Below are 55633 nucleotides of genomic sequence, written 5' to 3'. Positions count from 1 at the left end.
GCTTCTTGTCATGCATGACGGCTTGTCTCCTTTCGGGCCGGACCGATCAGTTTCGCCGGTGACAGCCGGAGGAAGGACTCGGCCTGCAGCGTGGCCGAGGCGATCCGGGGCAGCTCCCGGACGCGCTGGTAGCAGACGAATCGCGGAACCCAGGCCGGGCGGTACTTCGCGTTGGCCCGGTACAACGACTCGATCTGCCAGAACCGGCTCAGCCCGAGCAGGATGCGGTACCACAACCGCAGCCCGGGCCCGGCGCCGGCGAGGCCGCCGCGCTCGAAGACCTCGCGGAAGACGGCGAAGTTGAGCGAGATCCGGGCGATACCGAGGTCCGGAGCCGCCTGGACCAGTTCGCTGATCATCAGTTCGATCACTCCGTTGCCCGCTCGGGGGGAGCGGACCATCAGATCGAGGGACAGACCGTCGTCGTTCCACGGCACCAGGCTCAACACGGCGACCAGCCGGGCGGTCTCGTCGCGGCAGCTGACCACCGTCGCATCGCCGTCGCGGAGGTCGCCGAACCGGCCGAGCGCCATCGAGAACCCGCGCTCCGCCTGACCCGCGCGCCAGCCTGCGAGGTGCCGGGACAGGTCGGCCAGCTCGGCGTCGCCGATGTCCCGCTGGCGGCGTACCTGGACCAGGTGGCCTCGCCGTTCCGCCCGGGCCACCGCTTGCCGGACCGCGCGCATCGGCCGGCCGGACAGGCTGAAGGCGGCGACATCGAGGACTGCCTCGTCGCCCAGTTGCATGGCGCTCAGTCCGTGCTCGCGGTAGCTCGACACTCCTCGTTCGCTGGCACCGACGACGCCGGGCGTCCAGGCGTAGCCGCGGGCCTCGGCCAGCCACGCGTCGATGGCGCCCGGCCAGGCGTCCGGATCACCGATCGGATCTCCGCCGGCCAGGGAGACACCGGCGACGACCCGGTACGCGATGGCGGCCTTGCCGGTGGGGCCGAAGATCAGTGACTTGTCGTCGCGCAGCGCGAAGTAGCTCAGCGAGTCGTTGCGGTAGGCGGCCAGCAGGTCACGCAACCGCGCGCCTTCGGAACCAACCTGGTGTCTGGGTGCCCGAGCGGTTCGCAGCGCCATGACGACGGTCGCCACCGCCACGATCACGCCGAGCAGCAGCAGCGTCGCTTCGAGCCTCTGCCGGGTCTGGTCCGACTCGAATCGGGCCGGCCCGCTGATGCCGATGAAGCCCAGCCAGACCTCGCGGAGCAGCTGTGGCGCGGACAGGTGGTCCACCGCGTCCGGGTCGCCGATCAGGGAGGCGGCCCCGACCGAGGTGGCCAGTACGAACGAGGTCAGGAAGGTGACCATCACCTTGCGCCTGCTGCCCGGGTCCGGGCGACCGGTGAAGGCCTGATGGGTGAAGACCAGCAGAACGACGACCACGACGGCCGCGACGGCTTCACCGGTCGAGTGGGCCAGGCCGTTGAGCACCACCAGACCGGACGCCGCGGTGAGCGCGCCGATCCATGCCCGTCGCTTGCGTCGGGCAAGACCTCTGGACAGCATGACCAGGACGACGCCGAGCGGAACCGCGGCACTTGCGGCCTGGGGTACGAGTACCGGTAGTACGGCGGTCAGCGGCTTCAGGCGAGGCCGGAGGGGCGGGCTGACCGCGTCCAGCACACTGATGATCCCGAGGATGCAGACCAGACCGGCGATCCAGGGAGCCCAGCGCGCCGGATCGCGGGGGTGTCCGCGCGGACGCCCGGCCATCTCAGCGCCTGGCCGGCCGGCGGTGACGGCGGCGGTAGACGAGGATGGCGGTGATGATGCCGCCGGCGAAGATCGCGAGCAGGAATCCGCTCGCCAGGCCCAGCCGTTGTTCGAGGACCCGGTACGAGGCTCCGGCCAGGTAGCCGCCGCCCGCCACCAGGAACGCCCAGATGACACCGCCGATCACATTCGCGACGGTGAAGGTCGATCGGCGCATCTGACTCATCCCTGCGATGCCCGGGACGAGGGCGCGGAAGGCAGCGGTCCAGCGTCCGAGTACGACCGCCAGGGCGCCGCGCTGGGCGATCAGCCGGAGGGTGCTGTCGATGCGCTCGGGCTTGCGGAGCCTGCGCGGCAGGCGGCCGAGCAGGCCGGGACCGTACCGTCGGCCGACCATGAACCCCACCTGGTCGCCCACGATCGCGCCGAACCCTGCTCCGACCATCACCGCCCACAACGGGAGGCCGCCGGCGTGGGCGACGACGCCGCCGACGATGACAGCGGTCTCACCCGGCACCACGAGACCGAGGAAGGTGGATGCCTCGAGCGCGGGCAGCAGGACGACGACGGTGATGACCAGCCAGGCAGGCAGCCCGGCCAGCCAGTCGAACACGGCGTTCATCGGTCACCGGCGGCCGGTCGATGCGCAACGTTCGGTATCACGGCTCACCCCTCTCTGAATCCAGCTTTGCCCGGGTTCGCGGAGGCGGGCAGGGACGGATGACCCAGGCGGTCCGGCGATGGTCCCGGATGTCCGGAACCGGCAGCGCGCGTCACCCGATGGTCCAAGAAAGCACTAAGAAATCAACGGCATGCTCGGGTTCCGATACCGGCTTGACCGGGTCCACTGTCTCGAGGAGCTGTAGATGACGACCGTCAACGGGTTGCCCGCGCATGTGTTGCTGGTTCATGCGATTGTCGTACTGCTGCCACTGTCCGCCCTGCTGCTGATCCTGACCGCCCTCTGGGCGCCGGCGCGTAGCCGGCTTGCCGGACCGAACGCCTTGCTGTCGCTGGTGGTTCTCGCCCTGGTACCGATCACCACCAGCGCGGGCGAGTGGCTCGAGCACCGGCTGGCCTCCACCGAGCTGATCCGTGCTCACACAGAGTTGGGGGACACCGCTGTCTTCGTTGCCATCGGGGTCGCGGTGATGGCGTTGGCCGTGTGGTGGCGTGGCCGGGAGAGCCGGGCAACGTCGGCACCGGCCGGATCGGCGTCCACGCGGCGTACGTTCCTCGCCCCGGCGTCTGCCGCGGTGACCGCGGTGATCGCCGTCTTGTCGATCGTCGCCGGCGGGGTCGCGGTGTACGACGTGTACCGGATCGGCGATTCGGGCGCGAAGGCGAGCTGGGACGGCAAGGTCGGTACCGCCCAGCCGGCCCGCTGACGGGTGGTCGACGGCCGGGAGATGACAGTCCTGTCATACGTGTTCAGCGTTGTTCCCCGCGCCCGCGATGTCGGCGTACGTTGCCAGCATCCTGAACGAAAGTCCCTGTTCCCGGAAGCAAGTCGCGATGTCTCTGCACCGAGTCTCGGCCCGGGTCCATGGCCCGTTGTCTCGACTGACCTGGTTCCTCTGGTACCTCGCCGTACTGCTCATCCCGCTGCTGCTCACCTGGCACGTGCTCGCCCCGCCGGACACGGCTCCGGGCGGGGCCGTGGCGCTCAGTGCCGGCCTGGTCGCGTACTCCGCTCTGGTCGTGACGGCCGCGCTGCCGGCCCGGCTGCCGTGGCTGATCGCGAGCTTCGGGATCGAGACCGTGCTCGCCGTCCATCGGCTGATCGCGCTGATCGCGGTTGTCCTGGTGCTGGTGCATCTCGTCGCGGTGCTGATCTTCGATCCACGCGGCATCACGATCCTCGATCTCGCGCACACCACCTGGGCGGCCCGGGCCGCGGTCACGTCGACGGTCGCCTTGGTGCTGGTCGTCGTCCTCGCCTTGCGCCGTCCGGGGCGCCAACCGCGGTACGAGGGCTGGCGGCTGGTGCACAACGGGCTGGTCGCGATCGTCCTGATCGCCGCCTGGCTGCACGTCTGGTGGCTTCGGCACCTGGTGTCGGATGTTCTGCTGGCGGCCTGGTTCATCGGCTCCGGCCTGCTCCTGGCCGGGCTGGCCGCGCGCCGCTGGATCTGGCTGCCCGCCCGGGCCGGCCGGTTCGCCTACATCGTCAAGTCGGTGGCCGCGGTACCCGGTGACGGCGTGACGCTGGTGATCCAGGCCGACGGCCATCCGGGGCTGCCGTTCGAGGCCGGTCAGTTCGTCTGGCTGAAGATCGGGTCGACGCCGTTCGTGTTCGAGGAGCATCCGTTCAGCATCGCGTCGTCGGCCGACCACCCGGACCGGATGGAGTTCACGATCAAGGCGCTCGGCGACTTCACCGAGCTGCTCGCGGCGCTGCGGCCCGGACGCCGGGTCTTCCTGGACGGGCCGTACGGCGGGTTCACCATCGACGGACTCGAGGACGCGGCCGGATTCGTGTTCATCGGAGCCGGTGTCGGCATCACGCCGTTGCTGAGCATGCTGCGCACGCTGGCCGATCGTGGCGACCGGCGCCGGGGCTGGCTGATCATCTCCGCCCGCACCCGGCACGACCTGATGCTGGTACCGGAGGTGGAACAGGTCAGGGCGCGGATGAACCTCAAGGTGATCGAGGTGGTCAGCACGCCCGAACCGGGCTGGACCGGCGAGGTCGGCCGGATCGGCCAGAACCTGCTGGCCAGGAACCTCCCACGCCGTCCCCACCGGCTCCACTACTTCCTCTGCGGCCCGGCGCCGATGGTCACCTCGGTCAGTCGCGACCTCGTGGCGCTGGGCATCCCGCACCGCCGCATCCACACCGAACGCTTCGGCGCCGTCTGAGCTGCCCATGACTGGAGGCCGTGGCATCAGCCGCTGGGGCGGAGCGAGCCGGTTCGTCGATCTCGACGGGCCGGTGCACTACGTCGACTTCGGTGGCAAGCCGACAGGCCCGGTCATGGTGCTGGTGCACGGCCTGGGTGGGTCCCATCTGAACTGGGCTCTGTTGGCACCACTCCTGGCTGCCGATGCCCGCGTACTGGCTGTCGACCTGCTCGGGTTCGGGCTCAGCCATCCGCAGGGCAGGTCTACGACGGTCCAGGCGAACGCGAGGATGCTGGACCGCTTCGTCCAGGAGGTGATCGGTGGCCCGATGATCCTGGTGGGCAACTCGATGGGCGGGATGGTGTCGATCCTGCAGGCAGTACGTCACCCCGGCACCGTCGTAGGCCTGGTGCTGATCGATCCGGCGTTGCCGCCCGCCGTCGGCGCACGGCCGGAGCTTGCGATCACCGCCGCCTTCGCCGGATTCGCCGTCCCTGTGCTGGGTCGCTGGGCGCTCGCGCGCGAACGGCGGCAACGCTCGCCCAGACAGCAGGTCCATCGGTTGCTGCAGCTTTGCTGCGTGGATCCTTCGGCCGTTCCCGAAGAGCTGGTCGCAGCCTCGGCCGAACTGCTCGAGCAGCGGTCCAGAGTCCGGGGGCTGGATGCGGCCTTCCTCACGGCCGCGCGATCGTTGCTGGCCCTCGGCGCCCGGCGGAGCGCGACCTGGGCGACGATCGACGCGATCCGGGTGCCGGTCCTGCACCTGCACGGCGCGCAGGATCGTTTGGTCCCGGCCGCGATCGCCGCGTACGCCGCCCAGCGCCACCCCGAATGGACCGTGGAGGTGATCCCCGGGGTCGGCCACGTGCCCCAGCTGGAGGTCCCCGGGCCGACCGCCGGGCGGATTCTGACCTGGTTGGCCGGAACGGCATACCCTGAAGGGGATACTCATCGGTAGCCAGGAGGCCAGGATGCGCACCTCGTCCGCTCGAGCAGTGAAGTCCACCGGGCCGGCCCTGCACTGGTACCTGACCGAGCCCAGCCGCAGCGTCGTCGACCTCGGCCAGCTGGCGACCGCGAGGTCGGTACTGCGAACAGCCCCGCGTGGCGACGGCCACCCCGTCCTCGTCCTCCCCGGTCTGCTCGCCTCCGACGCGTCCACCACGTCGATGCGCTGGTTCCTGAACCGCCTGGGCTACCGGACCCACGGCTGGAATCTCGGCCGGAACGTCGGCCCGACCAGGGATGCCGTCGACGGCATCCGCTACCGCCTGCGGGAACTGTCCGATCGGCACGGCGAGCCGATCAGCCTGATCGGCTGGAGTCTGGGCGGGATCTACGCGCGTGAGCTGGCCCGGGAGTACCCGCACCAGGTCCGCGACGTGATCACGCTCGGCAGCCCGTACCGGCTCAACCTGCCGTCCGAGACCCGCGCCCATCGGGTGCTGAGGATGCTGTCCCACCTGCATGTGCCGGACTCCGAGTTGCCACCGCCTGAGCACACCAGGCCACCACTCAGGATGCCGGCCACCTCGGTCTACTCCGAGCAGGATGGGATCGTGCCGTGGCGGGCCTGTGTCGAGCCCGCCGGACCACTGCGGCAGAACGTCGCGGTGAACGGCAGCCATCTCGGCTACGGCCACAACCCGGCCGTGCTTTGGCTGGCTGCCGACCGGCTTGCCCAACCGGCTGGGCAGTGGCGTCCGTTCGAGCCGCCTGCCGCGCTCGCGCGTCACTACCCAGGTGACACCGCCGATCGGCTCAACTGACCGGTTCGGACGGCCTGGCCGCCGCCAGTTCGGCCAGGCTGTCCTCGATGCCGCGCACCAGGACAGCGAGGTCGGCCTCCTCGAAGTCGCCGGTCACCCCGAAGGCGACGGAGTCGCAGTAGCTGAGGATCGAGACGCCGGTACGGACCGTGGAACCGATCGGCACGTACGGGATGATCTCGACCAGCCGGCGTCCGAGCGCGTACAGCGGCTCCCGCGGACCGGGCACGTTCGTGACCACCGTGACGACCGACCGCTGCGGGAACCGCGCCGCGAGCCGGTAGCCGGGGGCGATCAGCGCGAACGGCTCCCGCCGGGCGAGCTCGGTCAGCAGGGCGACGGAGTCGATCTCGTGGTCGGTCTTCAGCTCGTCGAGCCGGGTCCGGACCGCGGCCAGCCGCTCGACCGGATCCTCGAGGTGGACCGGCAGCTTGGCGAGCATCAGCGAGACCCGGTTGTCCCGGATGCTCTCCTGGCCGGGGGCGCGGATGTTGACCGGGACCAGGGTGCGTACCGAGTTCTCCCTCGGCGTCTCGCCGCGAGACAGCAGCAGCGACCTGAAGCCGCCGGCGACCGCCGCGAGCACGACGTCGTTGAACGTCCCACCCAGCCGGTGCCGGATCTCCTTCACCTGCGCGACTTCCGCTCGCCCGAAGGCGTACCGCCGGCTCGACGACAACGAGCCGGTCAGCGACGACCGGGTAGCGGGCCTGAGTGCTTCGGACAGCGCCCACAGTCCGCGGCCGATGCTCCAGGACCGGTACGCGAGGTTGCGTGGCTGCCGGAGGCCGGTGACCGCCAGCCGGAGCTGCCGGATCGGGGTCAGCACCAGTTGCCCGACGGCGGCCGCTGTGAGCCCGAAGGTCGACGGCTCGGCCTGTGGCGACCACTTGTCCGGTACGGCCGCTCGTGGCCGCGGCGAAGGATCGAGAACCACGGAGTAGAGATCGGTCCCGGAGACGCCGTCGACCATGCAGTGGTGGACCTTGGAGATCAGCGCCCAGCGGCCGTCCTGCAGTCCCTCGACCAGCCAGTACTCCCACAGCGGGCGGTCGCGGGCCAGCCGCGCGAACATCAGCCTGGCCATCAGCGCGGCCAGTTCGGCGTCACCGCCGGGAGCGGGCAGGGCGGTGTGCCGCAGGTGGTAGTCGAGTTCGAAGTGCTCGTCGTCGTACCAGACCGGCGGCCCCAGATCGAACGGGAGCTGCCGCGCCTTCTGCCGGTAGCGCGGGATGAGTGGCAACCGTCCGGCCAGGAGCTCGGCGAACTCGGCGTACGTCGGGGCAGGTCCCTCGAACACCGCGATCGACGAGATCGCCATCGAGACGCCCGGCTCCTCGTCCTCGGCCTCGAGGAACAGCGCGTCGAGCGGAGTCATCCGGTCCATGGCTAGAGCTCCCGTTTCAGGATCTTGCCCGCGGCGGTGACCGGCAGCTCGGGCCGGAACTCCACCAGCCGTGGGTACTTGTACGGCGCGATCCGGTCCTTGACGTGCCGGATCAGTTCCTCCGCGGTCAGTTCCAGACCGGCCCGCAGCGCGACGAAGGCCTTGATCTCCTGGCCCAGCAGGTCGTCCGGTACCCCGACCACCGCGGCCTGCGCGACGGCAGGATGGGTGTAGATGGCGTCCTCGACCTCCCGCGGGTAGACGTTGTAGCCGCCGCGGATGATCAGTTCCTTCTTCCGGTCCACGACGAAGAAGTAGCCGTCCTCGTCGACGTAGCCCAGGTCGCCGGTGTGGAACCAGCCGTCGCTGAACGCCTCCGCCGAGGCCTCGGGATTTCCGCGATAGCCGCGCATCACGTTCACCCCGCGGACCATCAGCTCGCCGATGTGGTCCGCACCCGGCGGCAGCACCTGGCCGTGCTCGTCCCAGACCTGCACCTGGACGCCCCAGATCGGCCGGCCGACGCTGTACACCCGCCGGTCCTCGGCGCTGACGTTGAAGGTGGTCGTCGAGGCGGTCTCGGACAGGCCGTAGCCCTCCAGGATGACGATCCCGAAGCGGGCCTCGAAGTCGTCGATCACCTGGGCCGGGATCGGCGCTCCGCCGGAGATGCCGATCCGCAGCGAGGACACGTCGTACCGGTCGAGGCCCGGGTGGTTGAGCAGTGCGACGTACATCGTCGGCACGCCCTCGAAGACGGTCACCCGGTCGCGCTGGATGGTGGCCAGCACGGTGTCGGGGTCGAACCGGGGGACCAGTGTCATCGTGGCGGCGAACCGGACACAGACGTCGAGGATGCTCGACAGCGCGAAGATGTGGAACAGCGGCAGGACCACCATGATCACGTCGTCGTCGCGGACGCCGAACAGCCGGCCGGGGGTGTCTGCGTTCATGAAGAGCTGGAAGTGGGTCAGCTCGGCGCCCTTCGGCCGGCCGGTGGTGCCGGAGGTGTAGACGATCACCGCGGTGTCGCCGGGGTCGGGCTGGTGGATGACCGCCGGGCCGTCCGGCGCGACGGCCAGCAGGCGCTCGAACGGCGTACCGAGGGTTGTGTCCGGCATCCCCGGGATGGTGACGACGACGAGGTTCGAGACGCCTGCCTGGCTGGCGCCCTTGGCCGCTTCCTCGGCCACCCCGGCCCAGGTGATCAGCATCCGGGTGCCGGCGTCCTTCAGGATGTAGGCGATCTCGTCGGCCTTGTAGAGCACGTTCATCGGGACGGCGATCGCGCCCGCCTTCAGGATGCCGAAGTACGCGATCACGAACTGCGGCAGGTTCGGCAGTTGCAGCCCGACCGGATCGCCGGGCCGGATGCCCTGGTCGCGCAGGCCGGTCGCGAACCGGTCGGACGCGGCGTCGATCTCGGCGTAGGTCAGCCGGTGGGCGCCGCTGATCACCGCGACCTTGTCGGGGTGGCCGAGAGCCGACTCGGTCAGAATGGTGGCCAGGTTGAAACTCATCGCGCCGCCTCCTGCCCCTCCGTTTCGGCGCGGTGCCACGAGCTGACGTCGCCCGACGAGATGGCCGCGGCGACGTCCTTCGCCCAGGCCGCGATCAGCTCCCAGTCGCGGAAGTCCCCGGCGAGCTCGGTGCGGGCCATCCGGGTGGCCAGGAACCCTTCCGCCGTCTCGGTGGTGAGCTTGCCGGCGAACGTCATCGCCGGGGTCGCGCCGATCCGCCGGGCCAGCCGCTGAACCTTCCTCGGCATCAGCTGGGTCTGGTCGCTGGCCGGTCCGACCGGTCCGCTGTGGAACAGCCACACCTGCCGGTTGCCCAGTTCCTTGGTGTGATGGCGCAGGAAGGTGACGGCTTCGGGGCGCCAGCGGTGAGCGTAGACAGCACTTCCGAGGACGACCGCGTCGTACCAGCCGATCGTGCTGACCTGCCCTACCTCGCGGACGTCGACCTGGTGGCCGTGGTTGCGGAGCTCGGCGCCGATCGCCTCGGCGATCCCGGCGGTCGCACCCATCTTGGTGGCATAGGCCACGAGTACCTTTCTGGACATTGCGGTCTCCTGTCTACTGTCGATGCCAGCTGGTGTGTTCTGCCGACGAGAGCGCCGCCGCGACGTCGTCGGCCCAGGCCGCGATCCGCCGCCATTCGCGCGAGTCGCTGGCCAGCCGCCCGCTGGCGAGCCAGTGGGCGACGAGTCCTTTGGCTGTGTCGGGCAGCAGGGCGCCGGCGAACGTCGTCGCGCGCTTGGCGCCGATCCGCCGTGCGATGCGTTGGACGTTCGCGGGCATCTCCTGCTCCTGATGGCGGTCGGCGCCGATCGGGCCGCTGTGGAAGAGCCAGACCTGCCGGTCCCGGAGTTCGCGCGTGTGCCTGCGCAGGAATCTGACCGCCTCGCGGCGCCATCGGCGCAGATAGAGCGCGCTGCCGACGATGACCGCGTCGTACTCCGCGATCGAGCCGACCGTCGTCACGTTCCGGACGTCGACCTCGTGGCCGTGCCGGCGCAGCTCGATGCCGATCGCCTCGGCGATCCCGGCGGTCGCTCCCATCTTGGTGGCGTAGGCCACCAGGACCTTCCTGGACATCAGACTCCTCCTCGGGGGCGGACTGCGGTGATCGCGAACTTCTCGACCGCCTGGTAGTGGCCGCCGGTCGAGGCGACGATCACGAGTACGTCGTCGGTGGCGCCACGGAAGAACACCGAAGCGGACCAGGGTGTGTGCTCGCCGCCGGCCGGCACGCAGCAGTACGCGCCGAGGACCGTGTTCGACGAGTGCTGCCGGACCTCGATGCGGATCGCCTCGTCGACGCCGGTGATCCGTCCGCCGACCCGCAGCGGCGAGCCGGCGAAGCTGCCGTAGCCGGGCCGGTCGAGAGTGAGGCTGGTGTCGCGGCTGCCGACGACCTCCCAGGGAGCGTCTTCGCCCTGGCCGATCCTGCGCAGGTGCAGGACGGCGGCGACCGACGGCGTCGTGGTGCCGGTGCGGTAGCCGACGGCGACCGTCGCGTCGTCACCGCGGACCGTCCGGGACACGACGGTGTTCACCTCGTCGAAGCTGAGGAAGCCCATGGTGAAGGACAGGGCGGTCTGTGCAGCGTCGAGATGCCAGGGTTGACTGCCGGACTTGCGGTACGCCTGCTGCCAGACGGCCGCGTCCTGCTCCGAACCGAACGGCCACACCGCTTGGTACCGGAAGACCCGGCGGCTCGGTGTGGGCGTCGGCACGGGCGACGGGGTGATGGTCGGCGGCGGCGGCACCGTGGTGACCGGCGGCCTCGTCGCGGTAACTGTTGCTGTTGGCAACGGAGTGCCGGCCGGGCGGCTGTCCTTGAGGGTGGTCGCGACGAGGACGGCGACGGCGAGGGCCAGCGCGGTCGCCGCCGCGATGACGGCGATGACGGACAACCGTCGGGAGGTGCGCGGATCCTCAGGGCGTGGCGTGGTCATGACGTCGCTCCCCGAACCGGCGCCGACGTGCGGCGGACGGCGAGATGGATCAGCAGACCGCCACCGGCCAGGAAGACCAGCCCGATCGCGATCAGTGTGTACGCGACGTCGTCGAGCCACGGGATCGTCGCGCCGATGGTCACGTCGGCCTGTACCGATCGGCTGGCGTCCGCGTTCAGTACGACGACGGTCCAGTCGCCGGTACCCGGCCGCCAGTTGAGCACCTGCTGTCCCGGACCGTAGCTCTTGGCGACCCAGAAGCCTTCTGCCGCAGGGGGTTGCGGAGGCGCCGAGCCCCAGCCCTGCCGGTGGTACGCCATGCCGGTCTCGTGACCGTACATCCGGTCGACGACGGAGTGTTCGATGGTGGCCAGGTAGGCCGAGGCGTCCCGCTCGGACGCGATGCCGATGAACACCGGAGTGCTGGTCCGGCTGTCGGCGGTGATCCGGACGTCACCGAGGAACCGCTCCATCATCCACGACGGGCCGTCCATGCGGATCGCCCCGGTTTCGCTGGCGATCGCGTAGCCGGAGGTGGAGAAGTGCTGCGTGCCCGTACTGACGTAGCCCGCCGCGTCCCGGCCGCCGTGGTCGAACCAGAGCGCCGTACCACCGGCCGGCAACGCGCCGAGGCCGAACAGGATGAGCAGCGAGCCGGCTACGGCGCTGATCACCCGCCCCGCCGTCCACTGGTGGGTGGACGGCGGGTGCTGGGGCGCGCCGGCCGAAGCCGCGAAGGGGACGGAGTCGGCAGGGCGCCGACCGGAATCGGGGGAGCCCCCGGTGCGGCTGGAGTCCGTGCCGAAGTCGAGGCGGAAGGGTGGGTACTCGTCCGTCATCAAGAAGAAGTAGCCGGCGACCCGGTAGACCCAGCGGTTCAGGCCGATGATGAAGTCGAACAGCTCCCGCGGGTACCGGCCGGTGAACAGCAGCGCGACGCCGGCGATCAGGGTCAGCAGGCCGATCAGACCGCCACCCTCCACCGAGAGGACGGAGTCGGCGAACCGATAGCTCAGGTACGGTCCACCACCGAGCAGGATCGCCACGATCAGCAGGTGAGGTACCGCGAGCAGCCACTTCACGAGGACGAGTCCCCGCGACAGCTGTGGCGGCTCGTCGACGTACAGCCGGGCCGGGTAGTCGGGGACGTCGTTCAGGGTGAACGGCGGATAGCGGTCGGTGCCGAGCGCGCTGTAGGCGTAGAAGGACACCCGCCAGCTCCACCGAAGTACGCCGGTGGTGAAGGTGAAGATCGATCGCGGATACCGGCCGGTGAACAGGATGGCGAAGAAGGCGACCACGGACAGGACGCCGAACACCAGCCACAACACAGCCAGCACGATGTAGTGCGGAATGGCGAGCAGCCACTTGATCAGCCAGAGTCCCCGGCTGACGGACGGGTCGAGGTCACCCTCGAGCCGGACCGGATAGCGATCGGTCTTCATCGGTTCACTCCTGTCTCAGTTCGGCTGCCAGAGGGGTACGGCGGCGCTGAGCATTGCGTAGTGCCCGTCGTAGCGGGCGTAGACGATCCGGCCGCGGCCGGTCGCCTTGTCGGCGAAGAACTCGTAGGGCCGCCCGGTGAGGTCGAGCCGGGCCAGCGCCTCCCCGACGGTGAGCCACAGCGTCGGTGTCCGGTCCTTGACCAAAGGCCTGCTGCCGTTCCAAGCGAGGTCGCGCGGCTCGAGTTGCAGGAGCCGGAACGAGCCCGGACCGGTGCGGCAGACGAGACTGTCCTGAGCCGTCGAGATCTCACGGAACAGATGGAACCGGTAGTCCATCCGCTCGAGCGTGGCGATCGCGGCGTCCACCGTCGTGGGCCGCAGATCGCAGATCTTGTTCCGGCTGAGCCGCCGGTCCGCCGGCGGAAGGAGCTCAGGGAACCAGGTCGCGAGCGAGGTGGGAACCACCCGCGCACCGGGGACCTGACGAAGCTGGGCGGTGGTCCGGGCGGCCAGCGTCAGCACGGCCGATCGCAAGGTCTTCGCGGCCACCTGGGCGCGAAGGCGGCCGTGCGGATGGCCCACGTCGAGCTGCGCCACCAGGGGCCTGGCGGCGTCGACGTGGGTCAGCCGGGTGATCCGTATCCTGCTGTGGCCGGCCCACTTGCCGATCACCGGCATCAACAGCGCACGGACCTGGTCCACCGTGTCGGTGGGCAGGATCCCGTGGGTCTCGACGGCGATACCGGCCGGCCGCAGCGAGGTGATCGTCATCGCGGATCCCCGACGATGACGTACGGCTGCACGATCTCGGTGCGCCACAGGGTCCGCTCGTTGCCGGGCGGGTCGTGGTAGAACTCCCACGGCGCACCGTCGGCGCGGCCGCTCTGGGACTCGATCCAGGTGGTCAGCTGGGCGTAGGTGGCGCCGATCTTCTGGTACGGGCCGATGTGCCACACGACCGCGTGCAGGCCGCCGGGCAGCGAAGACGGCACGGTGACGGTGTCGCCGGCGATCGGGGCGGTGACGACGTAGCCGGCCTCGACGTCGAAGCGGCCGTCCGGGCGGTGCTGGTAGCGCGCGAAGGGATAGCCCCTCGGGGTGATCCCGTGCAGGGTCAGGTAGCTGCCGACCTCGCCGTAGGTCTTGGCGAACCACGCCCGGAGCTCGGGCAGTGCGAGGGTCGCGCGACGCACGGCGGTCGGCTGCTCGACTGCCTCGCGCAGGTACGGATCGGCCGGTGTGGTGCCGGCGGGCGGCCGTTCGGTGTCCATGATTCCTCCCTGCTTGCGCTGGTGCCTCCAGCACACGCCCGACGACGCACCGCGAGCAGGGCCGAAGGTCCTCAACGCGGCGGACCGATGGATCGGTCCCGGGAAATCAGGACCTTGGGCTCTGACTCGCCGTGGTCGCGTACCGGCACTGTCGTTCGGCAGGAGATCCAGATCCGTCGCCGACCGAGGAGGCCGAGAGATGAGCACCACCCAGCACCACCCGACCGAGCTGCGGGCCGTGATGTTCCTGCGGCGCTTCGGCCTCGGCCACAATCGCCTGCGACGGGCCAGCGACCGGGCGGAGTCCTTCCTGCTCCTCGCCGTGATGTTCGCCGGCCTGCTGCTGGTTCCGGTCGCGGCGGCCGTGGGCACCTCGATCGCCCACAGCTTCGAACAGACGGCCGCCCAGCGTCGCGCCGAGCTGACCTCCGTCCAGGCCCACACGCTGGAGGACACCGCAGTCGCCGTCCCGGCGGCACCTGGCCAACTCGCCACCCGGGTACGAGTCGGCTGGGACGACGAGTACGGCTTCCCGCACGAGGCCTGGGCGAACGTCGTGATCGGCTCCAAGGCCGGTAGCACGGTGACCGTCTGGCTGGACCGGACCGGCGCCGTCGTGCCGGCTCCGCGGCAGCCGGCCGACAGCCAGGCGCTCGGGGCGGGTGCGGGCCTGGTGATGGTGATGGTCGGCTGGCCACTGCTCTGGGTGGCGTTCCGCCTGCTGCGGTTGCCGCTCGACCGGCGGCGGGCCCGCGCCTGGGAGCGCGAGTGGGCCGAGATCGCGCCGCGCTGGAAGAAGTCGCAGTCCTGAAGCCCGCCCACCCGAGGACCTTCGGCCCTGACCAGCCGGTCGGGGCCGTTCTCGAATGAGAACGAACGACAGCCAACCGAGGAGACAACAGAGATGACGGTCAAGGTAGGGATCAACGGGTTCGGCCGGATCGGGCGCGACTTCCTGCGCGGTGCGCTGGAGCGTGGCACCGACGCGATCGAGGTGGTGGCGATCAACGACATCACCGGTACCGCGACACTGGCGAACCTGCTGCAGTACGACTCGACGTACGGCCCGCTGCGCGAGCGCGTGGGTCACACCGACGACACGATCACGATCGGCGACCAGACCATCAAGGTCACCGCCGAGCGCGACCCGGCCGCGCTGGACTGGCGCGCCGCCGGCGTCGACATCGTGATCGAGTCGACCGGCCGGTTCCGCACCCGGGAGGCCGCGGCCGTCCACCTGGCCGGTGGCGCCCGCAAGGTGCTGCTGTCCTCGCCGGGCAAGGGCGTCGACGCGACGATCGTGCTGGGTGTGAACGACCAGACCTACGACCCCGCCGCCCACGACATCATCTCGAACGCCTCCTGCACGACGAACTGCGTCGCGCCGATGGTCTCGGTGCTGCACCAGGCGTTCGGGATCAAGCACGGCCTGATGACCACGATCCACAGCTACACCAACGACCAGGTGATCCTGGACTCGCCGCACAAGGACCTGCGGCGCGGCCGGTCGGGGGCCGTCAACATGATCCCGACCAGCACCGGCGCGGCCAAGGCGGTCGGCCAGGTGATCCCCGAACTGGCCGGCAAGATCGACGGCGTGGCCGTCCGGGTGCCGGTCGAGGACGGATCGCTCACCGACCTGGTGGTGGAGCTTTCCGCGCCGGTGACGGTCGAGCAGGTCAACCAGGCCTTCGCCGACGCGGCCGCGGGCCCGCTGAAGGATCTGCTGCGCTACAACGAGGACCCGATCGTGTCGCACGACATCATCGGCGACCCCTCCTCCTGCATCTTCGACGCGCCGCTGACCCAGGCCAACGGCGCCATCGTCAAGGTCTTCGGCTGGTACGACAACGAATGGGGTTACACCAGCCGCCTGCTCGACCTGACCGAGCTGGTCGCCCGGTCGCTGTGACCGCGGCCGACCGAGGAAGGAATGTTGTGATGAGCGACAAAGCGAGAATCGCCTGGCTGACCGACCCGACCGGGACCGACCTGGCCGCCGTCGGCGGCAAGAACGCGTCCCTGAGCGTGATGCTGCGCGAACTAGGTGCCGAGGGCATCAGGGTTCCGGACGGCTTCGCGCTGACCTCTGCCTCGTACTGGGAGTTCGTCGAGGCGGCCCGGCTGCGCCCGTTCATCGCGGCGCAGATCCGGCGGCTGCGGCACGGAGCCGACCTGGTCTCCGTGGGCGCCGCGATCCGGACCGCGTTCTTCGACGCCGAGCTGCCCCCGCACCTGGTCGACGAGATCGCGATCGCCTACGAGAAGCTCGGCGGCACCGTCGCCGTCCGCAGCAGCGCCACTGCCGAGGACCTGCCGGAGGCGAGCTTCGCCGGCCAGCAGGAGACGTTCCTGAACGTCAACGGGATCGAGTCGCTGCTGTCGGCCTGCAAGCGCTGCTACGCGTCGCTGTTCACCGACCGGGCGATCAGCTACCGCGAGGAGCGCGGCTACGACCACCTGTCGGTGGCGTTGTCGGTCGGCGTCCAGCGGATGGTCCGCTCCGACATCGGCTCGGCCGGCGTCATGTTCACGCTCGACACCGAGACCGGGTTCCCGGCGGTGACTCTGATCAGCGCCGCATGGGGGCTGGGGGAGTCGGTGGTGAGCGGGCAGGTCGACCCCGACGAGTACGTGGTCTTCAAGCCGTTCCTGGACCGTGCCGAGCTTCGTCCGATCATCTCCAAGACGCGCGGCGCCAAGGAGATGAAGACGGTCTACTCCGACAACGTCAACACCCACAGCGGCGTACGGACCGTCGCCACGACTCAGGACGAGCAGACCGCGTTCGTGCTGGCCGACGACGACATCCTGCAGCTCGCGCGGTGGGCGGCGATCGTCGAACGCCACTACGGCCGGCCGATGGACCTGGAGTGGGCCAAGGACGGCGAGACCGGCGACCTGTACCTGGTGCAGGCGCGGCCGGAGACGGTCCAGGCCCGCCGGGAGGCGGCGACCCTGCGGTCGTACCGGCTGCTCGAGCCCGGTACCGAACTGGTGCACGGCCTCTCCGTCGGTGACGCGATCGCCGACGGCGTGGTGTGCCGGCTGGAGTCCGCGGCCGAGATCGGCAAGTTCGTGGACGGCGCGGTGCTGGTCACCAAGATCACCGACCCGGACTGGGAGCCGATCATGAAGCGCGCGGCGGCGATCGTCACCGACCACGGTGGCCGGACCTCGCACGCGGCGATCGTCAGCCGTGAGCTCGGCCTGCCGGCGATCGTCGGCACCGGCAACGCGACGTCGGTGCTGACCGACAGGCGCCAGGTGACGGTGTCGTGTGCCGAGGGCGAGCACGGCCGGGTGTACGACGGCAAGCTCGACTACGAGGTGAAGGAGCTCGACCTGGCCGACGTGCCGCAGACCCGGACGAAGGTGCTGCTCAACCTCGCCGACCCGGCCGCGGCCTTCCGCTGGTGGCGGCTGCCCGCCGACGGCGTCGGGCTGACCCGGATCGAGTTCGTGGTCAGCAACCACGTCAAGGTCCACCCGATGGCGCTGGTGCGGTTCGACGAGCTGGACGCCGACGAGCAGGCCGAGGTCTCGCAGTACACGCAGGGCTACGCCAACCGCGAGGACTTCTTCATCGACACCCTCGCGCACGGCGTCGCCCGGATCGCGGCCTCGCGCTGGCCGGCCCCGGTGATCGTCCGGATGAGCGACTTCAAGACCAACGAGTACGCGCGCCTGGTCGGCGGCCGCCGGTTCGAACCGGTCGAGGAGAACCCGATGATCGGCTGGCGGGGCGCGAGCCGGTACTACAGCGAGGGCTACCGCGACGGCTTCGCGCTGGAGTGCCGGGCGCTGCGCAAGGTGCGCGACACGATGGGCCTGACCAACGTCGTGGTGATGATCCCGTTCTGCCGGACCACGGCCGAGGCCCACCGGGTGCTCACCGTGATGCGGGAGGAAGGCCTGGAGCGCGGGCTGAACGGGCTCGAGGTCTACGTGATGGCCGAGATCCCCTCGAACATCATCCTGGCCGACGAGTTCGCCGAGCAGTTCGACGGGTTCTCGATCGGCAGCAACGATCTGACCCAGCTGACCCTGGGGGTCGACCGGGACTCCGAGACGCTCGCGCCGCTGTTCGACGAGCGCAACCCGGCGGTCTCGCGCAGCATCCAGCATCTGGTCGACACCGCGCACCGGGCCGGCCGCAAGGTCGGGCTGTGCGGTCAGCGGCCCAGCGACGACCCCGGCTTCGCCGGCTTCCTGGTGCAGACCGGGATCGACTCGATCTCGGTCACGCCGGACAGCTTCTTCGCGGTGAAGGGCAACGTCGCCGACGCCGAGGCCGACCAGGACGGCGGGCTGCCCCGCGACACCCTCACAGCGGCGGCCATCTGACGGGTCAGTGGCCGGCCAGGGTCGCGGCGTGGTCCGGGACCTGGGTCTGCATCTCCCGCGGCGTCCGTTCGTAGCCTTTGGACGGAGGCCGCGGGGGTAGCTCCAGTGGGGGGCGTTGCACCTCGTAGTACGGGATGGTCGAGAGCAGGTGGGCGATCATGTTGATCCGCGCCGACCGCTTGTCCTCGCTCTCGACCACGTACCACGGGGCTTCGGGGATGTCGGTGTGGACGAACATCTCGTCCTTGGCGCGGGAGTAGTCCTCCCAGCGGGAGATCGACTCCAGGTCCATCGGGGACAGCTTCCATCGGCGCATCGGGTCCTCGAGCCGGCTGCGGAAGCGGTTCTCCTGCTCGTTGTCACTGACCGAGAACCAGTACTTGCGCAGCAGGATGCCGTCCTCGACCAGGAGCCGCTCGAAGATCGGGCACTGGTGCAGGAAGCGGGTGTACTCCTTGCTGGTGCAAAAGCCCATCACCCGTTCGACGCCGGCCCGGTTGTACCAGCTGCGGTCGAACAGGACGAGCTCGCCGGCGGCGGGCAGGTGCTCGATGTAGCGCTGGAAGTACCACTCCGTACGCTGCCGCTCGGTCGGAGCCGGTAGCGCGGTGATCCGGGCGACGCGGGGATTGAGGTACTCCGTGACCCGCTTGATCGTGCTGCCCTTGCCGGCCGCGTCGCGTCCTTCGAAGATCACCACCACCCGGGCGCCCTCGACGCGGACCCACTCCTGCAGCTTGACCAGTTCGGCCTGCAGCCGCAGCAGTTCCTGCTCGTAGACCTGCTTGGGCATCCGCTGCGGCTTCTTGCCCTTCCCGTGCGCCATCGGCAGGCCTCCCGTTCGGTGATCGCTGTCAGAGCCGACGGTACGAGACGCCGGCACACCCGGCCAACCACCGGAGGCCTTCCGCCCGGCCGAGTCGGGCCGAACGGCCCTGACCCCGGCCGGCCAACGGTCATAGCTTCGAAGTGAGGAGAAAGGACCTGTCGATGAAGCGTCTGCTCGTCCTGGGAGCCGGCACCGCCGGCACGATGACCGCGAACAAGCTGCGCCGGGAGCTGCCGCTGCGCGAGTGGCAGATCACCGTGGTGGATCGCGACGACGACCACATCTATCAACCAGGTCTGCTGTTCCTGCCGTTCGGCAAGTACCGGACCGGGCAACTGACCAGGTCACGCCGGCGGTACCTGCGGCGCGGGATCTGTTTTCTGACCGGTGAGATCGATCGCGTCGACGCCGACGCGAAGACGGTCCGGCTGGCCGACGGCCGGGTGCTCGCCTACGACTACCTGATCGTTGCCACCGGCACCAGTCCGCGGCCGGACGAGACCCCCGGCATGCTCGGATCCCAGTGGCGCGAGAGCATCTTCGACTTCTACACCCCGGAGGGCTCGGCCGCGCTGGCCGAGGCGCTGCCGCGGTTCACCGGCGGCCGGTTCGTCGTACACATCGTCGACCAGCCGATCAAGTGCCCGGTCGCCCCGCTGGAGTTCGCGTTCCTGGCCGAGGCCTGGTTCCGGGCGCACGGGATGCGGGACCGGGTGGAGCTGGTCTACGTGACGCCGTTGCCCGGCGCGTTCACCAAGCCGATCGCCTCGGCCCGGCTGGGCGGCATGCTCGACGAGCGCAAGATCGCCGTCGAGGCGGACTTCCTGGTCGAGCGGATCGACCCGGACAACAAGGTGCTGATCTCCTACGACGAGCGCGAGATCCCCTTCGACCTGCTGGTGACGGTACCGCTGAACAAGGGCGCGGACTACGTCGCCCGGTCCGGTCTCGGCGACGAGCTGAACTACATCCCGGTGGACCGGCACACCTTCCAGTCCACCGCCCACCCGGACATCTTCGTGCTCGGCGACGCGAACGACCTGCCCATCTCGAAGGCGGGGTCGGTAGCGCACTTCTCGGCCGAGGTGTTCGCGGCCAACTTCTGCGAGTACGCCGAGGGCCGGCCGATGACCGGCAGCTTCGACGGGCACGCCAACTGCTTCTTCGACTCCGGCGACGGCTTGGGCCTGCTGATCGACTTCAACTACGACACCGAACCGTTGCCCGGCACGTATCCGCTGCAGGTCTTCGGTCCGCTCAGCCTGCTGCGGGAGACCTCCCGCAACCACTGGGGCAAGCTCGCCTTCCGCTGGATCTACTGGCACCTGCTGCTGCCCGGCCGCCGGCTGCCGGTCCCCACCCGGATGTCGATGCGTGGCAAACACCAACCGGACAAGGAGAACTGATCATGCCTGTCGTCACCGTCGGGCCGGCCGAGGTCCATGTCGACGCCGAGGGATTCCTGACCGAGTACGGCGAATGGAACGAAGAACTGGCCGAGCGCCTCGCGGCCGGGATCGGGATCGAGCTGACCGACGAGCACTGGAAGGCGATCAGCTTCCTGCGGGCCGACTACCCGGCCCACGGCGAGACCGCGACGCTGCGCCGGGTCTCGGTCCTGGCCGGGATCCCGATCAAGCGGCTGTTCGCCCTGTTCCCCGGCAAACCGGCCAAGAAGATGGCCTACGTCGCCGGCCTGCCGAAGCCTCGCGGCTGCGTGTGAGAGGACCTGTCATGACCACCACCGAACCCGCCGTCGTCCCCGACTTCGGCGACGCCACGACCACCGGCCGCAAGCTGGCGATCATCTGCTCCAAAGGCAATCTCGACATGGCCTACCCCGGCCTGATCCTGGCCAACGCGGCCCTGGGCGAGGGCGTGGAGACGCACCTGTTCTTCACCTTCTGGGGTTTCGACATCATCACCAAGTCGCGGATGCACGACCTGAAGTTCACCATGCTCGGCAACACCGCGACCCATCTGCCGCAAGGCCTGGGTGGGCTGCCGGGGATGACGGCGATGGCCACCCACCAGATGAAGAAGCAGATCGAAGAGGTCGGGGTGCCCGGTGTACCGGAGTTCCTCGAGCAGATCGTCGCCTCCGGCGGTCATCTGTGGGCCTGCCGGATGTCCGCCGACATGATGCGGCTCGACGAGTCGGACCTGTCTGACGACGTCGAGGCGATCATCAGCGCCGCCGACTTCATCGAGAAGACCGCAGGCGCCCAGCTGCTCTTCATCTGACCCGTTACTCCTGGAGGTGTTCATCATGCAGACCCGGCCACCGTTGCGTGAGCTAGGACTGAACAGCGGTAAGAAGGCCCGCCTGCACCGGATCCTGTTCGACCACGGACTGGGCAACGGCACGGCGTTCTTCCTGCCGTACGACCAGGGCCTGGAACACGGCCCGCGCGACTTCTTCGCCAACCCGCAGGCCTCGGACCCGGCCTACATCGTCAAGCTGGCGGTGGCCGGCGGCTTCAACGGGATCGCGATCCAGATCGGCCTGGCGGAGAAGTTCTACTGGGACTACGCCGGCCAGATCCCGCTGATCCTCAAGCTGAACGGCAAGACCGACATCCCGTCGGACGCCGAGGCCCTGTCGCCCGTGCACGCGAGCGTGGAGGACGCGGTCCGGCTGGGCGCCGACGCCGTCGGCTACACCCTGTACGTCGGGTCGCCGGCGCAGGAAGCCGACTTCGCGCAGTACCGGAAGGTCCGCGAGGACGCGCACCGGTTCGGGATGCCGTTGATCGTCTGGGCGTACCCGCGCGGCGCGGCGATCGCGGCGAAGGGTGGCAACGACTCCTTCTACGCCGTCGACTACGCGGCCCGGGTGGCCAGTGAGCTCGGCGCGGACGTGGTGAAGGTGAACTTCCCGCACCCCGAGAAGACCACCGCCGTGAAGCCGGCCTACCAGGCGGAGTTCAGCTCCCAGCAGGCCATCGACGCGGTGGTCCGGTCGGCGAACCGCACGCTGGTGCTGGTCTCCGGCGGCGAGAAGGCCGGCGACGAGGCGATGTTGCTCAAGGCCCGGCAGGCGATGGAGGCCGGTGGCCTCGGGCTGATCTTCGGCCGCAACGTCTGGCAGCGCCCGTACGACGAGTCGTTGCGCTTCGTGGACTCCCTGAAGGAGATCCTCGCGGCCCACCCGAGCGAGTAGTGGAACGGAGGTAGTGGTGATGAGGCATCCGCTGACGGTCGACGACGTGATGACCCGGGACGTGATCACGGTACCGGCCGACGCGCCGTTCAAGGCCGTGGCCGAGCTGTTCGTCGAGCACAAGGTGAGCGCCTTCCCGGTCACCCAGGAAGGGGTCGGACTGGTCGGGATCGTCTCCGAGACCGACCTGCTGCACAAGCAGGAACACCCGGAGAGCCGGCACCGCGGTCTGGCGCCGGGCCAGCGGCTGGCCCGGCGTAAGGCCCGCGCGGTCACCGCCCGCGACCTGATGACCAGTCCGATGGTGACGATCGAGGTCGGGTCGACGCTGTCCGAGGCGGCCCGCCTGATGGCGGCCCGCGAGATCACCCGGCTCGTCGTCCTGGACGGCGAGTGGATGGCGGGCATCGTGACCCGGTCCGACCTGCTGCGGGCGTTCCTGGACAGCGACCGGGTGCTGCTGGCGCGGGTCCGGCGCGAGGCGATCGAGCACTCGTTGTGGGACGACCCGTTCGGTGTGGAGATCAAGGTCGTGGACGGCGTCGTCACGCTGACCGGCCAGCTCCCGCACCGCAGCATGATCCCGGTCGCCGAGCAGGCGATCCGCGAGGTCGACGGCGTGGTCGGGGTGGTCAACCGGCTCAGCTACGCCTTCGACGACACAGCCCGAGTACCCGGCCCGTTCTACTGATCAGGGCCGGCCGATCGAAGGAGTGAACGAGATGACAACCCGAGCACCCATCTGCGTCGGTGTGGACGCGTCGTGGCAGCAGAGCGGGGCGATGGACTGGGCCCTGCGGGAGGCGCACCTGCGCGGCCTGCCGGTCCAGGCGGTCCATGTGGTGGAGGAGAAGCAGCCGAACGGCCCGTTCTTCGCCACTCCCGGCGCCGACACGGCGACCAAGCGACTGGTCGCGGACGTCGATGACTACCTGGCCGGCCATGACGAGACCGCCGGGCACAGCGCCGGGTCCATCACAGGACGGCCCGCGGCCGCCCTGGTGAAGGCCGCCCGTAGCGCGGAGATGCTGGTCGTCGGCCGGCGCGGCGCGGGCACCATCAGCCGGTTGCTGATCGGCTCCACGGCCGAGGCGATCAGCCACTTGGCCGAGGGGCCGGTGGTGATCGTTCCGGACCGCTGGCAGCCGCAGTACGCCGGTGCGCCGGTCGTGGTCGGCGTCGACGAGGAGGAAGCGATCGACACGGCTCTGGAGTTCGCCGCCAAGGCAGCTGCGGAGCGCAAGGCGCCGCTGCGCCTGGTCCGGATCTGGGACCTTCCCGTGATGTACACCTGGGACGCGGCCTCGATCACCGATCAGTACGACGGCTGGATCGAGGAGAAGGACCAGCGGCTCCAGGCCATCGCCGACGAGTGGCGGATCAAGCACCCGGAGCTGACGATCGAGACCGAGACCCGCCGGGGCCACCCGGTGGCCGGCCTGATCGCCGCCGTCGAGGAAACGAAGGCAGAGCTGCTGGTGCTCGGTGGCCGCAAGCACAACCGGCTGGCGGCCGCGCTGCTCGGCTCGACCGCCCGTGGCGTGCTGCACCACGCCCCGTGCCCCGTCGCCGTCGTGCACGAACCAGGCGATCAGCACTGACCGCCGATCAGTCGCCGCCACGCTTGGGCGTGGCGGCGACTCTTTCGCGCCAGCCCGGAGTACGCAGCGACAAGTAGCACAAGCCCGCCACCGGTACCGGCATCCAGAACTGGAACAGCCGCCACGAGACCACACCCAGTACTGCGATGCTGCCCGGTACGCCGAACCCGATCAGTGTCGGGATCAGGACCCCCTCGATCACACCCAACCCGCCAGGAGTGATCGGCAGAACGGCCAGCAGACTGGCGATGCAGTAGGCCAGCAGGAGAGCGACCGGGCTCATGACGAACCCGAAGGCGGTGAGGAAGACCCACAGGGCGGCCGCGTCCAGCAGCCAGTTCATGACTGCCCAGATGGCGAAGGAACGCCGTACTTCGCGTGCCCGCAGCAACTCGTGCAGCTGGGTGGCCACGGCCTGGATGGGCGGCCGCCAGCGGCGCGGGAAGCGGCGCAGTACGAACTGCAGTGTCCGTGCGGCTGACGCTGCCAGACGTGACCGCTCGTGGATCGCCACCAGGCCGCAGATCGCGAGCAGCGCGCCGATCAGCCAGCCGGTCAGGTACGCCGCCGTCGGACCGTACAGGAACACCGCCGGAACGAGTGTGACCCAGAAGATCGCCGCGAGCGCGACCGTGCAGCCGATTCCCTGGGCGGCGATCGCGGCCGTGACGTCGGCCGGCCTGGCGCCGCCGGAGACCAGCAGCCGGTAGCGCAGGGCGGTCGCGGTCGCGCCTCCACCCGGAATCACCCGGCCGAGTCCGTAGCCGGTCAGATCGCTGCGGAGCAGCCAGTTGAAGCGGGGCGGATCGTCTCTGATCACGCTGCGGGTGATCATCGAGTAGCTGATCAGGCTGAGCGCCTCCAGCGCGATACCGATGGCCACCCACCACGGCCTGACGTCCCGCAGCAGTCGCAACGACTGCTCGGTGCCGGCCATCCTGGGCAGCACTAGGTAGTCCACCACAGCGATCAGCACCAGCAGCCCGACCGCACTGCGCAGCCACCCCAACACCGCCGACCGCCGGCGTCCCGGGCTTCGGGGCGCCGGCGGAGAGGTGTCAGTTGCTGGCGGCAACGGGCTGGCCATTGGCGGCGGCCTCGCGGCCGTCCGTCGCCGGCACCGGCGGAACCGGTGGGTGTTCGGCGGCGGCAGCGGACTCGCGGGTCAGGAAGGTGCCGAGCTCACCGATCGTGCTCATCAGCGGCGCCGGGAAGACGACGGTCGAGTTCTTGTCGACGCCGATCTCCACCAGCGTCTGCAGGTTGCGCAGCTGCAGCGCGAGCGGGTGGGCCATCATCGTGTCGGAGGCCTGGCCGAGCGACGCGGCGGCCATCGCCTCGCCCTCGGCGGCGATGATCTTGGCCCGCTTCTCCCGCTCCGCCTCGGCCTGGCGCGCCATCGCGCGCTTCATCGTGTCGGGCAGCTGGATGTCCTTGAGCTGGACCAGGGTGACCAGCACGCCCCACTCGGTGGTCGTCTGGTCGAGGATCTCGCGGATGTTCGCGTTGATCACCTCGGTCTCCGACAGCGTCTCGTCCAGGGTGTGCCGGCCGACCACGCCGCGCAGCGTGGTCTGGGCGATCTGGTCGATCGCGGCCGCCACGTTCTCGATCGCCAGCACCGACTTGGCCGCGTCGACGATCTGGTAGTACGCCACCGCGGAGATGTCCACGCTGACGTTGTCCTTGGTGATGATGCCCTGCGACTGGATCGGCCGGGTGACGATCCGCAGCGACACCTTCCGCAAGACGTCGACCAGGGGGATGATCAGCCAGTCCGGGCTCGCGGACCGCTTTCATCCGCCCCAGCCGGAACAGCACTCCACGCTCGTACTGGGTGACCACGCGGACGCATGCCACCAGTAGCAGCACGATCACGGCGAGAACGATCCACAAGACTGTCATGACGGCTCCTTCCGTCGGTTCCGGACACTTCGAGCCTCTCGCGGCGACCCGGTCCGGGGCAGGGACCCCGGTCCCCGGCCGCGCGGACCAAAGGCCTCAACCGTCGCTCGGCGATGACCAGTAGGGGTGATGTCTGGCATGGTCGGAAGATGACTGAGCAGATGGATGCCTGGGCCGTGCGGCGGCCTGGACCGATCGATCTCGGACCGTTGCGGCTGGTGCGGCGGGACGTACCCGAGCCGGCAGCCGGTGAGGTGCTGGTGCGGGTGCTCGCGTGCGGCTTGTGCCGGACGGATCTGCACTTGTGTGAGGGGGATCTCGAGCCGCGGCGGCCAGGTGTCGTACCTGGTCATCAGATCGTCGGCGAGGTACTGGAACGTGGTCGTGGCGCCGACCGGTTCGCGCTGGCCGAGCGGATCGGCATCGCCTGGCTGCGCGGCACCTGCGGTGAATGCGAGTTCTGCCGGCGGGGAGCCGAGAACCTCTGCCCACGATCCACCTACACCGGCTGGGACGCCGACGGCGGGTTCGCCGAGTACGCCGTGGTCGCGCAGGACTTCGCCTACCGGCTACCGGAGGAGCGTTCGTCCGAGGAGCTGGCTCCGCTGCTGTGCGCGGGGATCATCGGGTACCGCGCGCTGAGTCGCGCCAATCTGCCGCCAGGTGGCCGGCTGGGCATCTACGGCTTCGGGTCCAGCGCTCATCTCACCGCCCAGCTGGCGGCTGCTCAGGGTGCGGAGATCTATGTGCTCACTCGTGGGCAGGCGAACCAGGAGCTGGCGCGCGAGCTCGGTGTCGCGTTCGTCGGAGGAGCCCAGGACGTACCACCGGTGGGGCTGGATTCGGCGATCGTGTTCGCGCCGGCCGGCGAGCTGGTGCCACTGGCGTTGCAGGCGCTCAAGCCGGGTGGGACGGTGGCGGTGGCCGGGATCCACCTGAGCGACATCCCTGCGCTGAACTACGACCGGGACCTGTTCCGGGAACGCGACCTGCGCAGCGTCACGGCGAATACCCGGGTCGATGGCGAGGAGCTCTTCGCGCTGGCAGGCCGGGTGGCCGTGCGGCCGCGGACCACGGCTGTCGGGTTCGACCGGATCGATCAGGCGTTGTCCGATCTCGCCCACAGCCGCGGGTCCGGATCCCTGGTGGCGGTCAGGTCCCGCTGAGCCGCCGGTCGATGCTGATGGCAACGACTCCGCGGACGGTGCCGGCCAGTACCTCGGCCAGCCGGCGTTCGTGCGGGTCGGCCGGGCCGGTGACGGTGACGATGCCGTCGTTGACCTGGACCTTCCAGTCCGGCGCCTCGACCCGGAGCAGATCCTCGACCTCGGCCTGGATCCGCTGGTCACGCCCGGCCAGCAGGTGGATCACGTCGCTGCGGCTGATCATCCCGGCCACGTTGCCGGCGTCCAGCACCGGCAGGCTCTTCATCATCGTCGAGCGCATCAGGTCGATCGCGGTCTCGAGCTCGTCGTCGGCCCGGACGGCGACCACCAGGTGGGTCATCACCTCGGCCACCAGCCGGGCGGGGGTCCGCCCGCTGGTGTGGACGGCCGCGACCGGAACCCGGTCGTCGATCAGGTCCTGGTCCTGGACCAGGTCGGCCTCGCTGACGATCCCGGCCAGGCCGCCGCCGGCGTCGACCACCGGAAGCGAGGTGATCTTGCGGTCGTCAAGCAGTTTCAGCGCGGTGCCGATCGAGGTGCGTGGCCCGACCGTCACCGCCGGAGTCGTCATCAGCTCCCGGATCAGCATCGTCCTCACCTCTTCTTCGGCCGGTTCCCGGAGTCTTTGTTCCCGGAGTCCTTGACCTCGTGTTCCTCGTCCTCGTGGCGCGCGTGCTCGCGTTCCTCGTACAGCCGCGCGCCCAGGTACTTCAGCAGGCCGTCGTAGGTACGGGAGCTGCGCGAGACCGGCACGTTCTCGTTCGCCGGGCCTCGCCGGGTGCTGTCCTCAGTCATGGTTGCGTCCTCCTCGGGGTCAGCTCCACCGTCTGCCATCGCCGATCCCTGCTGCAGGGGCGAAAGTCCTGACCGGTCCGGCCTTCCGGCCGCCGGTTCCAGAGCGTCGGCGGCACTGAGCAGGGCGCGCAACCGGTTGACGAACCGCGCGGCCGGAGCGCCGTCGACGACGTCGTGGTCGACGCTGACGGTCAGCTGCAGCCACTCACGGTCGACCAGGCGGCCGCCGGCCAGGACCGGGCGGACGGTGATGCCGCCGACGACGACGGCGAGGGTGTGCAACTGGAATCCGATGCCCCAGCCGCCGCCACCGGCGAACATCCCGACCGCGCTGACGCCTACCGTTCCGGCGATTGCCCGTTGCCGGTGCGGGAAGCGATGCAAGGCGCCGAGCAGCCCGGTCCGGACGAAGGCGGGTAGCAGCAGGTAGGCACGAGCCCAGTTCGACTTGCGGACCGACGGGCTGCGATTCGGGTCCGCATGGACGGCGCGGATCTCGTCGTGCAGTTCGCGCACGCTCCGGCGGCCGGCGTCGCGGAGTACATGGGTGAACGCGAACGGGACGCCGTCCAGCTCGACCTCGACCGGCAGGCCGACGTCGACCTGGCTGAAGATCACCTCGCGGCCGCGAAGGTTGCGATAGGCCTGCACGGCAGGCTCGGCAGCAACCGCCCGGGCCACGCAGCTGACGACGAAGGCCGTGAAGGACATCTGCTCGCCGGTGTCCCGCAACTGGGTCCGGAGTGCCTTCCGGGCGGCCGTCACGTCGACCTCGAACAAGCCATGGATGGAATGCCGGCGCCGGGACGCCCGGCCGGCGTCGACCACCAGCCGGCGTACCCAGGGCACCTTGACGATGCGCTCGGTGGCTCGCTTCATGACGTTTCCCGCCTGCTCGTCTCACGGAACTCGTGGACCATCGCCGGTACGGCGAACGCCAGGGCGGGCAGGCACCACAGCCAGAAGCCCCAGCCGAACAACATGAGCGCCAGGTGGAAGCCGACGACGGCGACGTAGCCGGCCCGGCGGGCGGCGAGGAGCAGACCGGCGATCACGAACTCACCGGTCGCCAGCAGCAGCGCCCACAGGGTCGGGTGTGCCATGAAGATGTCCAGCCAGCCGCGGCGGACCCAGTCGAACAGGGCGGCGTCCGCGAACGGCCGGTAGCTGTCCGGGTCGGCGAGGCCGAGGCCGACATGGACCAGGCCGCCGATGCCGAAGGTCGCCAGGAAGCCGCGATGAATGGCGGGCCAGGCCAGGGCCGGGTCGGTTTGGAGGGTCGGGCGGGACGAGGTGGTCATCTGGATCAGCCTCCGATCATGCCTGCCGGGATGACGGCGACCGGGCAGGCCGCGTGGTGCAGCACGGTCTGGCTGACCGAGCCGAGGAGCATGCCGGCGAACCCGCCACGGCCGCGCGAGCCGAGCACGATCAGCTGGGCGTCGGCGGCCATTCGCAGCAGTTGTTCGGCCGGGTGGCCGTCGATGTGGATCAGCTCGGCGTCCTGGCCGCCTTCGCGGGACCTGACGTCGGCTTCCAGCGCCTGGGCGGAGACGCGGTCGTGTTCGGTGTGCAACGGCTGGGCGGCGACCACCCGGAGCCGCAGGTGGTGCCGGCGGGCGTAGTCGAGTCCGAAGTCGAGCGCGAGCGCCGAGGCGGGCGAGCCGTCGTACCCGACGACGACCCTGCTGCCGGTGGCCGGTGTCAGGCCGGACCGGACGACGACGACCGGGCAATGGGCATTGGCCGCCAGGTCGAGTCCGGTCGAGCCCGCCAGCGCGCCCAGCGCGATACCGAGTCCGCGGCTGCCGATCACGACGACCTCCGCGTGCTTGGAGGCGCGCAGCAGTACGGGAGAGGGGAATCCGTCGACGCGGGTGCCCTCGACCTCGATGGTGGGCTCGAGCTTCCGGGCCAGCTCCACCGACTCGCGGACCACCTTGTCGGCACCGGCCCGCAGACCGGGCGCGAGGTCGTTACCGCCCAACGGCACCGGGAACTCGGGCCAGACGAACGCGTGCACCAGCGACAGGCCGGTACCACGTGACGCCGCCTCGGTCGCGGCCCATCTGATCGCCGCTTCGGCCATCGGCGAGCCGTCGATGCCTGCTACCACCCGTGCCTCGGTCATCCCAGCCTCCTTGCTCTCACCTCAACGATCTGCCCGCCGGCGCTGATGCAGCAGGGGCGAAGGTCCCGGCCGTCCCTGCCTTCCGGCATCAACGGACGACGGCCACCGGGCAAGGGGCGTAGTGGACCAGCGACCTGCTGGTCGAGCCGAGCAGCAGCCCCCGGAAGGCGCCGCGTCCCCGGGAGCCGACGACCAGCAGCTCCGCCGATCTGGCGGCGTCGATGAGGACGTCGTCGGCATGACCCCGGACGAGTTCGCGGCGTACCGTCACGTCGGGATACTTCTCGGCGTGCCCGGCGACCGCTTCGGCCAGCACCGCGGCGCTGTCCTGTTCGAGCGCGTCGAGATCGTAGACGAGTGGCAGCAGATCGCCCGGTCCCGTCCGGACCGGATCGTGCCAGGCCATCACCGCCGTCAGCGGGAGATTCCTGGCCTGCGCCTGCTCGAAGGCGAAGTCGACCGCGGCGGTCGAGGTGGCCGAGCCGTCGATCCCGACCGCGACCTCACCCCGGGCGCCTGGTTCCCACTGGGCCGGCACCACGACGACCGGACAGGTCGCGTGCGTGGCCACGTGGGCCGAGACCGACCCGGAGACGAGATCGCGGAACTCGCCGAGACCCCGCGAGCCGACCACCGCCAGCTGGGCATTGGTTGCCTCCTGCAACAGAGTGGGCGCGGTACCGCCGAACTCGGCGCCGACCCGCACGGTGAGGCCGGGATGCTCAGCATGAAGTACTTCGACCACCTCGCGCAGCAGCCGCTTGGCCGCGGCGCGCAGTGGCTCGGTCTCGATCGGCACCGCGAACCCCATCGGGCTGCTCACCATCGGCAGCCCCAGCACATGGACCAGTCGTAGCTCGGCCTGCCGGCGAACTGCCTCGGCGGCGGCCCACTGGGTGGCCTTCTTGGCCGCGGGCGAACCGTCGTACCCGACAAGGACGTACTTCTGACCGGTGGTCATGACGGGGTTCCTTCCTGGACGGGCCAGTGCCAGTCGCGGATCTCGGGCAGGTCGTCGCCGTGCTCGAGGATGTAGGCGTGGTGACGGGTCCGCTGGTCGATCAGCCACTGGCGGAACTCGACCGCGTGCTGGGCCAGGCCAGGGACCCGGTCGATCACGTCCATCGCGAGGTGGAAGCGGTCGAGGTCGTTGCGGACCACCATGTCGAACGGCGTCGTGGTCGTGCCTTCTTCCTTGTACCCGCGGACGTGCAGGTTCTCGTGCCCGGCCCGGCGGTAGGTGAGCCGGTGGATCAGCCAGGGATAGCCGTGGTACGCGAAGATGACCGGCTTGTCGGTGGTGAAGAGCGCGTCGTACTCCGGGTCGGGCAGCCCATGTGGATGCTCGGCGGCCGGCTGGAGCCGCATCAGGTCGACCACGTTGACGACCCGGATCCGCAGCTCGGGCAGGTGTTCGCGCAGCAGGGTCACCGCGGCGAGCGTCTCCAGCGTCGGCACGTCGCCCGCGCAGGCCATCACCACGTCGGGTTCGCCGTCGTCGTTGCTTGCCCACGGCCACACGCCCAGGCCGCGCGCGCAGTGCAGCTCGGCCGCCTCCTGGTCGAGCCAGCTCTCCTGCGGCTGCTTGCCGGCCACGATCACGTTGATGTAGTCGTGGCTGGCCAGGCAGTGCTTGGCGGTCGACAGCAGGGTGTTGGTGTCCGGCGGCAGGTAGACCCGGATGACCTCGGCCTTCTTGTTCACCACGTGATCGATGAAACCGGGGTCCTGATGTGAGAAACCGTTGTGGTCCTGGCGCCAGACGTGCGAGGTGAGCAGGTAGTTGAGCGAGGGGATCGGCCGGCGCCACGGCAGCTTGCTGGTCACCTTGAGCCACTTGGCGTGCTGGTTGACCATCGAGTCGACGATGTGGACGAAGGCCTCGTAGCAGGAGAACCAGCCGTGCCGGCCGGTCAGCAGGTAGCCTTCGAGCCAGCCCTGGCAGGTGTGTTCGCTGAGGATCTCCATCACCCGGCCGTCGACCGCGAGGTGCTCGTCGGTGGGCAGCACCCCGGCGTTCCACGCCTTGCCGGTCACTTCGTACAGGGCTTCCAGCCGGTTCGACGAGGTCTCGTCCGGGCCGAAGACCCGGAAGTTGCGCTGGTCCTCGTTGGCCCGCATCACGTCGCGCAGATAGCGGCCGAGGGTGCGGGTGGGCTCGTGTGGGCCGGCACCAGGGTGCGGTACCTCCGCGGCGTACTCCGCCAGGTCGGGAAGCTTCAGATCGCGTGACAGCAGACCGCCGTTGGCATGCGGGTTGGACCCCATCCGCCGGTCACCCTCGGGGACCAGGTCGAGCAGCCTGGGAACCGGCCTGCCCTCGTCGTCGAACAGCTCTTCCGGCCGGTAGCTGCGCAGCCAGGTCTCCAACTGGGCAAGGTGTTCCGGAGACGTCCGTACGCCGGCCAGCGGCACCTGGTGTGCTCGCCACGTTCCCTCGACCAGCACACCGTCGACCTCGTGCGGACCGGTCCAGCCTTTCGGCGTCCGGAGTACGATCATCGGCCAGTCGCGACGCGGGGCGTCCGGCTCTGCCTTCGCCTCGTACTGGATGTCGGCGATGTCGTCGAGCGCCCGGTCGAGGGTGGCCGCCAGTTGCTGGTGGACGATCTCGGGGTCGTCGCCGGAGACCAGGTACGGCCGGTAGCCGTATCCCTCGAGCAGGCTGTTCAGCTCGTCGTCGCCGATCCGGGCGAGCACCGTCGGGTTGGCGATCTTGTACCCGTTGAGATGCAGGATCGGCAGCACGGCGCCGTCGGTCCGCGGGTCGATGAACTTGTTCGAGTGCCACGAGGCGGCCAGCGGTCCGGTCTCCGCCTCGCCGTCACCGATCACACAGGCGACGATCAGGTCGGGGTTGTCCAGTACCGCGCCGTAGGCATGGCTGAGTGAGTACCCCAGCTCGCCGCCCTCGTGGATCGAGCCGGGCAGATCCGGGGCGACGTGGCTGGGAATGCCGCCAGGGAAGGAGAACTGCCGGAAGAGCCGGTTCATCCCGGCCTCGTCGCGCGACACGTCCGGGTAGGTCTCGCTGTAGCTGCCTTCCAGCCAGGTGTTCGCGGCGATCGCAGGGCCGCCGTGACCGGGACCGATGACGTCGCCATCCTGCTGCCACCCGAGGGATGGCGGGTCCCGATCACCTTCCTGGCAGTCCTGCTCGCCCTCGCCGGCACCGGCCTGCTGAGCGCGAGGCTCGGCCAGAGCCGCATGCTTCCGGCCGTCGTCAGACTCGTCGGCGGCGGCGCCCTCGCGATGGCCGTCACCTACGGCATCGGCCAGTTGCTCGGGACAACAGCCTTCTGAAGGACTTCCTGCGCTCACGTCGGGACCAGAGACCCTGGGGGCCGGGACCGGGTCATCGGAGGCTGGAGCCAACGTGTTCGCGACGAAAGGAAGTAACTCATGAAGGCCGCAGTAGTGACAGGGTTCGACCGGCCGTTGGAGGTTCAGGACAGGGTGCGGCCGGAGCCGGCTGCCGGGCAGGTGCTGGTGCGGATGGAGGCTTGCGGGCTGTGCCACACCGACATCCACGCAGCGCATGGGGACTGGCCGGTCAAGCCGAGTCCGCCGTTCGTACCGGGGCACGAAGGGGTCGGGGTCGTCGAGCAACTCGGCGCGGGGGTGACCTCGCACAAGATCGGTGACCGGGTTGCCATCGCGTGGCTCGGCAGCGCGTGTGGTGAATGCCGGTACTGCATCGACGGCCGGGAGACGTTGTGTCAGCACCAGGCCAACAGTGGGTACTCCGTGGACGGTGGCTGGAGCGAGTACGCCGTCGCCGACGCGAAGTACGTGGTCAGCGTGCCGGACGGTGTCTCCGCGTTCGACGCGGCGCCGTTGACGTGTGCCGGTGTCACGTCGTACAAGGCGATCAAGGTGGCGAGGATCCAGCCGACCGAGAACGTCGCGGTGTTCGGCGTCGGCGGTCTGGGGCACCTCGCGATCCAGTACGCCAAGATCGTCGGCGGCACGGTGATCGGCGTCGACCTGGCGGACAACAAGCTGGAACTGGCCAAGGAGCTGGGCGCGACGCATGTCGTCAACGCCGCGCGGGAGGACCCGGTCGAGGCGATCCAGGCACTCGGCGGGGCTGATGTGGCGCTGGCTTTCGCGGTGACGCCGCTGGCCTTCGAGCAGGCGTTCCGCTCGCTGCGCCCGGGTGGCCGGCTGATCTGCGTGGCGCTGCCGGCCGAGGGCACGATGCAGATCCCGATCTTCGACACGGTCCTGAAGGGCATCGAGATCATCGGCTCCATCGTCGGCACCCGCCAGGACCTCACCGAGGTCTTCGCGCTGCACGCCGCGGGCCGGACCCGCGTCATCGCCGAGAGCCGCAAGCTCGACGAGGTCAACACCTCGATCGCCCAGGTGCTGGCCGGAGAGGTGCCGGCCCGGCTGGTCTTCGAGTTCTGACCCGGGCAAGGAAGATCCCGGTCCGCGACAGCGGACCGGGATCTTCGGGTTGCGGATCAGGCGTGCGTGGCGCCGAGGATCTCGGCCGGCCGGCCGCGGCGGGCCACCCGGCCATGGCTCAGGACGATGATCTCGTCGAGGTCGTCCAGGCCCTCGAGGCGGTGGGTGATGAGGAGGGTGGCGCGGCCTCGGGTGGCGGTGAGGATGTCTCGGGTGAGTTCGGCGGCGGTGGGGTCGTCCAAGTGGGCGGTGGGTTCGTCGAGGAGGAGGACGGCGGGGTCGGCGAGGAGGGCGCGGGCCAGGGCGAGGCGCTGGCGTTCGCCGCCGGAGAGTTGGGCGGCGCGTTCGCCGACGGGGGTGTCGAGGCCTTGTGGCTGGCGGTTGACCCAGGCCGCTAGACGGGCCTGACGGAGGGCATTCATCAGTTGGGTGTCGGTCGCATCCGGTTTGCCGATCAGGAGGTTGTTGCGGATGGTGGTGTCGAAGAGATGGTCGTCCTGGGCGCAGACGGTGACGTGACGACGGAACGCGTTCTCGTCGAGCTCCGGTAGCGCGATGCCGCCGTAGGTGACGGTGCCGCGTTCGGCCGTCAGGAAGCCTGCCAGGGCGGCGACGAGGGTGCTCTTGCCGGCGCCGCTCTCGCCCACGACGGCGATCCGGCGGCCGGGGGAGAGCCGCAAGGTCAGGTCGCGCACCGTCGGCTGATCGGCGCCGGGCCAGCGGGCATCGGCATGCCGGATCTCCAGGGTATGACCGATGACATCTTTGTTGCCCCAGGCAATGGCGGGTTGCGGAAGGTCTCCGAGAGCCCGGAGCCGGTCGACCGCGCGGAGGCCGCGAACCAGATGCCTGGCCGCAGCGGGCAACCCAGTGGTCAACTCGAAGGCGGCCAGCGGAGTCAACGCCAGAACGGCCAGCTGTACTCCGGGCAGCCTCCCCTCCCGGACAGCCTGGATCCCGACCAGCAGTTCACCGACAACGGTCAACGCCAGCGCGATGGCGCCGACCGAAGCCCCGGCCCCCGCGCCGATGGCGGACCGGCGGGCGAGCGACGTCAGCCGCCGATCGTTCACCTTGATGCGTTCGAGAGCCGGCCCGGCCGCGCCGAACGCGATCAGCTCGGCGGCTCCGGCCAGCAGATCGTGAACCGGGTCGGCGAGCGCAGCCCGTGCGGGTGCGAGCCGTCGCTCGGTCCGCCCGGCCACGGACAGTGTGATCCCCGGTGCCACGACGCCTGCGATCAACAGTCCCAGCAACAGCACCAGGCCGGCCGCAGGAAGCAGGGCGCCCAGGAGCACCACGGTCGCAGTACCGGTGATGACGGCGACGGCGATGGGGAGGACAGCACGGACGAGCAAGTCCTGCACGGCTTCGACATCGCTGACCACGCGAGTCATGACGTCGCCGGTGCGCAACTTGCCGAGGCCGGCGGGGGCTGCCCGGTCGAGGTCGAGCCAGGCCTGTACGCGAGTCCGGGCCAGGACGCGGAAGGCGGCGTCGTGGCCGACCAGGCGTTCGGCGTACCGGAGTACGCCGCGGCCGATCCCGAAGGCACGGACGGCGACGATGGCCACGGTCAGGTAGAGCACGGGGGGTTGCTGGGCGGCGCGCGAGATCAGCCAGCCGGAGGTCGCCATCAGACCGATGGAGCAGCTGAGCGCCAGCGATCCGAGCAGCGCGGCCGCCATCAGCCGCCATGCCTCGGGCCGCGCGATCCGCAGCAACCACCGGACGGAGGTCATGCCGGCACCCCCGCGAGATCGACGACGCGGTCGCACAGGTCCAGCAGCGCGGTGCGGTGGGTGACCAGCACGACGGTGCGTCCGGCGAAGGCCGCGGGGAGCGTGCTGAGCAACTCGTGTTCGGTGTCAGGGTCGACGCCCTCCGTCGGCTCGTCGAGGAGCAGCAGGGGAGCGTCGAGCAGCAGGACCCGGGCGAGTGCGATCCGGCGACGCTGGCCGGCCGACAGACCGTTGCCACGTTCACCGATCTGCTGTTCGAGCGGTACGTCGACCCGGGCCGTCCGGGCGGCTCTCCGGACCGCGGCGTCGTCGGCGTACGGGCGGCCGAGCCGGATGCTCTCGTGGACCGTACCGGTGAACAGGACAGGGTCCTGGCTGAGCCACCCGACCTGGGACCGCCAGCTGTCCAGGTCGGCAGTGGACAGATCGACGCCGCCGGCCAGCACCCGGCCGCACTCGAGTTCGGTGAAGCCCAGCAGCGTGGCGAGCAGAGTGGACTTGCCGCAACCGCTGGGGCCGACGATCCCGGTCACCTGTCCGGCCGGGATCGTCAGCGAGAGACCGTCGAGCGACGGGCCGTCGCGATCGGCGCCGTTCACCACGACCTCGTCGAGCTCGATCGTCTGCCGGGCGTCCGCGGTGGCCGTGCCGGGTGCGGGAGTCTCGTGGTCGAGTACGGCGAAGACCTGCTCGGCGGCGCTGAGGCCCTCGGCACTGGCGTGGTAGTGAGCGCCGAGCAACCGCAGCGGCAGGTAGGCCTCGGGAGCAAGGATCAAGACCAGCAAGGCGGTCTGCAGGTCGAGCCTGCCGTCGACGAGGCGCAGGCCCACCGAGACCGCGACCAGCGCGACCGACAAAGTCGCGAGCAACTCCAGGACGAGCGAGGAGAGGAAGGCGATCCGCAGCGAGGACAAGGTCGCCTTGCGCTGCTTGTCCGCCAGCTTCTCGACCGTGCCGGCCTGCGCCCGGGACCGGCCGAACGCCTTCAAGGTCCCGAGCCCGGACAGTACGTCCAGGAAGTGGTGGGCCAGCAGTTGCAGCGCCGCCCACTGTCTAGCCATCAGCTGCTTGGTGGTCAGGCCGACCAGGATCATGAAGACCGGGATCAACGGCAGGGTGACCACGACGATGGTGGCACTCAGCCAGTCGGCCGCGAACATCCGTGCGGCCACCACGATCGGTACGAAGCAGACCAGCACCAACTGCGGCAGGTAGCGGGCGAAGTAGTCGTCCAGGGCATCGATCCCGCGCGTAGCGAGGGTGCCGAGCTCGCCACTGCGTTCCCCGGTGAGCCAGCGCGGACCGAGCCGCACGACCTGGCGCAGCAGCCGCATCCTGAGCTCGGACTTCACCGCGGCGGACGAATGATGCGCCGCCACCTCGGCCAGCCACGACAGGCCGGCACGAGCGGCCAGGGTCGTGCCGAGGAGGATGAGCCGGCCCGCGGCGTCGTGCAGGCCGGCCCCGTGCAGGAAAGCGTCCGTGATGATCGACGCCAGCAGCCACGCCTGAGCGAGGATCACCAGCGCCTGACCGGCGCCGATCAGCACCGACAACGCCAGGAACACCCGGGTGGTCCTCGCATAACGCAGCAGGCGGGGATCGATCGCGGGCATCAGGCGTTGGCCTTCTGGGCCGTGACCGGTATGTCCGAACGCCCGAGCCGGCGACGGAAGACCCAGTACGTGTAGCCCTGGTAGGCCAGCACCACCGGAGTGAAGATCACCGCGACCCAGGTCATGATCTTCAACGTGTACGCCGTGGAGGCGGCGTTCACCGTCGTCAGGCTGAAGGCCGCGTCCGTCGTCGACGGCAACACATTCGGGTAGAGCGTGGTGAACAGTGTCGCGGCGGCCAGCGCAATGGTCGCGGCCGTGCCGATGAACGCCCAGCCCTCCCGGCCGAGCCGGGACGCGACCAGTCCGCCGATCAGGCAGAGTGCCGCGGCGAGCGCGAGCAGCCAAGTGATCCAGGAGCCGTCCAGCGTTTGCGTCCACCCCAGGAAGCCGGCGGCTGCCACGACGGTCGCGATGCCGATCGGGGGCACCACCTTGAGGGCGCGGTCGTGGACCTCACCGTGCGTCTTCAGCGCCAGGAAGATGGCGCCGTGCAGGGCGAACAGCAGCAGCGTGGTGATGCCACCGAGCAGTGCGTACGGGTTGAGCAGGGTGAAGAACGTACCGGCGTACTCATGGTCGGCGCCCATCGGTACACCACGCACGATGTTCGCCAGGGCCACGCCCCACAGCAGGGCCGGTACCGCGCTGCTGCCGACGATGACCGCGTCCCAGCGCCGGTGCCAGGTCGCGTCGTCGAGCTTGCCACGGTACTCCAGCGCGATGCCACGCAGGATCAGGGCGACCAGGATGATCAACAGGGCCAGGTAGAAGCCGGAGAACAACGTCGCGTACCAGAACGGGAACGCCGCGAAGGTCGCACCGCCGGCGACCAGCAGCCAGACCTCGTTGCCGTCCCAGACCGGGCCGATCGTCTTGAGGGTGACCTTGCGGTCGATCGGGTCCCGGCCGACGACCGGGAGCAGCATGCCGACGCCGAAGTCGAAGCCTTCGAGCACCAGGTAGCCGGTCCACAGGACGGCGATGAGCAGGAACCAGACATCAGTGAGTGCCATCGGGGTGCTCCTCAGTACAGGAAGGCCGGCTCGGCGGCCTCCGGGTCGGACGGCTCGGACTCCACGGGCACCTCACGGGCGAAGCGGAGCAGGAGGAACACCTCGACCACCGCCAGTACGCCGTACAGCAGGGTGAGGACGATCAGCGAGGTCAGGACGCTGCCGGCCCCGACACTCGGCGAGACCCCGTCGCGGGTCTGCATCAGCCCGAAGACGATCCAGGGCTGACGGCCCATCTCGGTGAAGATCCAGCCGAGGCTGTTGCCGAGCAGCGGCAGCAGCGGGACGGCCAGGGCTGCCCGGATGAGCCACTTGGACTTCGACATTCGTTGCCGGCGGAGCAGCCAGAGGGCGAGCAGGGCGATGGCCGCGGCCAGGACGCCGCACAGGATCATGAACCGGAAGGTCCAGTAGGTCAGCGGTACGTTCGGCTTGTACGTGCCCGGGCCGAACCGCTGCTCGTAGGCCTTCTGCAGGTCGTTGATCCCCTCGACCTTCCCGTTCCAGCTGCTGGTCGCCAGGAAGGACAGCCCGTGCGGGACCTTCAGCGACCAGACCTCCTTGCTGCCGTCGAGCGAGCCGATGGTCAGGATGGAGAAGGGCGCCGGGGACGACGTGTCGTACAGCGCCTCGGCGGCGGCCATCTTCATCGGCTGGGTGTCGGTCATGATCTTGGCCTGGATGTCGCCGGTGACGACCAGCGCGACGGCCGCGACCAGGGTGGTGATCGCGCCGAGTTTGACGGCCGGCCGGAACAGGCTGCCGTGTTCGCCCGGGCGGCGCAGCAGGTGCCACAAGGCGATGCCGAGCATGAAGGCGCCGGCGGTCAGGAAGCTCGCGGCGATCGTGTGCGGGAAGGTCGCCAGCGCGACCTTGTTGGTGAGCACCGCGCCGAAGTCGTGCAGCTCGGCCCGGCCGGTGGCGGCGCTGTAGGTGTAGCCGCGCGGCCACTGCATCCACGAGTTGGCGGCCAGGATGAAGTACGCCGACAACTGGGTGCCGATGGCAACGAGCCAGATCGAGGCCAGGTGCACCTTCTTCGGCAACCGGTCCCAGCCGAAGATCCACAGGCCGAGGAAGGTCGACTCGAGGAAGAACGCGAGCAGCCCCTCGATCGCCAGCGGCGCCCCGAAGATGTCGCCGACGAACTTCGAGTAGTCGCTCCAGTTCATCCCGAACTGGAACTCCTGCACGATCCCGGTCACCACGCCGATGGCGAAGTTGATCAGGAACAACTTCCCCCAGAACTGCGTCATCCGCCGGTACTTCACGTTCCCCGTCCGGTACCACGCGGTGTGCAGCCCGGCCACCAGCGCGGACAGCCCGATCGTGATCGGCACGAACAGGAAGTGGTAGACGGTGGTGATCCCGAACTGCCAGCGGGCAAGGTCTATGGCATCCATGGCAACGACGGTCCCAGCCGGCCGGCACTGCTCCCCAGGGTCAAAGGTCCCCTGGGGCTGGGACCCTCAGACCGAAACCCCGGCGAACCGCCACCGCTCGAGGTCCGCGGCCGAGACCATCCCGGTCACCCGGCCGGCGGCGTCGACCACGGGGACGGCCGGCAGGTGGCAGCGCGCGAGGATCTCCGCGAGCTCGAGCACCGGGGTGTCCTCGGAGACCGTGAGGATCTCGGTCGCCATCACCTCGCGCACCCGGCGGCTGGCCAGCCGATGCGGCGCGTGGACGGGTTCCGGCGACACGAGATGCCGGCGGAGCGGGGCGTCGGCCGGCCGGAACGGTTCGAGGGCGGCGGCGAGATCGGCTGGGGTGCCGGCGTTCGTGGCGGCCAGCACGGCAGCCGGGGCTCCGGCGGGAAGGGCCGAGCCGAGCATCCGGCAGAGCGCCGCGGTGTCGCGGTGCCGGGCGGCCGTGAGGTCGTCGTCGGCCAGGGCGACGTCGAGAAGCTTGACCAGCCCGGAGTCGGTCCAGCTGATCGTGCCCGCGGCGAGCGCACCGTAGGCGAGACCATTGGCGTGGACCGTTGCGACCGCGCCGGCCGCCTCGGCCACCAGTTCGATCGCGAGCTCCATGGTCAGCCGGCCACTCGAGCTGAGGTCGGCGAGGCTGGTACCGGCGTACGACTCGGTGATCAGGTACCTGGGGTCCTCAGCCACGTCGATGTCGATGATCCGGACCAGCTGGTCGTCGGCCAGCCGGCTGTACTGCTGAACGGCCTGGCTGGTGACGCTGCCGGCCGGCGGGAAGAGGGCAGTGACCCTGCGGTCGAGACGCTCGTCGCGGCCGCTCCAGGCCGGCCACTGGCTTGGGCCGGTGACCTGGCTTTCCAGACGGTAGCGGTCGTCGAGTCGCACAACTCACACTCTGCTCGTTCCGGGGTCGTCGGGCCCAGGGCCAGAGGTCCCGGATCGCACGGACCGGCTGCCCGAGGGCGTCGCGCACACGACCTTCACGTCAGTTGTGGGCGGCGATGTCGCGGCCGTCGAGGGCCGGCATCGCGATGACGGTGAGGGCGGCGGCGCCGGCGATCAGCCAGAGGTAGGTGGCTGGCAGGCCCGCGCCGAGTGGGCCGCCGCTCAGCGCCTGGTCGAAGGGGGAGAGCGGGCGCCAGGGGTCGAGCGAGTCGATCATCAGTCCGGCGGCGTACAGGACATACGCGGCCGCCGCGGCGGCGGAGCCGAAACCGATCGCGATCGAGCGGCGGCCGGTGAGGGCTCCGGCGGCGAGGGCGAGGGCGCCGTACTCCGCGCCGAGCAGCGTCATCGCCAGGGAACCGGTCGCTGCTTGGCCGGCGCCGATGCCCAGACCGAAGATCAGGCTCATTCCGGTGGTCGCGACGAACAGGGCCAGGCCCAGGACGGCCAGGCAACTGAAGAGGGCCAGCGCCTTGTGCAGGACGATCCGCGCGCCCGTGATCGGCTGCACCAGCAGCAGATCGAGGGTGCCGGCCTCTTCTTCGCCCGCGATCAGCCGGGCGCCGTGCCCGATGCCGTAGACGAGGAACAGGATCGGCAGCATCAGGGTGAAGAGCTCGGCGTTCAGGAAGCCCGGGCCGGTGGTCATCGCGTCGAAGTCGAAGAGTTTGCCGAGTTCCTCGGGGAGCTGGGCGTAGATCTCCTTCATGTCGGGCATGTCCCGCAGCGACGGCCACAGGGCCGACTCGAGGCCGACCAGGAGCACGAGGGCGATCGACCAGGCGACCAGGCCGCGGCGCTCGTCGTACAGCGTCTTCCAGTAGACGTTGCGGAACACTGTGCTCAGCTCCTTGCGGTGTAGTAGTCGAGGAAGATCGACTCGAGATCGGCCTCGTGGCTGACGATGTCGACGACCTGGTACGGCGCGGCCGCCGTCAGCAGCCCGGCCGTCGAACCGCTGACCTCCACATGCGCGGTTCTTCCGTCGACACTGAGCTGCTGGACTCCGTCGGCCTGCCTGAGCTGCTCGAGCGGCGCGGGACCGGCGAAGGTGAGCTCCAGCCAGTGCAGCGCCTGTTCGCGCAACTCCTCGACGGTCTTCGTCACCACGAGCTCGCCGCGGCGCAGGATCGCGATCGTGTCGGCCACCGCCTCGACGTCGGACAGGATGTGCGAGGACAGGAAGACGGTCCGGCCGTCGTCCCTGGTCTCCCGCAGCAGCGCCAGGAACTCGCGCTGCATGAGCGGGTCGAGTCCGGCGGTCGGCTCGTCGAGGATGAGCAGCTCGGGCCGGTGCATGAAGGCCTGGATGATGCCGAGCTTCTGCTTGTTGCCGTGCGACAGCGTCTTGAACCGCCTGGACAGATCCAGGTCGAACCGTTTGGCCAGCCGCTCGGTCTCCGCCCAGTCGACATCACCGCGCAGGTTCGCGAGGTAGTGCAGGTACTGCGCGCCCGTCAGCTCGGGATACGCCGCGAACTCGCCCGGCAGGTAGCCGATCCGCCGCTGGACTTCCTCACAGCGGTCGACCACGTCGTACCCGAGAACCTCGGCGGTCCCCGTGGTCGGCGCGATCAGCCCGGCCAGGATCCGGATCGTGGTGGTCTTGCCGGCACCGTTGGGTCCGAGATAGCCGACCACCGATCCGCGCGGGACCTCGAGATCCAGCCGCCGCAGCGCTTGGTGCGTGCCGAACCGCTTGGACAGTCCCGTAGTCCTGATCGCGGCGTCCATGTCGCGCTCCTTCCTGCTCTACCTCCGTTCCGTTCGACCGTAGGAGTCGCGTGACGGCGGTGGACAGGGCCGAAGGTCCGCACCAGTCGAGTCCCTCCGGCCCTGCTCCGGCCGCCCCCGGCGAGGTGGAGTGGAGGTGTCAGCAGAACCGAGGAGAAGGAGGAAGAGTGAAGATGACCACACTCGAGCGCAAGGACGGACGGCACCAGTTCGCCGATCTGTTCGACTGGGCCGACTCCCTGCCGAACATGTTCAGCTGGCCGGCTGCAATCCGCGGCGTCCGGATCGAGGAGTACGCCGACGGCGATCGCTACGTGGTCAAGGCGGAACTGCCCGGCATCGATCCGGAGCCGGACCTCAAGGTGGAGGTGGCCAACGGCATCCTGACCATCGCGGCGACCCGTCGGCAGGAGGAGCACACCGGGACCCGGACCGAGTTCCACTACGGCTCCCTGACCCGGCGGATCTTCCTGCCGGAAGGGGCGGACGAGTCCGCCGTCACCGCGCAGTACGACGCCGGCATCCTCGAGGTGAGCGTGCCGACGACCACCCGGTCGGTGGAGACCCGCACCGTCCCGATCACCCGCAAGTCGTGATCGGGCCGGGGCGATGACATCGGCCACGACAGGCCCGGTCGGTGGAGACTCCGGCCGGGCCAGGGTTCCCACCCCCGAGGGAACCCCGTCCCAGCCGGCTCCGGCCGGCTGGGATGCGCTTGCGTCCGACGGGTCGGTCGTTCATCTGCGGCCGATCCGCCGCGACGACGAGGCGGCCCTGATGGCGATCAACCACCGGCTCTCGGACCGCTCGGTCTACCTGCGGTTCTTCGGGTTGAGCCGGCTGACGGCCGACGAGCACACCCGGCACCTGGTCGAGGCCGACCCGGCGCACGGCCACGTGGCGCTGGTCGCGGAGGTGGACGGGGCGGTGGCCGGCGTCGCCAGTTACGAGCCGATGCGGGCCGACGAGGCCGAGATGGCCTTCCTGATCGACGACACCGTGCACGGACGGGGTCTGGGGACGTTGCTGCTCGAGCAGCTGGCAGCGGTCGCCCGCGAGCGTGGGATCCGGCATCTGCATGCCGACACGCTCGCCGAGAACGCACCGATGCTGCGGGTCTTCCTGGACTCGGGTTTCCGTGAGGTGCACAAGCTGGACAGCGGCCTGGTCGAGTTGTCCCTCGACACCGCGTACTCCGCGCGCACCCTCGACCGGATGGCCGAGCGGGAGAGCGCCGCCGAGTCCCGGTCGCTGCGGCCGCTGCTCTCACCACGCTGCATCGCTGTGATCGGCGCCGGCCGCAAGCCGGGCGGGGTCGGCCACGAAGTACTGCTCAATCTTCTCGACGGCGGTTTCACCGGCGACCTGTACGCCGTCAACCCGAAGGCCGACCGGATCGGCGACATCACGTCGTACCCTTCGGTCGAAGACGTTCCGGGCCATGTCGACCTGGCCGTGATCGCGGTGCCGGCCGCGCAGGTCGCCCGCGTGATCGAGGACTGTGGCCGGGCCGGTGCCGGCGGGGCCGTCGTCCTCTCCGCGGGGTTCTCCGAGTCGGGCGCCGACGGCCGGCTGGCCCAGCAGAAGCTGCTGGAGATCGCGCGGCGCTACAGCCTGCGGCTGATCGGCCCGAACTGCCTGGGCATCGTCAACACCGATCCGGCCGTCCGCCTCGACGCCACCTTCGCCAACGTCCCGCCGATGGCCGGCTCGCTCGGCCTCGCCGCGCAGTCCGGCGCAGTCGGGATCGCGGTCCTGGACCATGCCGGCCGGATCGGCCCCGGCGTGTCCGAATTCGTCTCGCTTGGCAACAAAGTAGATGTCAGCGGCAACGATCTTCTGCTGCACTGGTGGAACGACCCGCGGACCGACGTGATCGGGCTGTACCTGGAGTCGTTCGGCAATCCGCGCAAGTTCGGCCGACTGGCCCGCCTGGTCGGCCGGAAGAAGCCGGTACTGGTGGTCAAGAGCGGCCGCTCGACCGGCGGCCGCCGGGCCGGCGCCTCGCATACGGCCGCCGCGGCGACCCCCGACACCGCCGTCGACGCGCTGTTCGCGCAGTCCGGCGTACTGCGGATGGAGACGCTGGAGGAACTCGTGGACACGGCCCGGGCACTCGCTGGGCGGCCACTGCCGAAAGGCCGGCGGCTCGGGATCGTGGGCAATGCGGGCGGTGCCGGCGTACTGGCCGCCGACGCGGCCGTCGCCGCGGAACTCGACGTACCGGAGCTCAGCGCGGCGACAACGAGCGAACTGGTCAAGAGGACCGGAGCCGTCGGAGCCGGGAACCCGGTCGACCTGGGTGCGGCCGCCACGCCGGAAACGCTGGAGAGCGCGGTCGGCATCCTGCTGGCCAGTGGCGAGGTAGATGCCCTCGTGATCAGCTATGCGGCAACTAGAGCGGGCGATGTCGACGAGACGTACGCGGCGATCGCCCGCGCGGCCGCCGGTTCGGAGATACCGATCCTCGTCAACTGCCTCGGCGCTCCGGGGGCCGCGCCGCAGATCACGCTCGACGACGGATCGAAGCTGCCCGTCTACACGTTCCCCGAGACCGCGGTTCGTGCGCTGGGCCACGCCTGCCGGTACGCCGCCTGGCGCGGCCGGCCGCAGGGCGTCGTACCGGAGATCACCGATATGGACGAAGACGGTGCCAGGGCGATCGTCCGGCACTACCTGAACTCCCATCGCGAGGGCGGCTGGCTCGACCCGGCCCGTGCCGAGCAGCTGATGCTGTGTGCCGGCATCCCGGTGGTCGCGGCGCTCACAGCGTCGAACCGGGACGCGGCGCTGGACGCCGCGGACCGGGTCGGCTATCCGGTCGTTCTGAAGACAGCGGCCCCCGGCATCGTGCACAAGACCGATGTGGGCGGGGTGAAACTCGGACTCCGAGACGCGGCGGAACTGTTGCGGGCGTACACGGAACTGACTGCCGCCGTCGGTGACCCGCATGTGGTGGTCCAGGCGATGGCGTCAACCGGCGTCGAGCTGGTGACCGGGTTGGTCCGGGACCCGCTGTTCGGCCCGGTGCTGATGGTCGGCAGCGGCGGCATCCTCACCGACCTGCTGGCCGATCGGCGCTGGCGTGGCCTCCCACTGACCGACCTGGACGCCACCGACATGGTCCGCTCGTTGCGTTGCGCGCCCCTGCTCGCGGGCTACCGCGGCGCCGAGAGCGCGGACGAGGCGGCGGTACTGGACGTCCTGCACCGAATCGCCTGGCTGGCCGAGGCCGTTCCCGAACTCGCCGAGCTCGACATCAACCCCCTGACGGCCACCCCCACCGGAGCGGAGGCGCTCGACGTGAAGGTCCGCCTGACGCCGGCCGCCCCGGAACCGGACTGGTACTCACGTCACCTCGGTTGACGCGATACCCGGATCAGGACTTGCGGTGCCGCAGTCGCAGGAGGGCGACGACCGCGCCTGGAACGATCCCGAACAACACCGCGGCCGCGAACTGCCCCGTCGTCACCTGCGCGAGGCCGAGAAGGTCACGCAGGGGTGAGACGACGAGTGGAAGCAGATGAGCGACGACAGCACCGGCGACGGCCAGGTCGAGGAAGCGCAAGCGCCCTGTTCCCGGTGCCCGTGGACGGCGTAGCGCCGCGGCGACGCCGAGCTGCGACAGACCGAGGACCAGGTACGTCGTGGTCTGCCAGTGCGCTCCGGCGTGCCGGGCCAGCAGACTGGCGACCAGAGTAACGGTCGCGATCAGACCACCGGTCCAGACGATTCGTTGCCACAGGCCCGCACCCAGGACGTGTTCGGTGGTGGGCCGTGGCCCGCGCCGCATCGCCAGCGGATCGGCGGGCTCGGCGCCGAGCGCCACCCCGGGCAGGCCATGAGTGAGCATGTTGATCCACAGGATCTGGGCCGGCAGCAACGGCAGTGCCAGGCCGAAGAACGGACCGAACAGCATCACCAGCACCTCGGCCAGGCCGCCGCTCAGGGCGTACCGCAGGAAGGTGCGGACGTTGGAGTAGATCCGGCGGCCTTCCTCGATGGCGGCCACCACGGTCGCCAGATCGTCGTCGGTCAGGATCAGGTCAGCGGCCTGCCGCGCGACCTCGGTGCCGTCGCGGCCCATCGCCACGCCGATGTCGGCACGGCGCAGGGCCGGGCCGTCGTTCACACCGTCACCGGTCATCGCGACGACGTGGCCCCGGTCCTGCCAGGCCCGGACGATGTCCAGCTTTTGTTCGGGCCTGATCCGGGCGAAGATCCGGGCTCCCGGGCCGGGCGCGGGATCGCGTCCGGCATCGATGTCCGCACCGGTGATCACCTCGGTGCTGTCCAGCCCGATCCGATCGGCGACGGCGCGGGCGGTTCCGGCCGCGTCGCCGGTGATCAACAGCAGTTCGACGCCGGCCTGGGTGAAGGAGGCGACCACCTCGGCGGCGTTGCCCCGGACCGGATCGGTGATGGCGATCAGTCCGGCGAGCCGCAAGCCCACCTCCGCCTGTCCGGTATGCCCGTCAGCGGGCAGGGTTCGATCGGCCACGGCCAGCACCCGGTAGCCGTCCCGGGCCAGTAGCGAAGCGGTCTCACGGGCCCGGGCGACCGCGCCGTACGGGGTCACGTGCTCGTCGAGCAGGACCTCCGGCGCCCCCTTGCAGATGACGAGCACCTGGTCGCCGCCAGGCATCCGGTGCAGTGTCGTCATGCGTTTGCGTTGACTGTCGAAGGGGGCCTCCGCGGTGCGCGGGTAAGCGGCCCGGAGGCCGTCGGGAGACACCCCGGCGCGCCGGGCCAAGGTGATGAGCGCAGCCTCGGTCGGATCGCCGAGCGGGCGCCAGCCGGGCTGCTCCGCATCAGGGGGCTGCAGGTCGGCGTCGTTGCAGAGCACGACGTCGCGCAGCAGCCGGTCGAGCTCGGCTTGCGTCCCGGCGGGCCCGTCCGTCGGTGTGATGTCTCCGTCCGGCGCATAACCATTGCCGCAGGCAACGTATTCGCCGGATTCGGTCCAGAGCCGTTCGGCCAGCATGACACCCTCGGTCAGCGTGCCGGTCTTGTCGGCGGCGACAACGGTGACCGCCCCGAGCGTCTCGACGGCCGGCAGTTGCCGCACCACCGCGGACCGGCGGGCCATCCGATGGGCACCGATGGCGAGTGCCAGTGTCACCACGGCAGGCAACGACTCAGGCACGGCGGCCACGGTCAGGCTGACCGCGGTCACCAGCATGTCGGGCAGTGGGAGTCCTCGGATGAGGCCCGAGACGGCGACGATGGCGGACAGGGCGACAGCCACCAGGCTCAGCACCCGGCTCAGTGCGGCAAGGCGCCGCTGCAGTGGCGTCGGCCGCGGTCGCTGCCCGGAGAGCAGTGACGCGATCCGGCCCAGCGCGCTGTCGGGGCCGGTCCGGACGGCGTCCGCGCGGCCGCGTCCACGAGTGATCACCGTGCCGGCGCTCAGTTCGTCGGCGATCTGCTTCTCGACGGGGACCGATTCGCCCGTCAGCGCGGCCTCGTCGGCCTGCAACTGGAACGCCTCGGTCACTGCCAGGTCGGCCGGCACGATGTCGCCGGCCTCGACTATCACGACGTCACCGGGCACCACCTCGGCGGCCGGGATCATCAGGACGCGGCCGGAGCGCAGGACTCGCGCCTGGGGCGCGGCCAGCCGGCGCAAGGCGGCCAGTGCTCGCTCGGCCCGCAGTTCCTGGACCACCCCGACGGCGGTGTTCAGAACGACGACCACCAAGATCACGGTGAGGTCGGCGAAGTCGCGCAGGGAGGCAGTCAGCACGGAGGCACCGAGGAGCAGGAGGATCATCGGGTCACGCAGCTGTGCGAGCACCCTGCTGAACGGTCGTGGGGGTGGGGCCTCGGCGATCGCGTTCGGACCGTGCTCGGCCAGGGAGTGGCGTGCCTCCTGGTCGGTGAGACCGGGCGGCCGGGCCGTGGACACGCTCATCTGATCGACTCGGTGTGGACGATGGCGACCGGGCAGTGGGTGTGGTGGAGGAGGCCGCGGGAGACGGAGCCGAGGCGGAGTTCGGTGAACTCGGTGCGGCCGAGGCCGCCGACGACGACCAGGTCGGCGTACTGCGACTCCTTGGCCAGCACCTGGACGGGATGGCCCTCCGGGTACCTGGTGCGGAAGACGACCGCTGGGTACTTCTCGGGCCAGCCGTCCAGGCACTCACCGACCATCAGCTGGGCGTCGCGCCGCCAGGGAGCGTCCTCGGGGTCGAGCCACAGATCCGGGCGGGGGAAGGCCTCGGGCAGGTCGGGCACGTGCACGATCTCCAGCTCGGCCCGGCGTTCCGCGGCGATCTCGAAGGCGTATCCCAGGGCGGCCTGGCAGGAGTGCGAGCCGTCCACGCCGACGACGATCCGGCCCCACGCGGGTTCGGCCGCCTGCCATTCGTCCGGTACGACGACCAGCGTCGTCCGGGCCAGCGCCGCGCAGACCTGCGAGGTGGATCCCACCATCAGCTCGGCGAACCCGCCGGCGCCCCGGCGTCCGATCACCAGCACGGCGGCCTCGGCCGACGCCTTGAGCAGGGTCTGGGCGGGATTGCCGTAGCCGAGTTCGAGGACGGCGTCGGTGAAGCCGAGCCGGTCGAGTTCGTCGGCGGCGTCGTCCAGGACGTCCGTCCCGTCGTCCTGCGATGGCGCGGCGGCGAGCTGGTGCGCGGGCCGGGTGTCGTCGACGACGTGGAGGGCGCGGACGGTCCAGCCGCGCCGCGCTGCCAGGTTGACCGCCCAGTCGAGGGCGAGCAGACCGTCGGCCGATCCGTCCAGACCGACCAGGATTGCGGGGCGTGCGGGCGTGGACATGAGGGACACCTCTCGCTCGGCAGTGCTCTGTTCCAGTTCAGCCGCGGCGGCGCGGACGGCACAGGGTGCAACGGCCTGTCCGGAGGCGACCAAGGTCCCTTCGGACTGGTGTGTTTCTGCCCTGCCCGCTCCCGCGCGGGCGCGGAAAGGTCGGGAGTGAAGACACACCCCGAGATCTTGGAGGTCGACCGACCATGAAGGCGCTTGTCTACAACGGCCCTGGGCACCGCAGCTGGCACGAGGTGCCGGACCCGGTGATCCAGGACCCCGAAGATGCGATCGTCCGGGTGGACGCAGTGACCATCTGCGGCACCGATCTGCACATCCTGAAGGGCGACGTACCGACCGTCGAGCCGGGCCGGATCCTCGGCCACGAAGCGGTCGGCACGATCCTGACCGTGGGCAGCGGCGTCCACGGTGTCCAGCCGGGCGACCGGGTGCTGATCTCCTGCATCAGCGCCTGCGGGCGTTGCGAGTACTGCCGGCAGGGCCGGTACGGCCAGTGCCTCGGTGGTGGCGGCTGGATCCTCGGCCACCTGATCGACGGCACCCAGGCCGAGATGGTCCGGGTCCCGTTCGCGGACCGGTCCGTGCACAAGCTGCCCGACAACGTGAGCAACGAGGCCGCGCTGCTGCTGGCCGACATCCTGCCGACCTCCTACGAGGTCGGAACCCTGGCCGGGCAGGTCAAGCCGGGTGACACCGTCGTCATCGTCGGCGCCGGCCCGATCGGCCTGGCGGCCGTCACCACCAGCAAGCTGTACAGCCCGTCGAGCGTGATCGTCGTCGACTCCGCGTCGGCGCGGCAGAAGGCGGCCCTGGACCACGGCGCCGATCTGGCGTTCGGCCCGGAGGACGACCTGGTCGAGACGATCAAGGAGCTGACCGGTGGTCTGGGCGCCGACGTCGCGATCGAGGCGGTCGGCATCCCGGAGACCTTCGAGCTGTGCACCAAGGTGATCCGGCCCGGTGGCCGGGTGGCGAACGTCGGCGTCCATGGTGCCCCGGCGACGCTGCACCTGGAAGACCTGTGGATCAAGGACGTCACCATCACCACCGGCCTGGTGGACACCTGGACGACCCCGCGGCTGCTGTCGATGCTGGCGGCCGGCCGGTTGTCGATGCCGGGCCTGATCACCCACCGGTTCGGCCTCGACGAGATGCAGGACGCGTACGACATCTTCTCCCGGGCCGGCGAGACCGGCGCGCTGAAGGTGGCGCTGTTCGGCGACGAGTCCAAGGATCTCGAGGGCTGAGCCGATGCTCGAACCGACCGGGCACGATCGCGACGAGCTGCTCCGGGCAGCCGTCGCGGCGCCCTCGATGCACAACACCCAGCCGTGGCGGTTCCGCTTCACCGGCTGCGTGATCGAGGTTCATCGTGACCGGTCCAGGGAGCTTCCGGCCGAGGACCCGGACCGCCGGATGCTCCACCTGTCGCTGGGCGCCGCCGTCTTCAACCTGCGGGTGGAGGCGGCGCGCCTGGCGTACGGCACGGTCGTCCGTAGCGTGCTCGACCGGCGCCGGCCGGATCTGGTCGCCGAGGTGGAACTGGTCAGCGGCGGCCCCGAAGCCGAGGAACTGCACCGGCTGGCCCCGGCCATCCCGCTCCGGCGGACCAATCGCCAGCCGTACTCCGGTCAGCCGATGCCCGCCGAGCTGCGCCGGCTGCTCGACCTGACCGCGCGGCTGGAGGGCGCGGACCTGCAGTGGCTGGACGGCGGCGCCCAGCTCGAGTGGGTCCACCTGGCGACGGCGGACGCGGGCAGCGAGGACGATCGGAGTCTGGCCCGCACCGAGGAGCGCCGGCTCTGGGTGGGTGGTGACCGGCTCGTCGACGGCGTGCCGGCCAGTGCGCTCGGGCCGCGTCCTGATCGGGCGAAGGCGCCGGTCAGGGACCTGGCCGCGACACCCGACGACGCCGGCCGGCCGGCGTCGGCCTTCGAGAAGAATCCCCAGCTCGCCATCCTGGCGACCCGGCGCGACGGTCCGGCCGAATGGCTGCGCGCCGGTCAGGCGATGCAGCGAGTGTTGCTGGAGGCAACGGCATCGGGGTTGTCGACCTCGTTGCTCAACCAGGCGATCGAGCACGACACGCTGCGCTGGCTGCTCCATGACCCGCTGGGCACCTGGACCCGGCCGCAGGCGATCATCCGGTTCGGCTACGGCCCCGGCGTACCGGCGACCCCGCGCCGCCCGATCGCCGAAGTGTTGTTGCCGTAGGCAATGGAGTACGGCTGGACGATCTCGGGGTGCCACTCGTCCGGGCAACCGATCGGTGGCGAGTGGTAGATCTCCCAGGCGTCACCCGTGGCCCGGTCGTGATGCCGCCGCAGCCAGTCCTCGATCAGGTCGTACGCGGTCCCGATCTTCCGGTACGGTCCGCTGTACGCCGTCACCACCACCGGCCCGGCCGGCAACTCCGACGGCAGGGCCAGACCGTTGGGCGCGACCGGCAGCGTGACCGGGAACCCGGCCTCCACGACCACCAGCCCGTCGGCGGCCTGATGCCGCCGGCTGAACGGGAAGCCACAGGGCACGATCCGCCGGTGCCGCAACCATTCGGCGATGTCACCCAGCGCCAGCGGCAGCCAGCCGGTCACCTCGGACGGCGGCAACGTCGCGCGCCGGACAACGGTCGGCTGAGCCGCAAGAGTCCGAGTCTCGATTACCGCGGTGTGCATGATCTGTCCTCTCGCCCTGGTACCTCCAGCAGACGCCGAAGGACCGCGCGCCAGCAGGGCCGAAAGTCCCCAATGGCGTCGCAAAGGTGCGAAAGGCATCCGGAGACGGGCCGTCGGACCCTGACCGCCGGGCCTGGTCACGCACGACAGTTGGAAGGTCGTGAGGGAGGACGAGCTATGGCGACGGTGACGAGTGGTGAGGTGACGGCTCCGGCCACCGCGGACGAGGTGCTGACCGTCGACGGCCTGTCGAAGAGGTTCGGCGACCGGACCGCGGTGGACGGCGTCAGCTTCACGGTGGCGCCGGGGGAGACCTATGGTCTGCTCGGGCCGAACGGGGCGGGCAAGACGACGACGATCCGGCTGGTCTGCGGCCTCTTGCACCCCGACGGTGGCCGCTGCTCGATCGCGGGCCGCGCGGTCAGCACCTCCGCCGTCGAGGCCAAGGAACTGGTCGGCTACGTGCCTCAGGAGGTCGCCCTCTACCCGGACCTGACCGCTGCGGAGAACCTGCGGTTCTTCGGGCGTCTGTACCGCCTGGGTGGCCGAAGGCTGCGCGCCAGGGTCGGCGAGGTGCTGGAGCTGGTCGGGCTGGCCGATCGTGCGGACGACAAGGTGGAGTCCTTCTCGGGTGGCATGAAGCGGCGATTGAACATCGGCGCCGGCCTGCTGCATGCTCCTCGTCTGCTCGTGCTGGACGAGCCGACCGTCGGCGTCGACCCGCAGAGCCGGCACGCGATCATGGACAGCATCCAGGGCCTTGGGGCCACCGGTACGGCGGTGCTGTACACGACCCACTACATGGAAGAAGCCGAGCGGTTGTGCGACCGGGTCGGCATCATGGACCACGGTCGCCTGGTGGCCGAAGGCACCCGCCGTGGCCTGGTCGCCCAGCTCGGTGAGCTGGACCGGATCACGCTGACCGCTACCGGAGACTTGCAGCGCCTGGCCGAGCGGTGCCGGGCCCTGCCAGGCATCGCCGGGGCGGATCTCAAGGACGGCCAGGTCCTCTTGCTCGCCCATGACGGGCGCCGGTTGCTGCCCGCGGTACTGGCCGCGGCCGAGTCCGCCGAGACCGAGCTGAGGTCCGTCGAGGTGGTGGAGCCCGATCTCGAGGCGGTGTTCCTGCACCTGACCGGCACCGCACTGCGGGAGTGAGCATGCGAGCCGCACTGACGATCGCCGCGAAGGATCTTCGCCGGCGGCTGCGGGACCGCTCGGCGCTGGTCCTCGGGTTCGTGGCGCCGTTGATGGTCGCCACCTTGATGAGCTTCGCCTTCGCGGGCGTCGAGTCCTTCCATGCCGACCTGGTGGTGGTCGACCACGACCGGGGCGTTCTGGCCCAGGCCTTCCGCCAGTTGCTCACCGGGCCGCAGTTGGCCGGCTTCGCGACAGTACGAACCGCCGACACGGACGCGGCAGCGCGCGAGCAGGTCGACCAGGGCCAGGCCGGTGCCGCCTTCATCGTGCCGGCCGGCTTCAGCTCGGCCGCCACGGGCGAGGAACCGGTGGACGTCAAGGTGCTCGGCAACCCCGACGAGCTGGTCCAGGCACAGGTCGCACGCTCGATCGCGGAGGCCTTCGTCGCCCAGCTGAACGCCGACCGGCTGTCCATCCACACCGCGCTGGCAGCCGGGGTGCCGGCGCAGCGGATCGATGAGCTGGCGAAGGCCGCCGCGGATCTGCGGTTGCCGGAGTCGGTGGTCGCGGCGCCGACCGGCTATCGCCAGCTCAGGACGGTCTCGTACTACGCGCCCGCGATGGGGATCTTCTTCCTCTTCTTCACCATCGGGTTCGCGGCCCGGGACTACTTCACCGAGCAACGGGAGGGAACCCTGGAGCGGATCACGGCGGCACCGATCCGGCGTGGCGCGGTACTGCTCGGGAAATCCCTGTCGACGTTCGTCTACGGCGTGTTCAGCCTCGGTGTGCTGGCAGTGGTGAGCACCCTGCTGCTCGATGCGCAGTGGGGACCCGCTTTGCCGGCCGCGGCGGTGATCGTCGCGATGGCGGTCGCGCTCGTGGCGCTGACGGCTCTGGTGGTGGCGGTGGCCCGGTCGGAACGGCAGGCGGAGGGGCTGGCGTCGATCCTGACCTTCGGGCTGGTCCTGCTGGGCGGGAACTTCGTCCTGGTCAGCCAGGCGCCACCGCTGCTGCGCAAGCTCGCGCTGGCGACGCCGAACGGCTGGGCGCTGCGCGGCCTGACCGATCTGGCGACCGGTGCCGGCGCGCGAGCGGCGGTCGTACCGGTGGCGGTGACTCTGGCGATGTCGGCCGTTGTCGCGGTGCTCGCCGCGGCGGTGTCGTGGAGGAGGACGATCCGATGAGAGCTCTCGCGGTGACCGCGGCGTCGCTGCGGCGGATGGTGCGGGACCGGACCGCGCTGTTCTTCGTCGTGTTGCTACCGGTGCTGATGATCGTGATCATCGGCGCGATCGTGCAGAGCCCGGGCGGCTTCCGGCTCGGCGTACCGGCTCGGCCGGGATCGGAGGCGAGCGCCCTGGTCGACGAGCTGTCCGCTGCCGGTCCGGTACACACGTTCGTCGACGAGCAGGAGGCCCGTACTGCGTTACGCCGCGGCGAACTGGATGCGGTGGTGCTGGTGCCGGCGGATCTCGACGCGCTGGTGACGCAGGGGCGATCGGTGGAGCTGCAAGTACTGGCCGGTGGCGCGCCGTCGACGCGCTCGGCGGTGATCGCGGCCATCGGGGCGGCCGTGAGCCGGCATGCCGAGCGGATCCAGGCCGCGGCCTTCGCGGCCCGGTACGCCGGCGGCAGCCTGACGTCTCAGTTGCCAAGGGCAACAGAAGTGCGGCGGGCGACCCCACGGATCGGCACCCGGGTGGAGAACGTCGCCACCGAGAGCGACTACCTGCCGACCGGCTTCGGTTACAGCGCCCCGACGATGCTGCTGTTGTTCGTGTTCATCAACACGCTCGCCTCCGGCGCCGCCATCGCGCAGACCCGTGGACTGGGGATCTACACCAGGGCGCTGGCCGCACCGATCCGCTCCCGTGACCTGGTGGCTGGTGAGGCGCTCTGCTATCTGCTGCTCGCCCTGGTCCAGTCGGCCCTGATCGTTGCGGTCGGTGGGCTGCTCTTCGGCGTGAGCTGGGGCAATCCGCTCGCCGCGGCGGCCCTGGTCGTCGTGTGGGCCGCGCTGGGTGCGGGAGCCGGGATGCTCAGCGGCAGTGTCTTCCGCACTCCGGAGCAGGCCTCGTCCATCGGACCGGTGATCGGGATCGGGTTCGGCATGCTCGGCGGCTGCATGTGGCCGCTGGAGATCGTGCCGCCGGTGGTGCGGACGATCGGCCACATCACCCCGCATGCCTGGGCCGTCGACGCCTGGATCGTCGTGTTGTCCAAGGGCGGCTCGATCGCCGATATCGCCGGGCCGCTGGCCGTTCTGACGCTGTTCGCGGCGGGGTTGCTG

53 protein-coding genes (2 of these 53 only partly in view) are annotated in these 55633 nt (G+C 70.1%); 23 read left to right on the top strand and 30 right to left on the bottom strand.

Annotated elements, in window-relative coordinates; genetic code table 11:
* The 3 genes in view from trhA to ABD768_RS37265 are tightly spaced (at most 1 nt apart) and all read right to left on the bottom strand, a layout consistent with a single transcriptional unit that may run on beyond the window.
* On the bottom strand, window positions 1-16 hold the start of the coding sequence (gene trhA / locus ABD768_RS37275; protein WP_344848835.1) for a PAQR family membrane homeostasis protein TrhA. 656 nt of this gene lie to the left of the window's left edge; only the first 16 of its 672 coding nucleotides appear in the window; it begins with the start codon at window positions 14-16; the stop codon falls past the left edge of the window.
* On the bottom strand, window positions 9-1721 hold the full coding sequence (locus ABD768_RS37270) for a phosphatidylglycerol lysyltransferase domain-containing protein (protein WP_344848832.1): 1713 nt from the start codon (window positions 1719-1721) through the stop codon (window positions 9-11). The genes trhA and ABD768_RS37270 overlap by 8 nt, the downstream gene beginning before the upstream one ends.
* Window position 1722: 1 nt before the next feature.
* Window positions 1723-2343, bottom strand: a complete 621-nt coding sequence (locus ABD768_RS37265) for a DedA family protein (protein ID WP_344848830.1) — start codon at window positions 2341-2343, stop codon at window positions 1723-1725.
* Between the two features lie 244 nt (window positions 2344-2587).
* Between ABD768_RS37265 and ABD768_RS37260 the strand changes: the two genes are divergently transcribed.
* From ABD768_RS37260 to ABD768_RS37245, 4 genes are all read left to right on the top strand, one after another.
* Window positions 2588-3109, top strand: coding sequence for a DUF2231 domain-containing protein (locus ABD768_RS37260; protein ID WP_344848828.1), 522 nt, complete (start codon window positions 2588-2590; stop codon window positions 3107-3109).
* 127 nt (window positions 3110-3236) lie between these two features.
* Window positions 3237-4583 carry a ferredoxin reductase family protein gene (locus ABD768_RS37255; protein ID WP_344848826.1) on the top strand — a complete coding sequence of 449 codons (1347 nt, stop codon included), beginning with the start codon at window positions 3237-3239 and terminating at the stop codon, window positions 4581-4583.
* A gap of 7 nt (window positions 4584-4590) precedes the next feature.
* The gene (locus ABD768_RS37250) at window positions 4591-5523 is read left to right on the top strand and encodes an alpha/beta fold hydrolase (protein ID WP_344848824.1); all 933 of its coding nucleotides are present in this window, start codon (window positions 4591-4593) and stop codon (window positions 5521-5523) included.
* Window positions 5524-5536: 13 nt separating this feature from the next.
* Entirely contained in the window at window positions 5537-6334 is a 798-nt protein-coding gene (locus ABD768_RS37245; protein WP_344848822.1) for an esterase/lipase family protein, read from the top strand.
* On the opposite strand, the gene ABD768_RS37240 is transcribed toward ABD768_RS37245, so the two are convergent.
* The 8 genes from ABD768_RS37240 to ABD768_RS37205 are packed head-to-tail and all read right to left on the bottom strand — an operon-like array spanning window position 6327 to window position 13900.
* On the bottom strand, window positions 6327-7721 hold the full coding sequence (locus ABD768_RS37240; RefSeq protein ID WP_344848820.1) for a wax ester/triacylglycerol synthase family O-acyltransferase: 1395 nt from the start codon (window positions 7719-7721) through the stop codon (window positions 6327-6329). The two genes, ABD768_RS37245 and ABD768_RS37240, sit on opposite strands and share 8 nt — an antisense overlap.
* Before the next feature lie 2 nt (window positions 7722-7723).
* Window positions 7724-9241: a long-chain-fatty-acid--CoA ligase gene (locus ABD768_RS37235; protein WP_344848818.1), complete on the bottom strand. Its 1518-nt coding sequence runs from the start codon at window positions 9239-9241 to the stop codon at window positions 7724-7726.
* A complete protein-coding gene (locus tag ABD768_RS37230) occupies window positions 9238-9786 on the bottom strand; it encodes a flavodoxin domain-containing protein (RefSeq protein ID WP_344848816.1) in 549 nt (182 codons plus the stop codon). Before ABD768_RS37230 ends, ABD768_RS37235 begins: the two co-directional genes overlap by 4 nt.
* Window positions 9787-9799: 13 nt before the next feature.
* On the bottom strand, window positions 9800-10321 hold the full coding sequence (locus ABD768_RS37225; protein WP_343965062.1) for a flavodoxin domain-containing protein: 522 nt from the start codon (window positions 10319-10321) through the stop codon (window positions 9800-9802).
* Window positions 10321-11184: a hypothetical protein gene (locus tag ABD768_RS37220; RefSeq protein ID WP_344848813.1), complete on the bottom strand. Its 864-nt coding sequence runs from the start codon at window positions 11182-11184 to the stop codon at window positions 10321-10323. The genes ABD768_RS37225 and ABD768_RS37220 overlap by 1 nt, the downstream gene beginning before the upstream one ends.
* Entirely contained in the window at window positions 11181-12629 is a 1449-nt protein-coding gene (locus tag ABD768_RS37215; protein ID WP_344848811.1) for a DUF4389 domain-containing protein, read from the bottom strand. The genes ABD768_RS37220 and ABD768_RS37215 overlap by 4 nt, the downstream gene beginning before the upstream one ends.
* Before the next feature lie 15 nt (window positions 12630-12644).
* On the bottom strand, window positions 12645-13400 hold the full coding sequence (locus ABD768_RS37210) for a sigma 54 modulation/S30EA ribosomal C-terminal domain-containing protein (protein ID WP_343965056.1): 756 nt from the start codon (window positions 13398-13400) through the stop codon (window positions 12645-12647).
* Complete coding sequence (locus ABD768_RS37205; RefSeq protein WP_343965054.1) at window positions 13397-13900, bottom strand: GyrI-like domain-containing protein; 504 nt, start codon at window positions 13898-13900, stop codon at window positions 13397-13399. Before ABD768_RS37205 ends, ABD768_RS37210 begins: the two co-directional genes overlap by 4 nt.
* A gap of 199 nt (window positions 13901-14099) precedes the next feature.
* Here ABD768_RS37205 and ABD768_RS37200 point away from each other — a divergent pair, with 199 nt between their 5' ends.
* The 3 genes from ABD768_RS37200 to ppsA all read left to right on the top strand — a co-directional run bounded on the left by ABD768_RS37200 (window position 14100) and on the right by ppsA (window position 18247).
* Window positions 14100-14711, top strand: a complete 612-nt coding sequence (locus tag ABD768_RS37200) for an Rv1733c family protein (protein ID WP_343965052.1) — start codon at window positions 14100-14102, stop codon at window positions 14709-14711.
* 93 nt (window positions 14712-14804) lie between these two features.
* Window positions 14805-15812 carry a type I glyceraldehyde-3-phosphate dehydrogenase gene (gene gap, locus ABD768_RS37195; protein WP_343965050.1) on the top strand — a complete coding sequence of 336 codons (1008 nt, stop codon included), beginning with the start codon at window positions 14805-14807 and terminating at the stop codon, window positions 15810-15812.
* A gap of 29 nt (window positions 15813-15841) precedes the next feature.
* Window positions 15842-18247, top strand: coding sequence for a phosphoenolpyruvate synthase (ppsA, locus tag ABD768_RS37190; protein WP_344848808.1), 2406 nt, complete (start codon window positions 15842-15844; stop codon window positions 18245-18247).
* A 4-nt stretch (window positions 18248-18251) separates the two neighbouring features.
* Here the strand turns inward: ppsA and ppk2 are convergent, their stop codons facing one another.
* Window positions 18252-19073 carry a polyphosphate kinase 2 gene (gene ppk2 / locus ABD768_RS37185; protein ID WP_344848806.1) on the bottom strand — a complete coding sequence of 274 codons (822 nt, stop codon included), beginning with the start codon at window positions 19071-19073 and terminating at the stop codon, window positions 18252-18254.
* Between the two features lie 164 nt (window positions 19074-19237).
* On the opposite strand from ppk2, the gene sqr reads away from it, so the two are divergent.
* From sqr to ABD768_RS37155, 6 genes are read left to right on the top strand one after another with little or no spacing between them, the layout of a single operon-like run.
* Complete coding sequence (gene sqr / locus ABD768_RS37180) at window positions 19238-20482, top strand: type III sulfide quinone reductase, selenoprotein subtype (RefSeq protein WP_344848804.1); 1245 nt, start codon at window positions 19238-19240, stop codon at window positions 20480-20482.
* Between the two features lie 2 nt (window positions 20483-20484).
* Entirely contained in the window at window positions 20485-20799 is a 315-nt protein-coding gene (locus ABD768_RS37175; RefSeq protein WP_343965042.1) for a TusE/DsrC/DsvC family sulfur relay protein, read from the top strand.
* An 11-nt stretch (window positions 20800-20810) separates the two neighbouring features.
* The gene (locus tag ABD768_RS37170; RefSeq protein ID WP_344848802.1) at window positions 20811-21320 is read left to right on the top strand and encodes a DsrE/DsrF/DrsH-like family protein; all 510 of its coding nucleotides are present in this window, start codon (window positions 20811-20813) and stop codon (window positions 21318-21320) included.
* A gap of 25 nt (window positions 21321-21345) precedes the next feature.
* Window positions 21346-22239 carry a class I fructose-bisphosphate aldolase gene (locus tag ABD768_RS37165; protein WP_344848800.1) on the top strand — a complete coding sequence of 298 codons (894 nt, stop codon included), beginning with the start codon at window positions 21346-21348 and terminating at the stop codon, window positions 22237-22239.
* Window positions 22240-22258: 19 nt separating this feature from the next.
* The gene (locus tag ABD768_RS37160; RefSeq protein ID WP_344848798.1) at window positions 22259-22930 is read left to right on the top strand and encodes a CBS domain-containing protein; all 672 of its coding nucleotides are present in this window, start codon (window positions 22259-22261) and stop codon (window positions 22928-22930) included.
* 31 nt (window positions 22931-22961) lie between these two features.
* Window positions 22962-23840, top strand: coding sequence for a universal stress protein (locus tag ABD768_RS37155; protein ID WP_344848796.1), 879 nt, complete (start codon window positions 22962-22964; stop codon window positions 23838-23840).
* 7 nt (window positions 23841-23847) lie between these two features.
* On the opposite strand, the gene ABD768_RS37150 is transcribed toward ABD768_RS37155, so the two are convergent.
* A complete protein-coding gene (locus ABD768_RS37150; RefSeq protein ID WP_344848794.1) occupies window positions 23848-24852 on the bottom strand; it encodes a lysylphosphatidylglycerol synthase transmembrane domain-containing protein in 1005 nt (334 codons plus the stop codon).
* A gap of 46 nt (window positions 24853-24898) precedes the next feature.
* Complete coding sequence (locus tag ABD768_RS37145) at window positions 24899-25579, bottom strand: SPFH domain-containing protein (RefSeq protein WP_344848916.1); 681 nt, start codon at window positions 25577-25579, stop codon at window positions 24899-24901.
* Window positions 25580-25894: 315 nt separating this feature from the next.
* Here ABD768_RS37145 and ABD768_RS37140 point away from each other — a divergent pair, with 315 nt between their 5' ends.
* On the top strand, window positions 25895-26911 hold the full coding sequence (locus tag ABD768_RS37140; RefSeq protein ID WP_344848792.1) for a zinc-dependent alcohol dehydrogenase family protein: 1017 nt from the start codon (window positions 25895-25897) through the stop codon (window positions 26909-26911).
* Here the strand turns inward: ABD768_RS37140 and ABD768_RS37135 are convergent.
* From ABD768_RS37135 to ABD768_RS37110, 6 genes are all read right to left on the bottom strand, one after another.
* Entirely contained in the window at window positions 26898-27500 is a 603-nt protein-coding gene (locus ABD768_RS37135) for a CBS domain-containing protein (protein WP_344848790.1), read from the bottom strand. The genes ABD768_RS37140 and ABD768_RS37135 overlap by 14 nt on opposite strands.
* 5 nt (window positions 27501-27505) lie before the next feature.
* On the bottom strand, window positions 27506-28585 hold the full coding sequence (locus tag ABD768_RS37130; protein WP_344848788.1) for a 2-oxo acid dehydrogenase subunit E2: 1080 nt from the start codon (window positions 28583-28585) through the stop codon (window positions 27506-27508).
* A complete protein-coding gene (locus tag ABD768_RS37125; RefSeq protein ID WP_344848786.1) occupies window positions 28582-29007 on the bottom strand; it encodes a hypothetical protein in 426 nt (141 codons plus the stop codon). Before ABD768_RS37125 ends, ABD768_RS37130 begins: the two co-directional genes overlap by 4 nt.
* Window positions 29008-29012: 5 nt before the next feature.
* The gene (locus ABD768_RS37120; protein WP_344848784.1) at window positions 29013-29837 is read right to left on the bottom strand and encodes a universal stress protein; all 825 of its coding nucleotides are present in this window, start codon (window positions 29835-29837) and stop codon (window positions 29013-29015) included.
* Window positions 29838-29925: 88 nt separating this feature from the next.
* Window positions 29926-30798 (bottom strand): universal stress protein, encoded by an 873-nt coding sequence (locus tag ABD768_RS37115; protein WP_344848782.1) that lies wholly within the window; start codon window positions 30796-30798, stop codon window positions 29926-29928.
* Complete coding sequence (locus ABD768_RS37110; RefSeq protein WP_344848914.1) at window positions 30795-32885, bottom strand: phosphoketolase family protein; 2091 nt, start codon at window positions 32883-32885, stop codon at window positions 30795-30797. Before ABD768_RS37110 ends, ABD768_RS37115 begins: the two co-directional genes overlap by 4 nt.
* 30 nt (window positions 32886-32915) lie before the next feature.
* Here ABD768_RS37110 and ABD768_RS37105 point away from each other — a divergent pair, with 30 nt between their 5' ends.
* Window positions 32916-33140, top strand: a complete 225-nt coding sequence (locus ABD768_RS37105) for a VIT1/CCC1 transporter family protein (RefSeq protein ID WP_344848912.1) — start codon at window positions 32916-32918, stop codon at window positions 33138-33140.
* Between the two features lie 99 nt (window positions 33141-33239).
* Window positions 33240-34250, top strand: a complete 1011-nt coding sequence (adhP, locus tag ABD768_RS37100; protein WP_343965009.1) for an alcohol dehydrogenase AdhP — start codon at window positions 33240-33242, stop codon at window positions 34248-34250.
* Between the two features lie 56 nt (window positions 34251-34306).
* On the opposite strand, the gene cydC is transcribed toward adhP, so the two are convergent.
* From cydC to ABD768_RS37065, 7 genes are all read right to left on the bottom strand, one after another.
* Complete coding sequence (gene cydC, locus ABD768_RS37095; RefSeq protein WP_344848779.1) at window positions 34307-35992, bottom strand: thiol reductant ABC exporter subunit CydC; 1686 nt, start codon at window positions 35990-35992, stop codon at window positions 34307-34309.
* The gene (gene cydD / locus ABD768_RS37090) at window positions 35989-37608 is read right to left on the bottom strand and encodes a thiol reductant ABC exporter subunit CydD (RefSeq protein WP_344848777.1); all 1620 of its coding nucleotides are present in this window, start codon (window positions 37606-37608) and stop codon (window positions 35989-35991) included. The genes cydC and cydD overlap by 4 nt, the downstream gene beginning before the upstream one ends.
* Window positions 37608-38624: a cytochrome d ubiquinol oxidase subunit II gene (cydB, locus tag ABD768_RS37085; RefSeq protein ID WP_344848775.1), complete on the bottom strand. Its 1017-nt coding sequence runs from the start codon at window positions 38622-38624 to the stop codon at window positions 37608-37610. The genes cydD and cydB overlap by 1 nt, the downstream gene beginning before the upstream one ends.
* 11 nt (window positions 38625-38635) lie before the next feature.
* On the bottom strand, window positions 38636-40027 hold the full coding sequence (locus ABD768_RS37080) for a cytochrome ubiquinol oxidase subunit I (RefSeq protein WP_344848772.1): 1392 nt from the start codon (window positions 40025-40027) through the stop codon (window positions 38636-38638).
* A 66-nt stretch (window positions 40028-40093) separates the two neighbouring features.
* Window positions 40094-40939: a CBS domain-containing protein gene (locus ABD768_RS37075; RefSeq protein ID WP_344848770.1), complete on the bottom strand. Its 846-nt coding sequence runs from the start codon at window positions 40937-40939 to the stop codon at window positions 40094-40096.
* A gap of 100 nt (window positions 40940-41039) precedes the next feature.
* Window positions 41040-41837 (bottom strand): ABC transporter permease, encoded by a 798-nt coding sequence (locus ABD768_RS37070; RefSeq protein WP_344848768.1) that lies wholly within the window; start codon window positions 41835-41837, stop codon window positions 41040-41042.
* Between the two features lie 5 nt (window positions 41838-41842).
* The gene (locus ABD768_RS37065; protein ID WP_343964997.1) at window positions 41843-42733 is read right to left on the bottom strand and encodes an ABC transporter ATP-binding protein; all 891 of its coding nucleotides are present in this window, start codon (window positions 42731-42733) and stop codon (window positions 41843-41845) included.
* Between the two features lie 173 nt (window positions 42734-42906).
* Between ABD768_RS37065 and ABD768_RS37060 the strand changes: the two genes are divergently transcribed.
* The gene (locus ABD768_RS37060) at window positions 42907-43329 is read left to right on the top strand and encodes an Hsp20/alpha crystallin family protein (RefSeq protein WP_343964995.1); all 423 of its coding nucleotides are present in this window, start codon (window positions 42907-42909) and stop codon (window positions 43327-43329) included.
* Between the two features lie 13 nt (window positions 43330-43342).
* On the top strand, window positions 43343-46099 hold the full coding sequence (locus ABD768_RS37055; RefSeq protein ID WP_344848766.1) for a bifunctional acetate--CoA ligase family protein/GNAT family N-acetyltransferase: 2757 nt from the start codon (window positions 43343-43345) through the stop codon (window positions 46097-46099).
* 13 nt (window positions 46100-46112) lie between these two features.
* Here ABD768_RS37055 and ABD768_RS37050 read toward each other — a convergent pair whose 3' ends face one another.
* Window positions 46113-48647, bottom strand: coding sequence for a cation-translocating P-type ATPase (locus ABD768_RS37050; RefSeq protein ID WP_344848764.1), 2535 nt, complete (start codon window positions 48645-48647; stop codon window positions 46113-46115).
* Window positions 48644-49516 (bottom strand): universal stress protein, encoded by an 873-nt coding sequence (locus ABD768_RS37045; RefSeq protein WP_343964988.1) that lies wholly within the window; start codon window positions 49514-49516, stop codon window positions 48644-48646. Before ABD768_RS37045 ends, ABD768_RS37050 begins: the two co-directional genes overlap by 4 nt.
* Window positions 49517-49710: 194 nt before the next feature.
* Between ABD768_RS37045 and ABD768_RS37040 the strand changes: the two genes are divergently transcribed.
* Both ABD768_RS37040 and ABD768_RS37035 read left to right on the top strand, forming a co-directional pair.
* Window positions 49711-50772, top strand: coding sequence for a zinc-dependent alcohol dehydrogenase family protein (locus ABD768_RS37040; protein WP_343964986.1), 1062 nt, complete (start codon window positions 49711-49713; stop codon window positions 50770-50772).
* Between the two features lie 4 nt (window positions 50773-50776).
* Window positions 50777-51739 carry an Acg family FMN-binding oxidoreductase gene (locus tag ABD768_RS37035; RefSeq protein ID WP_344848761.1) on the top strand — a complete coding sequence of 321 codons (963 nt, stop codon included), beginning with the start codon at window positions 50777-50779 and terminating at the stop codon, window positions 51737-51739.
* Here the strand turns inward: ABD768_RS37035 and ABD768_RS37030 are convergent.
* Window positions 51679-52200 (bottom strand): GyrI-like domain-containing protein, encoded by a 522-nt coding sequence (locus ABD768_RS37030; protein WP_344848759.1) that lies wholly within the window; start codon window positions 52198-52200, stop codon window positions 51679-51681. The two genes, ABD768_RS37035 and ABD768_RS37030, sit on opposite strands and share 61 nt — an antisense overlap.
* 177 nt (window positions 52201-52377) lie before the next feature.
* On the opposite strand from ABD768_RS37030, the gene ABD768_RS37025 reads away from it, so the two are divergent.
* The 3 genes in view from ABD768_RS37025 to ABD768_RS37015 are tightly spaced (at most 2 nt apart) and all read left to right on the top strand, a layout consistent with a single transcriptional unit that may run on beyond the window.
* The gene (locus ABD768_RS37025) at window positions 52378-53358 is read left to right on the top strand and encodes an ABC transporter ATP-binding protein (RefSeq protein ID WP_344848756.1); all 981 of its coding nucleotides are present in this window, start codon (window positions 52378-52380) and stop codon (window positions 53356-53358) included.
* A 2-nt stretch (window positions 53359-53360) separates the two neighbouring features.
* The gene (locus ABD768_RS37020) at window positions 53361-54527 is read left to right on the top strand and encodes an ABC transporter permease (protein WP_344848754.1); all 1167 of its coding nucleotides are present in this window, start codon (window positions 53361-53363) and stop codon (window positions 54525-54527) included.
* Window positions 54524-55633, top strand: the 5' portion of a protein-coding gene (locus ABD768_RS37015; RefSeq protein WP_344848750.1) for an ABC transporter permease. 42 nt of this gene lie beyond the right edge of the window; 1110 of the gene's 1152 nt are visible here — the first part of the coding sequence; it begins with the start codon at window positions 54524-54526; its stop codon lies off the right edge, out of view. The genes ABD768_RS37020 and ABD768_RS37015 overlap by 4 nt, the downstream gene beginning before the upstream one ends.

Origin of the sequence: Kribbella ginsengisoli, from assembly GCF_039537185.1 — a bacterium.
Classification (GTDB): Bacteria; Actinomycetota; Actinomycetes; order Propionibacteriales; family Kribbellaceae; genus Kribbella; species Kribbella koreensis.
Note: the sequence above shows the minus strand (reverse complement) of the source record. Positions and strands in the feature narration are given on the sequence as shown.

Coding starts and splice junctions, on each gene's coding strand:
- ABD768_RS37270 (WP_344848832.1), bottom strand. CDS start 1,721: ATGGCCGGGCGTCCGCGCGGACACCCCCGCGATCCGGCGCGCTGGGCT.
- ABD768_RS37265 (WP_344848830.1), bottom strand. CDS start 2,343: ATGAACGCCGTGTTCGACTGGCTGGCCGGGCTGCCTGCCTGGCTGGTC.
- ABD768_RS37260 (WP_344848828.1), top strand. CDS start 2,588: ATGACGACCGTCAACGGGTTGCCCGCGCATGTGTTGCTGGTTCATGCG.
- ABD768_RS37255 (WP_344848826.1), top strand. CDS start 3,237: ATGTCTCTGCACCGAGTCTCGGCCCGGGTCCATGGCCCGTTGTCTCGA.
- ABD768_RS37250 (WP_344848824.1), top strand. CDS start 4,591: ATGACTGGAGGCCGTGGCATCAGCCGCTGGGGCGGAGCGAGCCGGTTC.
- ABD768_RS37245 (WP_344848822.1), top strand. CDS start 5,537: ATGCGCACCTCGTCCGCTCGAGCAGTGAAGTCCACCGGGCCGGCCCTG.
- ABD768_RS37240 (WP_344848820.1), bottom strand. CDS start 7,721: ATGGACCGGATGACTCCGCTCGACGCGCTGTTCCTCGAGGCCGAGGAC.
- ABD768_RS37235 (WP_344848818.1), bottom strand. CDS start 9,241: ATGAGTTTCAACCTGGCCACCATTCTGACCGAGTCGGCTCTCGGCCAC.
- ABD768_RS37230 (WP_344848816.1), bottom strand. CDS start 9,786: ATGTCCAGAAAGGTACTCGTGGCCTATGCCACCAAGATGGGTGCGACC.
- ABD768_RS37225 (WP_343965062.1), bottom strand. CDS start 10,321: ATGTCCAGGAAGGTCCTGGTGGCCTACGCCACCAAGATGGGAGCGACC.
- ABD768_RS37220 (WP_344848813.1), bottom strand. CDS start 11,184: ATGACCACGCCACGCCCTGAGGATCCGCGCACCTCCCGACGGTTGTCC.
- ABD768_RS37215 (WP_344848811.1), bottom strand. CDS start 12,629: ATGAAGACCGATCGCTATCCGGTCCGGCTCGAGGGTGACCTCGACCCG.
- ABD768_RS37210 (WP_343965056.1), bottom strand. CDS start 13,400: ATGACGATCACCTCGCTGCGGCCGGCCGGTATCGCCGTCGAGACCCAC.
- ABD768_RS37205 (WP_343965054.1), bottom strand. CDS start 13,900: ATGGACACCGAACGGCCGCCCGCCGGCACCACACCGGCCGATCCGTAC.
- ABD768_RS37200 (WP_343965052.1), top strand. CDS start 14,100: ATGAGCACCACCCAGCACCACCCGACCGAGCTGCGGGCCGTGATGTTC.
- gap (WP_343965050.1), top strand. CDS start 14,805: ATGACGGTCAAGGTAGGGATCAACGGGTTCGGCCGGATCGGGCGCGAC.
- ppsA (WP_344848808.1), top strand. CDS start 15,842: ATGAGCGACAAAGCGAGAATCGCCTGGCTGACCGACCCGACCGGGACC.
- ppk2 (WP_344848806.1), bottom strand. CDS start 19,073: ATGGCGCACGGGAAGGGCAAGAAGCCGCAGCGGATGCCCAAGCAGGTC.
- sqr (WP_344848804.1), top strand. CDS start 19,238: ATGAAGCGTCTGCTCGTCCTGGGAGCCGGCACCGCCGGCACGATGACC.
- ABD768_RS37175 (WP_343965042.1), top strand. CDS start 20,485: ATGCCTGTCGTCACCGTCGGGCCGGCCGAGGTCCATGTCGACGCCGAG.
- ABD768_RS37170 (WP_344848802.1), top strand. CDS start 20,811: ATGACCACCACCGAACCCGCCGTCGTCCCCGACTTCGGCGACGCCACG.
- ABD768_RS37165 (WP_344848800.1), top strand. CDS start 21,346: ATGCAGACCCGGCCACCGTTGCGTGAGCTAGGACTGAACAGCGGTAAG.
- ABD768_RS37160 (WP_344848798.1), top strand. CDS start 22,259: ATGAGGCATCCGCTGACGGTCGACGACGTGATGACCCGGGACGTGATC.
- ABD768_RS37155 (WP_344848796.1), top strand. CDS start 22,962: ATGACAACCCGAGCACCCATCTGCGTCGGTGTGGACGCGTCGTGGCAG.
- ABD768_RS37140 (WP_344848792.1), top strand. CDS start 25,895: ATGACTGAGCAGATGGATGCCTGGGCCGTGCGGCGGCCTGGACCGATC.
- ABD768_RS37135 (WP_344848790.1), bottom strand. CDS start 27,500: ATGCTGATCCGGGAGCTGATGACGACTCCGGCGGTGACGGTCGGGCCA.
- ABD768_RS37130 (WP_344848788.1), bottom strand. CDS start 28,585: ATGAAGCGAGCCACCGAGCGCATCGTCAAGGTGCCCTGGGTACGCCGG.
- ABD768_RS37125 (WP_344848786.1), bottom strand. CDS start 29,007: ATGACCACCTCGTCCCGCCCGACCCTCCAAACCGACCCGGCCCTGGCC.
- ABD768_RS37120 (WP_344848784.1), bottom strand. CDS start 29,837: ATGACCGAGGCACGGGTGGTAGCAGGCATCGACGGCTCGCCGATGGCC.
- ABD768_RS37115 (WP_344848782.1), bottom strand. CDS start 30,798: ATGACCACCGGTCAGAAGTACGTCCTTGTCGGGTACGACGGTTCGCCC.
- adhP (WP_343965009.1), top strand. CDS start 33,240: ATGAAGGCCGCAGTAGTGACAGGGTTCGACCGGCCGTTGGAGGTTCAG.
- cydC (WP_344848779.1), bottom strand. CDS start 35,992: ATGACCTCCGTCCGGTGGTTGCTGCGGATCGCGCGGCCCGAGGCATGG.
- cydD (WP_344848777.1), bottom strand. CDS start 37,608: ATGCCCGCGATCGATCCCCGCCTGCTGCGTTATGCGAGGACCACCCGG.
- cydB (WP_344848775.1), bottom strand. CDS start 38,624: ATGGCACTCACTGATGTCTGGTTCCTGCTCATCGCCGTCCTGTGGACC.
- ABD768_RS37080 (WP_344848772.1), bottom strand. CDS start 40,027: ATGGATGCCATAGACCTTGCCCGCTGGCAGTTCGGGATCACCACCGTC.
- ABD768_RS37065 (WP_343964997.1), bottom strand. CDS start 42,733: ATGGACGCCGCGATCAGGACTACGGGACTGTCCAAGCGGTTCGGCACG.
- ABD768_RS37060 (WP_343964995.1), top strand. CDS start 42,907: ATGACCACACTCGAGCGCAAGGACGGACGGCACCAGTTCGCCGATCTG.
- ABD768_RS37055 (WP_344848766.1), top strand. CDS start 43,343: ATGACATCGGCCACGACAGGCCCGGTCGGTGGAGACTCCGGCCGGGCC.
- ABD768_RS37050 (WP_344848764.1), bottom strand. CDS start 48,647: ATGAGCGTGTCCACGGCCCGGCCGCCCGGTCTCACCGACCAGGAGGCA.
- ABD768_RS37045 (WP_343964988.1), bottom strand. CDS start 49,516: ATGTCCACGCCCGCACGCCCCGCAATCCTGGTCGGTCTGGACGGATCG.
- ABD768_RS37040 (WP_343964986.1), top strand. CDS start 49,711: ATGAAGGCGCTTGTCTACAACGGCCCTGGGCACCGCAGCTGGCACGAG.
- ABD768_RS37035 (WP_344848761.1), top strand. CDS start 50,777: ATGCTCGAACCGACCGGGCACGATCGCGACGAGCTGCTCCGGGCAGCC.
- ABD768_RS37030 (WP_344848759.1), bottom strand. CDS start 52,200: ATGCACACCGCGGTAATCGAGACTCGGACTCTTGCGGCTCAGCCGACC.
- ABD768_RS37025 (WP_344848756.1), top strand. CDS start 52,378: ATGGCGACGGTGACGAGTGGTGAGGTGACGGCTCCGGCCACCGCGGAC.
- ABD768_RS37020 (WP_344848754.1), top strand. CDS start 53,361: ATGCGAGCCGCACTGACGATCGCCGCGAAGGATCTTCGCCGGCGGCTG.